The sequence below is a fragment of the Pseudomonas sp. SMN5 genome (genome assembly GCF_052041925.1).
GTDB lineage: Bacteria > Pseudomonadota > Gammaproteobacteria > Pseudomonadales > Pseudomonadaceae > Aquipseudomonas.
In genome coordinates this window covers 115343-173013 of record NZ_JBKGGX010000003.1, presented here as the reverse complement: position 1 = coordinate 173013, position 57671 = coordinate 115343, and the positions used below count along the sequence as shown (strand labels likewise).

Sequence of the window (57671 nt, the reverse complement as noted above, 5' to 3'; positions counted from 1 at the left end):
GCTGCAAGCCGGAGAAGTGATCGGTATCCGCGATGCCAGTGACCAAGCCTGGAGCGTGGCCGTGGTGCGGTGGATCCGCCAGGTGCGCAACGGCACCATGCAGATGGGCATTGAGCTGGTCGCCCCCCACGCACAACCCTGCGGACTGCAACTGGTGCGGGACAAGCAAGAGCAAGGTCAATACTTGCGCGGGCTGCTATTGCCGGAGATCAGCGCTATCGACCTGCCCCCCACCATGATCGCCCCGCGCCTGCCGTTCCAGGAGGGCCAGCGGATCCTGATCAATACCAACGGCCAGGAACGCCGGGCCGGTCTGGACCGACGGCTGACCAGCACCCACAGCTTCAACCAGTTTTCCTATCACCAGGAGGACTCGGTCACCGCCGGGGATGGAACCGAAGCTGAGGGGGATTTCGATTCGCTGTGGAAGTCGCTCTAGACAACCAACACGCAATCCTCTGTGGCGAGGGGAGCTTGCTCCCGCAAGGGCGCGAAGCGGCCCTGAAAACCTGACATCCCGTGTGTCAGGTTGACCACATCGGGCCTGCTGCGCAGGCCAGCGGGAGCAAACTCCCTCGCCACAAAAGCGCTCACTCGGATCGGCGTATTGGCTCAGAGCTGCCCGTCCCGATCCCGCAGGCCCAGCAGGTACAGCACCCCATCCAGCCCCAGGGTGGAAATCGCCTGCCTGGCCGACTGCTTGACCAGCGGCTTGGCACGGAACGCCACGCCCAGGCCGGCGATGGCCAGCATCGGCAAGTCGTTGGCGCCATCGCCCACGGCGATGGTCTGCTCCAGTCGCAGGCCTTCCTTTTCAGCCAGCTCCCGCAATAGGTCAGCCTTGCGCTGGGCATCGACGATCGGCTCGACGGCCACGCCAGTGACCTTGCCGTCCACCACTTCCAGTTCGTTGGCGAACACGTAGTCGATGCCGAGTTTGGCTTGCAGTTGCTTGGCGAAGTAGGTGAAGCCACCGGACAGGATCGCTGTCTTGTAGCCCAGGCGCTTGAGTTCGGCGAACAGCGTTTCGGCGCCTTCGGTCAGGCGCAGGGAGGCACCGATGGAATCCAGCACACTGACGTCCAGGCCTTGCAGCAGCGCCAGGCGCTCCTTGAAGCTGGCGCGGAAATCCAGCTCGCCGGCCATCGCCCGTTCGGTAATGGCCGAGACCTTGTCACCCACCCCGGCCGCTTTCGCCAGTTCATCGATGACTTCGGCTTCGATCAGCGTCGAATCCATGTCGAAGACCGCCAGGCGGCGGTTACGCCGGAACAGCGAGTCCTCCTGGAAGGCGATATCGACGTTCAGTTCCTGGGCCACGCTGAGGAATTCGGCGCGCAATGCCTGGGGATCGGCCGGTTCGCCGCGCACGGAAAACTCGATGCAGCCCTTGCCCTTGTCGGCCGGGGTATCCAGGGGCATGCGCCCGGAGAGACGGTCGATATGGTCGATGTTCAGCCCGTATTGAGCGGTGATCGAGCTGACGCGCTGCAACTGCTCGGCGGTTACCTTGCGGGTCAGGAGGGTCACGATGTGGCGCTGCTTGCCCTGCCCGTCCACCCAATGCTGATAATCGGCCTCGGAAACCGGGGTGAAACGCACCTGCTGGTCAAGTTTGTAGGCGGTGAACAGGATGTCCTTGAGCACCGATTTGCTCTGCTCGGCGTCCGGGATCTCAACCAGGATGCCGAACGACAGCGTGTCATGGATCACCGCCTGACCGATGTCGAGAATAGTCACACCACCTTGGGCCAGGACGCCGGTAATGGCCGCAGTCAGGCCAGGACGGTCGCTGCCAGTGATGTTTATCAGGACGATTTCGCGCAAGGCGCACCCCCGCAGGTGGAAAAAAAGCGCATTCTACCCACATTCAGTGACCATCGGGCACCGCCAGTGCTTTGCCGGTCATGGGGCTGTCGCTATACTGCGCGTCAATTTCACGGACAAAGAGCCGAGCTCAGTGAACCGGCCCACGCCAGTCAAAACCGATAATTTCTTCCTGCTGATCTTTCGTGCACTGCGCCACCGGCGCGTACCGATCGCATTGCGCATCGCCAGCCATAACGTGATCCTGGTCGCCCTGGCCCTGGTCATCTATGCCTGCGTGATGGGGCTGCAGTTCAAGCAGGCCATGCACGAGCAGGCCGATGCCCTGGGTGAAAGCCTGACCACCCAGACCGCCACGTCCGCCACCGAGCTGCTGGTGTCCAACGACATCCTCAGCCTCAACGTGCTGCTCAATAACCTGACCAAGAACAAGCTGGTGGCCCACGCCGCCATCTACAGCGTCGACAACCGCATCCTCGCCGAGGCCGGCCAGCGTCCCAAGCCGGGCTTGCTGGGCGAGTCCGGGGGCATGTACCAGAGCAAGATCACCTTCCAGGACGTGACCGCCGGGCAACTGCGCATCAGCCTGGACATGGACCAGTTCCAGCAACCGATGACCATCAGCCTGCAAAGCATGGGCATCCTCAGCGCGATTCTTCTGGCACTCGCTCTGGCCTTGAGCCTGCGCCTGGGCCGGCACATCTCCACGCCATTGCTGCAACTGCGCGTGTGGCTGCGGGACATTGACGAACACACCCCGGCCACCCAGCGCCAGGACGAAATCGGCGACCTGGCCCGGCAACTGCACGCCAGTTTCGCGCCGGAACCTGCGCCTGTGCCGGAACCGGAAGAACTCGACTTCGTTGACGAGGACGACGCCGAGCCAGGCTTTGAGGTGCGCAACCTGCGTGATCCGGGCTTCGATGAAAGCCCGCCGATGCCAGCTGCCAGGCCCGCCCCGCGGCACGTGGTGCGGACCGCCGAGGATGATGAAGACGACGACGCCTTCGCCGACCTGCGTGACGAGTCGGTGGCCGGCGAGCCGAAACCGCTTGCCCGCCCCTCGGTCTCGAACCAACCCCAGCACAGCGCCGTGCTGGCGGTGCAACTGGGTGCTCAGGATCAATTGCGCCGCCTGCCCCAGGCGCGCCTGAAGGAGCTGCTGGAGCGCTATCGCGACTGCCTTGACCAGGCCGCATCGCTTTATCAGGGCGAACTGCACACCCTCAATGATGGCAGCACGCTGATGCTGTTCCACACCGAGGACAGCGGCGATGACTACCTGACCAACGCCATCTGCTGCGGTGAGCTGCTGCGCGCCCTGGGGCACCAGTTGCAGATCGAAGTCGCCGACAGCGGCATCACCCTGCAACTGCAATTGGGCCTGACCTTGGGCGACGGGTTGTTCGGCCTGAGCCAGATCGACCTGCTGCTGACCGAAACCGCCCAGGACGCTCTGGCCCTGTCGCAACACAGCCGCAACCTGCTGCTGGTGGAGCGCAAGATCAACGACGACGCACTGATCCGCCAGCGCGCCCGCATCCGCCCTATCGCCAGCCCCGAAGGCGCCTGCTGCGTGGAGCGCTTGATGGAGCCGTATCCATCGATGCTGGAGCGGCAGTTGGCGCGGATGCATGAGCGCCAGGCCTGAAGTTCAGTAGCTGATACGACGAAGCCCGCAGATGAGTGATTGTCTGCGGGCTTTTTGTTGTCTGTGCCACCGTCAATCGCGAGCAGGCTCGCTCCCACAGGGGGCGATGGCTCGCTGAAACCTTGTGGGAGCGAGCCTGCTCGCGATAAGGCCAGCGCAAACACCGCAAAATCCACTCGCTAGAAACAACAAAGCCCGCATCAACGCGAGCTTTGCTTTTCATCCTGTCCAACCATCAGAACCTGAACACTTCCATATCCGTACGAATCGGCAAGGCCATCGGGATTTTCGGCGACTTTTCCTGTTCGGCAGGCTTGGCCTGGGCCGGCGCGGATTTGCGGGTCGGGGCTTCGACGATCGGCGGCTGGTTGGCCAGAGGCTTGAGCGCCGTGGAGAGCTGCTCGGCCAGGCGCTGCACCAACATACCCTGGGCCTGGACCTGCGCGGCGGTGGTGCCGGCATGTTGCTCTTGCAAATGCACGATGCGGTTCTCCCGCACCTTGCCGCGACGGTCGATCAAGCGCCATTGGGCGTCGAGCACCGCCGGCTGGGATTTGCCCGAATCCAGGCGGGTAATCGACAGCAGTACCTGGACGTCCGGCGTGAAGCCCTGGGTAGCTGGCGCCAGGACGACACGCTGGCTGTCCAGATGTCCGGCGACCTGACGCAACAGCAGCTGATCGATGTCCGAGGATAGGCTACCGGCCCAACGGCCATCCGTAGCAGCCTGCAAACTGCCGTCCGGTTGGCGTTGCAACAAGGTTTCGCGTTGCAGGTAATCGGCAATCAACACCGGCCCCAGCAAGACCGCCATGCCTGTGCTTTGCGCAGGCTGGGCCGGGTTGCCGCTGTCGAGTTGGTACAGCGACACCGGCTGGTTGACGGCGCAACCCGCCAGGCCAAGCAGGCCGGCGAGCCACAAAATAGGAAGGCGCAGAGCAGTCATCATCCCGTCCAAGTGGCGGCCACAAGGCATACCACAGTGAAAAAATACTTGGTCATAAAAAAGAACGCTCGGCCACGCCAGCGCTTTAAAGGGCCTATCATCCGTGAATATGCGTCCCGACTCCAGCGCGAAAGCGTCGGTCTGCACCATTTAATTACAGACCGAACCCTCTAGGACGCTTAATTCAGGTTTTCGACGAGCAGCGCATCGACCCGCTGAAAACCCCTCGGAAGCTTGTTGCCCCGCCGACCGCGTTCACCTTTGTAATGCTCAAGATCGTCTGCTTTCAACGACAGCGTCCGCTTTCCAGCCTGTAGAACAAGCGTGGCGCCTTCCGGTAATACTGCAATATCCGTGACAAATTCCTCACGGCTCGCCACCCGTTCGCCGGAAATACCGATGATCTTGTTACCCTTGCCTTTGCCCAGTTGCGGCAGGTCGCTGATTTTGAACACCAGCAGCCTGCCCTCGGTCGTCACCGAAGCCAGCCAGTTGTTCTCGCGGTCGTGAACCGGGCGCGGCGCAATCACCTTGGCGTTGTTCGGCAGGCTCAACAATGCCTTGCCCGCCTTGTTCTTGGCTTGCAGATCCTCACCCTTGACCACGAAGCCGTAACCTGCGTCCGACGCAATAACGTACAGCCCGTCATCATCAGGCATCAGCACGCATTCAAAAGTTGCACCCGGCGGCGGCGTTAATCGACCGGTCAGCGGCTCACCCTGGCCGCGAGCCGACGGCAGAGTATGGGCCGCCACCGAATAGCTGCGCCCCGTTGAGTCAATGAACACCGCAAACTGGTTCGAGCGCCCCGGCGCCAATGCCTTGAAACTGTCCCCGGCCTTGTAGGAAAGCCCGGCCGCGTCAATATCGTGCCCCTTGGCGGAGCGCACCCAGCCTTTTTCCGACAGTACAACGGTCACTTTCTCATTCGGCAGCAGGTCGTGTTCACTCAAGGCCTTGGCTTCGGCGCGCTCGACGATCGGCGAGCGACGGTCGTCGCCGTAGGTTTCGGCATCCTTGAGCAACTCGGTGCGCACCAGCTTCTTGAGCTTGGCTTCACTGCCCAGCAGGGCGAGCAACTTGGCCTGCTCCTTGAGCAATTCATCCTGTTCCGCCCGCAACTTCATCTCTTCCAGCCGCGCCAACTGGCGCAAGCGGGTATCGAGGATGTAGTCGGCCTGGATCTCACTCAGGGCAAACCGCTCGATCAGCTTGGCCTTGGGGTGATCCTCGGTACGGATGATGTGGATCACCTCGTCCAGGTTCAGGTAGGCGATCAGCAAGCCGTCCAACAGGTGCAGGCGGCGCTCGACCTTGTCCAGGCGGAATTGCAGACGCCGGCGTACGGTCTTGACCCGGAACTCCAGCCATTCCACCAGCAGTGCCCGCAGGTTTTTCAGCTGTGGCTTGCCGTCCAGGCCAATGATGTTGATGTTGACCCGGTAGCTGGACTCCAGATCAGTGCTGGCGAACAGGTGCTGCATCAAGGCTTCATGGTCGACCCGGCTGTTGACCGGAATGATCACGATACGGCATGGGTTTTCATGGTCGGACTCGTCGCGCAAGTCCGCCACTTGCGGGGCTTTCGACGGTTTTGCCTGCATCATCGCGGCAATCTGTTCCAGAACCTTGGCGCCGGACACCTGGTGCGGCAGCGCCGTGACAATGATGTCGCCGTCCTCGACGTGGTACACCGCGCGCATGCGCACCGAACCGCGACCGTTCTCATAGATTTTCAGCAGCTCGGCGCGCGGTGTGATGATTTCCGCTTCGGTCGGATAATCCGGGCCCTGGATGTGCTCGCAGAGCTGCTCCACCGTGGCCTTTGGCTCATCCAGCAGGCGCACGCAGGCGGTCGCCACTTCCCGCAGGTTGTGGGGCGGCACGTCGGTGGCCATGCCCACGGCGATGCCAGTGGTGCCGTTGAGCAGGATATTCGGCAAACGCGCCGGCAACACCAGGGGTTCGTCGAGAGTACCGTCGAAGTTCGGCCCCCAGTCCGCGGTGCCCTGGCCCAGTTCGCTGAGCAACACTTCGGAGTAACGCGACAGCCGCGCCTCGGTGTAACGCATGGCCGCGAAGGACTTGGGATCGTCCGGCGCACCCCAGTTGCCCTGTCCGTCTACCAACGTGTAGCGATAGCTGAACGGTTGCGCCATTAGCACCATGGCTTCGTAGCAGGCCGAGTCGCCGTGGGGGTGGAACTTGCCGAGCACGTCACCGACGGTACGCGCCGACTTCTTGTGTTTGGAGTCGGCGTCCAGCCCCAGTTCGCTCATGGCGTACACGATCCGTCGCTGGACCGGCTTCAAGCCGTCGCCGATGTGCGGCAAGGCGCGGTCCATGATCACGTACATGGAGTAGTTGAGGTAGGCATTTTCGGTGAAGTCAGCCAGCGATCGGCGCTCTACGCCATCTAAGCTGTCTGCAAGAATGTCGCTCATGCGGGCCTCATCAGTTCGTTGTCTGGCGCAGCAGCATGGTGCCGCCGCGCTGGGTAAATTCAAGTTTGTTCAGAGCGCTCATGCCCAGCAGCACCTGCGTGCCACCCAGGCCTGGCGCCACCAGGGCCCGGACATCACGCAAGACAATGTCGCCCAGTTGCAGCCGGTCGATGCGGGTGCGATAGCCCTCGCTCAAGCCGTTGGCCGTGCTCAAGGTCACGCCGAAACCTTTTTCCAGCCCGAGGCGCTCGGCCAATTCCACCGGGATCGCCACGTCGGTGGCGCCGGTGTCGAGCATGAAATCCACCGGCTCGCCGTTGATCTGGCCGCTGGCAACAAAATGCCCCTGGGTATTGCCAACCAGCTTCACCTCTATAAATCCCTCACCCCGTTGCGAATACACCTGGGTGTTGGGGTTCTGCTGGCGCTGCTCCAACTGTGCAAAAAAACGCGTAGCCAAGAACAGCGCTGCACACCAGGCCAGGATCATCAGCACACGACCGGCGCGCTTGCCCGGTGGCTGCTGTCTCATGGCGAAGCGCTCCAGCCACCGTCCGGCGCGGCAAAACGCCAGACAATCGGTCGCTCTTCGCCATCGGCCCGTCGCCCGTCGTTGTTGTCCAGGCCGATCCAGGCGCCCTCGGCATCCACCACCAGCGCCTCGGCCAGGCCGAAGTTCTGCCTATAGCGGCGATTCTCCTGCAACGCCTCGGCAGCAAACGACCAGCAACGCTCCACCTTGGCACTTTGCGGGTCACGCCGGCAGACCTGGAAGGCGTTGCGCTCCAGGGTAAACAGCTTGCCGTCGAACAGCGAAATATCGGCGAAATCCCGGGAAACCGGTCTGGCCTTGGGGAACTGCGCCGGCTGCATCTCCAGCCCCGCTTCGCTCAACAGCACGCAATTGCCGTCGCAATCCCACACCGTTTGCTGACGCTTGATCAGCAGCAGGCCGCGACGTTCACGTTCGGCGGCCAGCCAGAGTTGGTCGCCAGCCGGGTTTACCGCCAAGCCTTCGAACAGCGCATTGAAATGCAGCAGCATGCCGCTAGCCCGGGCCTGGCGAATCAGTGCCGGGGCAACTTTCAGCCAGGACGCCTCGCCTGTCGGCGGCACTTGCAACACCGCTGCATAGGCCTCGCTGACCACATAGCGATTGCCGGCGCTGTCGCAACTGATGCCTTCGAAATCCAGTGACCCACCGCGCAGGAACGATGCCGCCCAGGTCCGTGAACGCAGGCCCCAAGGCAAGCCGTTGTCAGGCACCTGCGGCACGTCGATGACCAGCGCCTGGGCCTGCCAGACCTTTGCATCGGACGTGTCCAGACGATAGATACGATCATCATCGCGATCGGACACCGTCCACAACTCGCTGCCGCACCTCGCCAACCCGGACAGGTTGCCGCCGCGCATGCCCTCGACGGCGTGCTCGGACAGCAACTTCAGTTCCGGCGCCGGCCCCGCCACCGCAAACCCCGCCCACAACAACACAACCAGGGCGAACCCATTGCGCATCAGGCCAGCACCTCGGCCAGGTCGCCTTTGGATTCGAGCCAGGATTTGCGATCGCCCGCACGCTTCTTCGCCAGCAGCATGTCCATCATTTCCGAGGTCGCCTCGAAATCTTCCAGGGTCAACTGCACCAGGCGGCGAGTGTTCGGATCCATGGTGGTTTCACGCAGCTGCGGCGGGTTCATCTCGCCCAGACCTTTGAATCGGGTGACCTGCGGCTTGCCGCGCTTCTTCTCGGCCACCAGGCGGTCAAGGATGCCGTCGCGCTCGGCCTCGTCCAGGGCGTAGTAGATCTCCTTGCCCAGGTCGATGCGGTACAGCGGCGGCATCGCGACGTACACGTGACCGGCGTCCACCAGCGGACGGAAATGCTGGACGAACAAGGCGCACAGCAACGTTGCAATGTGCAGGCCATCGGAGTCGGCGTCGGCCAGGATGCAGATCTTGCCGTAACGCAGCTGGCTCATGTCCTCGGCGCCCGGATCGACACCGATGGCGACGGCGATGTTGTGAACTTCCTGGCTCGCCAGCACTTCGCTGCCGTCCACTTCCCAGGTGTTGAGGATCTTGCCCCGTAGCGGCAGGATCGCCTGGAACTCTTTGTCCCGCGCTTGCTTGGCCGAACCGCCGGCGGAGTCACCTTCCACCAGGAACAGCTCGGAGCGCATCGGATCCTGCCCGGCGCAATCGGCGAGCTTGCCTGGCAATGCCGGGCCCTGGGTGATGCGTTTACGTTCGACCTTCTTGCTGGCCTTGAGCCGGCGACCGGCGTTGCTGATCGCCAGCTCCGCCAGGGCCAGGCCGGTTTCCGGATTGGCGTTGAGCCACAGGCTGAAGGCGTCCTTGACCACCCCGGAAACAAACGCCGCCGCCTCGCGGGACGACAGTCGCTCCTTGGTCTGGCCGGAGAATTGCGGTTCCTGCATCTTCATCGACAATACAAAGGCGATGCGTTCCCAGACGTCTTCCGGCGCCAGCTTCACACCGCGGGGCAGCAGGTTGCGGAACTCACAGAACTCACGCATTGCATCGAGCAAGCCTTGGCGCAAGCCGTTGACATGAGTGCCGCCCTGGGCCGTGGGGATCAGGTTGACGTAGCTTTCCTGGACGCTTTCGCCGCCCTCGGGCAGCCACAACAGCGCCCAGTCCACGGCTTCCTTGTTACCGGCCAGGCTGCCGCAGAATGGTTCGTTGGGCAGGCGTTCGAAGCCGCTGACCGCGTCCACCAGATACGAGCGCAGGCCATCTTCGTAGTGCCATTCGACTTTCTCGCCGGTGGCCTTGTCTTCGAAGCTGACCAGCAGCCCCGGACACAACACGGCCTTGGCCTTGAGAACGTGCTTGAGGCGAGTGACAGAAAACTTCGGCGAATCGAAATATTTCGGATCCGGGGCGAAATACACGCTGGTCCCGGTATTGCGCTTGCCAACGGTACCCACCACTTCCAGCTCGGTGGCCTTGAAGCCATCGGCGAAGGTCATCTGGTACTCGTTGCCGTCGCGCTTGACCCGCACCCGGACCTGGGTCGACAAGGCGTTGACCACGGAAATACCCACCCCGTGCAGACCGCCGGAGAACTGGTAGTTCTTATTGGAAAACTTACCGCCCGCGTGGAGCTTGGTCAGGATCAGCTCGACGCCCGACACGCCCTCTTCGGGGTGGATGTCCACCGGCATGCCGCGCCCGTCATCGCTGACTTCCAGCGAATGGTCGGCGTGCAGGATGACCTGCACCGACTTGGCATGCCCGGCCAAGGCTTCGTCGACACTGTTGTCGATGACTTCCTGGGCGAGGTGGTTCGGCCGACTGGTGTCGGTATACATGCCGGGGCGCTTGCGCACCGGGTCGAGGCCCGAGAGGACTTCGATGGCGTCTGCGTTATAAGAGCTAGCGCTGGGAGTGGCCATGGGGTCTCGTCGTCAGTGTTCAAATGAAAAAAGGGCGATGGCTCACAGCGAGGTGAAATCGATCGCCTGATACAAATCGGCGCCTATGCCGGCAAAGCTCAACAGCGCTGGCAGTTGCTGGGCAAACCCCTGATAACTGTGGTCGCCGCCAGCCTGGATGCGCAAGGCACAGGCGCGGTAATACTGCTGGGCGTGGCGATAATCCAGCGTTTCGTCACCGGTTTGCAACCATACCTGAAACCGCTGCGGATCCTGGGGCGCCGGCACTTCCAATTCGGCCAGGGTTGTGACGTGGTCGAGGGTCAGGTCCCAGGTTTCGTCGGTGTACAGATTCTTCTGTGGGCCCAGGTAGCCATCGAACATACGATGGGGGCTGACGGCCGGGTTGATCAGCAACGCCTTGAGGCCGTGGCGCTCGGCCAGGTGAGTGGCATAGTAGCCGCCGAGCGAGCTGCCGACCAGCAGCGGGCAACCCAGTTGTGTAATCGCTTGTTCCAGCTGGGCCATGGCTTCGCGGGGGTGGTGGTGCAGGGCCGGCACTTGCAGTCGGTCGGCCAGGCCCAGGCGGGTCATCACGGCGATGAGCTGGCGGGCCTTGGTCGAGGCGGGGGCGCTGTTGAAGCCGTGGATGTAGAGGATCGAGGCGGACATGCCAACTTCCTGTGTCGGGGGCAAAGGCCGGAGTTTACAGGGAGATTGGGGTGGTTTGGGGGGATTTGGCCTTATCGCCGGACCTTCTCTATCAGCTGTACTCCGATCCAATTGTGGGAGCGAGCTTGCTCGCGATGGCTGTGTCATGGTCGATCTGGATTTCCGGGTACATATCCATTTCTGCGGTAACGGCCGCTTAGGGTTCCGCCCTTACGGCGGCTTACTTTTGAGAAGCGCAAAAGTAAGCAAAACGCTCTTGCCCCACCACTGGGCACCTCGCTTACGCTCGGTGTTCCCTCACTCCGGCATTGCTCCGTGGGCCCGCCGCGATGGGCCATCCATGGCCCTGCGCGGCTAACCCGGCATCCATGCCGGGTTGCCCACTACGCAACGCCTGCGTTCGGCCCTTGTGGTTGATGGGGCGTTCAAGATCAAAAGCCAAAGCAACGCAAAGCAAAGCAAAGCAAAGCAAAGCAAAGCGGTTTTAAAGCCGACCTGTTTCTCCCCGCCGTACCTGGATTCACCTGTGGGAGCGGGCTTGCCCGCGAAGGCGACCTGACAGCCGGCCTGTCTCTCCCGGCTACCCTGCGATCCCATTGTGGGAGCGAGCTTGCTCGCGATGGCGATAGGTCAGGCTACATCAATGTCGAATGGTTCGACGTCAGCGCGGGTCAACGATATCCAATGCCCGATTCGCCAATAACTCACTGAGTTCGATCATCTGCTGGACACCCAAGGCAATGCGTCGGCGTGATCCGTCCAGGTCAAAGGTCAGGTCATCTAGCATGGCGTTGGCTGAGGCCAGGGTTTCGCTGAGATTGGCCAACAGCGTTTCGCTGTCGAGACCCTCCACGACGGTGAACAACTGGCCCGGCATGGGTTTTTTCTTGGGTTGGCGTTTTGGGTCGAGGTAATGGTTCAGGACGCGTTCGGTGACTTCGTCGATTTTCTTCGAATCGGAGCCGGCTTCGGCTGAGGTAGAGGCGTTTTCTGGTGGATTGGGTGTGGCTTTGAACATGGTGCAGTTTCCTTTTTTCGTAGTGGAACCGCCATCTCCCGTTTCCAGGCGAGAGGGTGGCAGCTATGCGCGGGCTGGAAAACCAAGGTAAAAGGAAACCCGGTAGACTCGAAAGTCTCCCGCGCACAGCCGCCATAACGCAGGACTGAACGCTCAAAGCGCCGCAGTATCGCACGTGACTCGCTGATTTGCCTTTTACTCATCGGGTTTCCAGGCCCGGTCGCTGAATTGGCAGCGACAACCCGAGGCTAACGAGCGCCCTTCCCACCCGGCAACCGCCAGAACTCGTCGGAAAAATCTGCCTGAATCAAAAATGTGTCCGACCATTCCCACACATTTTGGTCGGCTTTCGGGCAGTCATCGCGAGCAAGCTCGCTCCCACAGAGGGGGGCGGTGGCTGTTTATCAGTTTTCCGAGCAGGGTAAAAACCTGTGGGAGCGGGCTTGCTCACGAAGACGGTGGTTCAGCTTGCATTAGTGTTGGATGTGCTGACGTCTTCGCGAGCAAGCCCGCTCCCACAGTTGTATCTGGGTAAGACCGGAGACATCGGTCGACTGTCAGGCCGCCTCGCGAGCAGGCTCGCTCCCACAGTTTGATTGGGTTACGACCGAGAGAGAGGTCGGCCGTTAGGCCGCCTTGCTTTTGCTTTGCTTTGGCTTTTGATCTGGGCGCCCCATCAACCACAAGGGCCGAACGCAGGCATTGCGTAGTGGGCAACCCGGCATGGATGCCGGGATAGCCGCGCAGGGCCATGGATGGCCCATCGCGGCGGGCCCACGGAGCAATGCCGGAGTGAGGGAACACCGAGCGTAAGCGAGGTGCCCAGTGGTGGGGCGAGGCGCTTTTGGTTACTTTTGGCGCCTTATCAAAAGTGACCCGCCGTCAGGGCGGAACCCTAAGCGGCCGTTACCGCAGCAATGGATATGTACCCGGAAATCCAGGTCGACTATGACGCCGCCATCGCGAACAAGCTTTGCTCCCACGGGTTGATCAATAGGCAAGTGGGTCAATACCCATCGGATTCGTAATCAACAGAAAACGCAAACCCAACCACCCGCTCAACCCCCGTCTCCAACCGCCCATCCGGCCAAAGCCGCAACCACCGATACCCCGGCGCCTGCTCCCCCACCGCAAAATCCTCACTCCCCGGCTCGAACTGAATGCACGTCGAAGGCGAAGCCAACAACCGCACCCCATTGCGCTCCTGATCCACCTCCTGATGCACATGCCCCCACAACACCGCCCGCACCTGGGGAAACCGATCCAGCACCGCAAACAGCGCTTCAGGATTTCGCAAGCCGATCGGCTCCATCCACGCACAACCAATCGACACCGGATGATGATGCAGGCACACCAGATGATGCCGCTGTGGCGCTTCGCTCAAGGCATTGGCCAGCAGAATGAGCTGTTCCTCAGCCAGAAACCCCGGCACCGAACCCGGCACCGCAGAGTCCAGCAGCGTGATCCGCCAATTGCCGATATCCACCACCGGATCGAGCAGCGTGCTCTTCACCGCCGCCTCCAGCATGACCTGCGGCTCGTCATGATTACCGGGAATCCAGCGCGCCGGCGCGTCGATCCGCCCGCTCATCTGCCGGAACGCTTCGTAGGATTGCAGCGTGCCGTCCTGGGACAAGTCGCCCGTGGCGAGCAACAGATCAATGTCCGGCTGCTGCTTGAGCACCAGGTCGATCACCGCCCGCAGGCTGTCGCGGGTGTTCATGCCCAGCAACGAGGCATCGGCCTCGGCGTACAGGTGGCTGTCGGAGAGTTGGACCAGCAACGCCGCATCGGCGCTGGTCAAGGTGGATACGCTCGGCAAATCGCTCACTCCCAGGCGCTCACGCCGTTGGATGAAGCCGCAATTATGCTGGGGATAGTCGAAAGGGGAAACCCGCGAACCGGAACCGGTTCACAGACACAACAGGACACCCGCTAGCGAACGACTTCGAACTCGTGGCCCAGCGCCAGGCAATGACTCAACCATTCACCCAGAAACAGATTCAACTGGGCCTTTTCATCCGGCTGGTGCATCGAGGCATTGGGATAAGGATAGATGCCGCGAAAGCGTCGTGCATGTTCGGCGCTGACCACTTCGGCCATGCGCGCGTCGTGATAGACCTGGACCTCCAGTTGCGGCACCGGCAGCCACGGCAGGCTGTGTTCCTGGCGCACTTGCAAGGTGGTGGTGTAGGGACAGGTTTGCAGCACTTCGAGCGCCAGCACGCCGAGCATCTGATCGCCGTGGGTCACGGCAATGCGTCGCGGTGCCGGCTCGCTGCGCATGTCCGGCAACAAGCGCATCAGGCGGGCGTAGTTGGCCTCACAGGCGGCCTGCAAACCCACCAGATCGACGCGATAACGATCGCGTAGCTTGTTTAAGACCATAGCCCCCTCACTTCTTCGCGGTTCAAGGCCAGCCATTGCAAGGCAATGATGCTGGCCGCGTTGCAGATACGCCCGTCGCGCACCGCTTGCAGGGCGTCTTCGTAAGCCCAGACCTTCACGCGAATATCTTCGGCTTCTTCCACCAACCCATGCAGGCCGCCCGCGTCAGTGCTGTCGCAACGCCCCAGGTACAAATGCACGAATTCGTTGCTGCCCCCCGGCGATGGAAAATATTTGGTCATCGGCCACAATGCAGCGAATGCCAGCCCAGCTTCCTCCTGCGCCTCGCGATGAGCAACTTCTTCCGGTTGCTCGTCCTTGTCGATCAGGCCGGCCACCAGTTCCACCAGCCAAGGGTTGGTCGTCTTGCCGATTGCGCCGACGCGAAACTGTTCGATCAGTACCACTTCGTCGCGCTGCGGGTCGTAAGGCAACACACACACCGCGTCATGGCGCACGAACAGTTCACGGTTGATCTCGCGGCTCATGCCTCCGGCAAACAACTCGTGGCGCAGCACGAGGCGGTCGAGCTTGTAGAAACCCTTGAAGCAGGTTTCACGCTTGACGATGTCCACGGTGGTCGGCGCGGCGCTGGCGAAATCGGTCATGACTATCCTCGTGTGCAATGGCTCGGGACGAGGTTCCTACCTCGGCTTCGCGCCATCCTAACGCGCCCGTTGTGTTTGATGCAGCCCCTTTCCACTCATCGGGATAGACGGCAGAAGATGAAAGAACTCTAATTAGCTTAGTGGCGAACTGATTGCCCTGCCGACAGTCGAAGCGGGTAACTTTTTGCCTTTCCCTGTTCCATGAAGGACGCCCATGTCGCTTTTCAAAACCGCCTCAGTGGCCGCCATTGCCTTGACCCTGGGGGCTTGCCAGAGTCTGTTCCAACCCAACTACCGCGCACCGCTGGAAACCACCCGCGACGCCTCGGAGCAATTGCAGCCCGGTTGTGCCAGCGCCGATTGCCCGCTGGTGAATATCGACACCCTGCACTTTCCCGCCGAGCCGGCCCTGGACAGCATCATCGAAAAACGCCTGCTGCAAATGACCCGCACCAGCCCGGACGCCCCGGCGGCACCGACCCTGGCGGCCTACCGCGAGCAATTTTTGCGCAGCGCCGGGCCGCGTAACAGCAGCTACTTGCAAGCCAAGGTACGCGAGCAGCATGACGGCCTGGTGATCATCGAGCTGTCCAGCTACCTGGACACCGGCGGCGCCCACGGCACGCCTGGCCGTGGCTTCATCAACTATTCGCGCCAGCAGCACAAGGTGCTGACGCTGTCGGACATGCTGCTGCCCGGCCAGGAAGAAGCGTTCTGGAAAGCCGCGCAAGTGGCCCATAACAGCTGGTTGATCAGCACCAAACTGGATCAGGAACCCGACTTCCTGAAACAGTGGCACTTCCAGAAAACCCCGCACATCGCGCTGACCTACGGCGGGGTGATCCTCAAGTACGAAACCAGCACCATCGCCCCCTACGCACTGGGCCACATCGAACTGAAGATCGCCTACCCGCGCCTCAACGGTATCCTCAAGCCCGAGCTGTTCCCCGGCCGTAGCTGAACGCCCGGCCCAGCAGCAGTTGCAGCAGCCCTGCCAGCATGAGTGACGGCAGGGTCGCGCCGATGTCTGGATAGACATTGGCGAGCACGTGATAAGTGCTCACCCCACCCAGCCAGGCCAACAGTGCCGGCCAGCGCAACGCGGCCGACGCCACCTGGCTGCTGCGTTTGCGTAAGATAAAGTGGTCCACCAACACCACGCCGAACAGCGGCGCGAACACCGAGCCGATCAACAACAGGAAATTCTGGTACTGGGCCAACGGCGCGAAGCAGGCGATCAAGGTGCAGATCAGGCCAATCGCCAACGCCAAGTGTTCGACCTTCAACCCCGAGAGCATGCCGCTGGACACCGCCGCCGAGTGAATGTCGGCGAAGGCGTTTTCCGACTCATCCAGCAGAATCAGCAGCAACGGGATGCCCAGCCCGGCGCCGGCCAGGGCCAGCAGCAACGCATTGACTTCCCCGCTCGGCGCGAACGCCAGGGTGTAGGCGACGCCCAGGCTCATCAGCCAGACGTTACCGATGAAGAAGCCCAGCGCGGTACCGCCGAACACGTTTTTGGCGCGCTGGCCGAAGCGCGAGTAGTCGGCGATCAGCGGCAGCCAGGACAGCGGCATGGCAATGGCGATATCGAACCCCACCGCCAGCGGCATCGAGCCGTCACCCGCCTGGGCCCACAGCGCCGCCAGATCGGCCTTGGCGAACAGGTTCCAGGTCAGCCAGATGCACGCCGCCAGCAGCAGCCAGATGCCCCATTTGCGCAGTACCTTGCGCACGAAGGTCAGCGGCCCGCTCACCGCCAGCAGAGTCGCCAGCGCGCCGAAGAACAACGTCCACAGTAGCGGGTTCGAGCCCAGACTGCCTTCACTGAAGGCCCGGGCGCCGAGCAGGCTGGCAGCGTCGCGCATGACGATAATTTCGAACGAGCCCCAGCCGATCAGCTGCAACAGGTTCAATATCGCCGGTACGCTCGCGCCCTGGCTGCCGAGGCTGAGCTTGAGGGCGGCCATCGCCGACAGGCCGGTGTCGCTGCCGATCACGCCGACGGCCGCCAGCAGCAGGACGCCTACCAGCGTGCCGAGGACAATCGCCAGCAACGAACCACTCAGGCCCAGGCCCGGCGCCAACAGGGCCCCGACCTGCAAGACCATCAGGCCGATGCCTAAGGAGAACCACAGGGAGAACAGATCACGGGCGCCGAATACGCGCTTGTCCAAGGGGACGGCGATGCCGGGGGCGTAGGTGCTGGGTTGGATGTTCACAGAGAGATCTCAAAGGAGATTATGGTTTTGGGTCGATGATCGTCCTCGTGGCGAGGGAGCTTGCTCCCGCTGGTCTGCGCAGCAGACCCAATTCAGACACCGCGTCCTGCCATTCGGAATCGCGGTGCCGGTCTTGCGGCTGCTTCGCAGCCGAGCGGGAGCAAGCTCCCTCGCCACAGGGGTTAGCGGTGCTCTTGTGAACACCGCCCGGATCACACTTTCTTGTAAAGCTGACTACCTTCCTGCTTGAACCGCTCAGCCTGTTCCGCCATCCCTTGGGCGACGTCCACATCCACCGCTTCGATGCGCTGGTTGGCCGCGTACTCACGGACTTCCTGGGTGATTTTCATCGAGCAGAACTTCGGCCCGCACATCGAGCAGAAGTGCGCGACCTTGGCCGAGTCCTTCGGCAGCGTTTCGTCGTGGTACGCGCGGGCGGTGTCCGGGTCCAGGCCGAGGTTGAACTGGTCTTCCCAGCGAAACTCGAAGCGTGCCTTGCTCAAGGCGTTGTCGCGGATCTGCGCACCGGGGTGACCTTTTGCAAGGTCGGCCGCATGGGCGGCGATCTTGTAGGTGATGATCCCGGTCTTCACGTCATCCTTGTTCGGCAGGCCCAGGTGCTCCTTCGGAGTCACGTAGCAGAGCATGGCGCAGCCGAACCAGCCGATCATCGCCGCACCGATGCCGGAGGTGATGTGGTCGTAGCCCGGCGCGATGTCGGTGGTCAGCGGGCCGAGGGTATAGAACGGGGCCTCGTCGCAGCATTCGAGCTGCTTGTCCATGTTCTCCTTGATCAGCTGCATCGGCACGTGGCCCGGGCCTTCGATCATGCATTGCACGTCGTGCTTCCAGGCGATCTTGGTCAACTCACCGAGGGTTTCCAGCTCGCCGAACTGCGCTTCGTCGTTGGCATCGGCAATCGAGCCCGGACGCAGGCCATCGCCCAGCGAGAAGCTGACGTCGTAGGCCTTCATGATTTCGCAAATGTCTTCGAAATGCGTGTAGAGGAAGTTTTCCTTGTGGTGCGCCAGGCACCACTTGGCCATGATCGAGCCGCCACGGCTGACGATGCCGGTGACGCGCTTGGCGGTCATCGGTACATAGCGCAGCAGCACGCCGGCGTGAATGGTGAAGTAGTCGACGCCCTGCTCGGCCTGTTCGATCAGCGTGTCGCGGAACAGCTCCCAGGTCAGGTCCTCGGCCACGCCGCCGACTTTTTCCAGGGCCTGGTAGATCGGCACGGTGCCGATCGGCACCGGCGAGTTGCGGATGATCCACTCGCGGGTTTCGTGGATGTGCTTGCCGGTGGACAGGTCCATGACCGTGTCCGAGCCCCAGCGGATGCCCCAGGTCAGTTTCGCCACCTCTTCTTCGATGGACGAGCCCAGGGCGCTGTTGCCGATGTTGCCGTTGATCTTCACCAGGAAGTTGCGGCCGATGATCATCGGTTCCAGTTCGGTGTGGTTGATGTTGGCCGGGATGATCGCGCGACCACGGGCAATTTCGTCGCGGACGAATTCCGGGGTGATGACCTTCGGGATGCTGGCGCCGAAGCTGTGGCCGGCGTGTTGCTGGTCAAGCAGGCCGGCGGCGCGGGCCACTTCCAGCTTCATGTTTTCGCGGATGGCGACGTATTCCATCTCGGCGGTGATGATGCCCTTGCGTGCGTAGTGCATCTGGCTGACGTTGGCGCCGGGCTTGGCCCGACGCGGATTGTTCACGTGGGCAAAACGCAGCTGGGTGAGCTCGGGGTCGGCCAGACGCTGCTGGCCGAAGTTGGAGCTCAGCCCGGCCAGGCGCTCGGTGTCGCCACGGGCTTCGATCCACGGCGAGCGGACGTCGGCCAGGCCTTTGCGCACATCGATGATCACATTCGGGTCGGTGTAGGGGCCCGAGGTGTCATAGACCATTACCGGCGCGTTGATCTCGCCGCCGAAGTCGGTCGGGGTCACGTCGAGGCTGATCTCGCGCATGGGCACGCGGATATCCGGGCGGCTGCCCTGGACGTAGATTTTTTGCGAGCGGGTAAAAGGCTGAACCGATTGCTGATCGACCTGGGCCGAATCACTGAGGTTGATCGCGTTTTTTGATTTTGTCGTCATCACGGGTTCTCCAGACACACATCCAGGCAGTGGATTTTTGTCGGAGCGAACCTGTAACGAATGGACGCATCCCATCACGGTTGTGTGGATGCTGTGCTTGATGCAAGACGGTTCGATGATCGAACGACATCCCGGACGAAGCACAAGAGGACTCGCCGGGTGACGAGAAATCTTGTTCCCTACGCAGGCGCTAACCTGATCAGGTTCAACGGGATCCGAAATTATTCGATCTCAGCCTCATAGCAAGGCACCCCGACAAGAACCTGGCCAGTCTAGACACAACCACCAGAGAACGCCATCGCCGCAGCAAAAGGCGTGATGAATGGCGCATATACAGGATTGTTGCCGTGCCTGCGCGCAACTACACTCGCTACGCCGCGCCTCTTGTGCGCACTCATCGTGAAATAGGGATCGCCTCATGCTGCGCAAACTCTCACTGGCCCTCGCCGTGTCTTGTGCGTCCAATGGACTGGCCTGGGCGGCCGAAGCGCCCCTCACCACCAAGACCGATCTGGTAAGCGTGTATCAAGAGGCGGTGGACAACAACGCCGACCTCGCCGCCGCCCGTGCCCAGTACGGCGCCCGGAAGGAGGTGGTGCCCCAGGCTCGCGCCGGCTTGCTGCCCAATTTGTCCGGCGGCGCCGAAGTCGCCAACGTGCGCACTGATATCGACCAGCCGGCCGCCATTGCGACCCGCAGCGCCCGCTCGTACCAGGCGACGCTGTCCCAGCCGCTGTTTCGTGCCGATCGCTGGTTCCAGTTCCAGGCTGCCAAGTCGGTGAATGAACAGGCCTCGCTACAACTGTCGGCCACCGAGCAGAACATGATCCTGCAAAGCGCCGAAAGTTATTTCAACGTGCTGCGCAGCCAAGACAACCTGGCCTCGACCAAGGCTGAAGAAGCGGCATTCAAGCGCCAGCTCGACCAGTCCAACGAACGCTTCGACGTGGGCCTGTCGGACAAGACCGACGTGCTGCAATCCCAGGCCAGCTATGACACCGCCCGGGCCAACCGGATCCTCGCCCAACGCCAGGTCGAAGACGCTTTTGAAGCGCTGATCACCCTGACCAACCGCCAGTACAACTCGATCCAAGGCATCGTCCACACCCTGCCGATCCTGCCGCCGACCCCGAACGACGCCAAGGCCTGGGTCGACACCGCTGCCAGGCAGAACCTCAACCTGCTGGCCAGCAACTACGCGGTCGATGCCGCCGAAGACACCCTGCGCCAGCGCAAGGCCGGCCACGCGCCGACCCTGGACGCCGTGGCGAAGTATGAGAAAGGTGACAACGACGCCCTGGGGTTCAGTAATCCGAACACCATTGGCCGGCCTTATGGCGGCGACGTCGAGCAGCGCACCCTGGCCTTGCAATTGAATATCCCGATCTACAGCGGCGGGCTGACCAGCTCCCAGGTCCGCGAGTCCTACTCGCAACTGACCCAGACCGAACAGCAGCGCGAAGGCCTGCGCCGGCAGGTGGTGGAAAACACCCGCAACCTGCACCGTGCGGTGAACACCGATGTGGAGCAGGTCCAGGCCCGGCGCCAGTCAATCATTTCCAACCAGAGCGCAGTGGAGGCCACGGAGATCGGTTACCAGGTGGGCACGCGCAACATCGTCGATGTGCTGGATGCCCAGCGCCAGCTGTACACCTCGGTGCGCAACTACAACAATGCCCGCTACGACTACATCCTCGACAACCTGCGCCTCAAGCAGGCCGCCGGCACCCTGAGCCCGGCCGACTTGCAGGACCTGTCGCGCTACCTCAAGCCCGACTACAACCCGGACAAGGACTTCCTGCCGCCGGACCTGGCGCAGGCAGCGGCGGAGCAGTTGCGCTCGCGGCCGGCGCAGTAAATCCCTTGCCCTAAAGGCAAAGCGCAGTTGTGGCGAGGGAGCTTGCTCCCGCTTGGGTGCGAAGCGCCCACCAAGAGCGAGGACCGCTCCGCGGCCCAGCGGGAGCAAGCTCTCTCGCCACAAGCAAGCTCCCTCGCTACAACAGCGTTCTCGGCAGATGTGGGTACATTCAGCCGATCAACCGCCCCAAACCATCCAACAACCGCTGCAATGCCCCCTGGTTACGGCGCATCACCGCAAGCCCCGCCTCGGCCATGCGCTGGGCATCGCGGGGCAGTTCGAACAGGCGTTGTACGGCCAGAGCCAGGCTTTCGGCGTCTTCGACTTCCTGCAACGCTGCGGCGCTGCGCAATTGCGCGGCGATTTCAAGGAAGTTGAACAGGTGCGGGCCACTCAACACCGGCTTGGCCAGCGCCGCCGGCTCCAGCAGATTGTGCCCGCCATTGGGCACCAGGCTGCCACCGACGAACGCGCTGTCGGCCAGCGCATAGAGAAACAGCAACTCGCCCATGGTGTCGCCCAGCAGCACAGAGGTCTGCGTGCCGACCGGCTGGGCGCTGGAGCGCCGGACCGTGGCGAAGCCTCGGCTCTGGCACAGTTGATGGACCGAGTCGAACCGCTCCGGATGGCGCGGCACCAGGATCAACAACGCATCGGGGTAGCTGTCGAGCAACTGCCGGTGGGCGGCCAGCACCACTTCGTCCTCACCTTCGTGGGTGCTGGCGGCGATCCACACCGGGCGCTCGGTGGCTTGCCATTGGCGGCGCAAGGCACTGGCGCTTTCGAGCAGTTGCGGGTCGATGGTCAGATCGAACTTGATCGAGCCCGTGACCTCGACGGTTTCGGCCCGGGCGCCCAACTGACGAAAACGCTCGGCCTCGGCTTCGGTCTGGACAGCGAACAGGCTCATCTCGGCGAGCATTGGCCGGGTCAATTTGGGAAAGCGTGCGTAACCGCGGGCCGAACGCTCCGACAACCGAGCGTTCGCCAACGCCACCGGAATGCCGCGCCGGGCGCACTGGTGAATGTGGTTCGGCCACAACTCGGTTTCCATGATCACCGCGAGGGACGGTCGGACCCGGTCGAGAAAACGTTTGGCCGCGCAGGGCAAGTCGTAAGGCAGGTAGCAATGCTGGATACGTGGCTCGTTGGCGAATAACGCGAGGATCCGCTCGGAACCGGTGGGCGTCATGCAGGTCACGGTGATCGGCAGCTGTGGATAACGTTGCAGCAAGGCGCGGATCATCGGCGCGGCGGCAATGCTCTCACCCACCGATACCGCATGGACCCAGATGCCGCCCGGCACCATGGCCGGCAAGCCCCAGGAGAAACGCTCGCCGATACGCCGGGCATACGCCGGCGCCTTGCGCGAGCGCAACCACAGCCGAATCGCTACCAGTGGCAGCCCCAGATAAAACAACGCGCTATAGAGAGTTCTGTTCATGGCGGCGGAGTTTATCGGTTTTTCAACCGATCGCCTGCAACTGCACGGCAAAACGTTCCGCCAACCAGCGCGCCCCCGGGCCCAGGGGCTCGTCGCGCCGCCAGACCAGCTCCACCACCAGCGCCGGCGGGGTCCATTCGCTATTGAGCTCGACCATGTCGCCCAGGTACGCCGGGTATTGCACCACGTGGCGCGGCAGCCAGGCCCAGCCCAGGCCGCTCCTCAGCCATTCGGCCAGGACATAGAAACTGTCGGCGCGCCAGACCTGCGGGCTGGCCTGCTCGCTGCCCGGGTAGACGCTGGATTGGGTCGCCATCAGCAACTGCCGGTGCCGGGCCATTTCCAGGCAGGTCACGTAGTCCAAATGGGCCATGGGATGCCCGCGACCACACACGGTCACCATCTCTACGCTTCCTAGCACCCGACGCTCCAGCTCTCCGGGAATCTGCTCGTGGTAGAACAGCAGCCCCAAGGTCGGCGCGACGCTCCACCAGTTTGCGCGCCACATCCCCCTGGGCGGCGCTCGCCAATTGCACTTCGAGGGTGGGGAACTGCTCGGCCAAGGCCGCCAGGCTGTCGATCACCGGCTGGTACGGCATCGCCTCGTCCTGTGCCAGGCGCAGCCGCGCTTCCTGGCCGCGCATCAAGGCCTGGGCCCGACCATTGAGGCGTTCGCACTGGCGCAACACTTCCCGCGCCTGTTCCAGCAACGCCGCACCGGCCTCGGTAAGTTGCGGCTGACGCCCGCTGCTGCGCTCGAACAGGCTGACGCCCAGGTCGGTTTCCAGCAGGGCTATCGCGCTGCTGATCGCCGATTGCGCCTTGCGCTGGTCACGAGCAACCGCAGAAAACGAGCGCTTTTCAGCGACGCCGACAAACAACCGCAGTTGCTCCAGATTCCAGTGAACGTTCATAACGCACCCTATCTCGAATACAGATAGGTGATCACTTTACCGCATCTGTCCAAGCTCTAGAATCGCCCCATCGAAAGACGCAACCTGGAAAGAGGAACTGCCCATGAACGCTTACTACTACCTGGCCATCGCCATCTGCGCCGAAGTGATCGCCACCGTTTCGATGAAAGCGGTGAAGGGCCTGAGCACACCCCTGCCCCTGGTGCTGGTCATCGCGGGCTACGGCATTGCGTTCTGGATGCTGACTCTGGTGGTGCGTACTGTTCCGGTGGGTGTGGCGTATGCAGTCTGGGCCGGGATGGGCATCGTCATGGTCAGCGTGGCCGCGCTGTTCATCTACGGGCAGAAACTGGACATGCCGGCCATGCTGGGGATGGCGTTGATTGTGTTGGGGGTCGTGGTCATCCAGCTCTTCTCGAAGACCGCCGGGCATTGATCAGACACCCTGCGGTGAAGCAGCTTCTTGTGGCGAGGGAGCTTGCTCCCGCTTGGGTGCGAAGCGCCCACCAAGAGGACCGCTTCGCGGCCCAGCGGGAGCAAGCTCCCTCGCCACAAGCAAGCTCCCTCGCCTCAGGAATGCCCGCCCGGGATGTTGATTCTCAACAAATCCCAATGGCATCGAGTCTGTATACTGCGCCCTCGTCTTGAACACTGAGGTCGCTGCATGCCATCCGTTATTTCCACCGACGTTCTGATTGTCGGCGCCGGAGTCGCCGGCCTCTGGCTCAATGCACGCCTGCGTCGCCAGGGTTTTTCGACCGTGCTGGTGGAAAGCGCCAGCCTCGGCGGCGGGCAGAGCGTCAAATCCCAGGGCATCATCCACGGTGGCGCCAAATATGCCTTGCACGGCGCCCTGACCGGCGCCTCGGAAGCGATTGCCGACATGCCCCGGCGCTGGCGCGAAGCCTTGAAGGGCGACGGTGAGCTGGACCTGTCCGGCGTGCGCATGCTGTCCGATGCCCATTACCTCTGGTCCCCGGGCACCTTGGCGGGCAATCTCACCAGCTTCTTCGCCAGCAAGGCCGTGCGCGGGCGGGTCGATCAGGTCAAGGGCGAACAACTGCCACCGGCCCTGCAAGACAAACGCTTCAAGGGCAAGGTCTATCGCCTCGCCGAGCTGGTGGTGGACGTCCCCAGCCTGATCGCCCGCCTGGCGGAACTGGCCGGCGACAGCCTGCTGGCCGGGCAGCACATCGAACCGCTGCATGAAAACGGAGAACTGGTGGGCCTGAAGGTGGATGAGCGCGAGATCCGCGCCCAACGCATCGTCCTCAGTGCCGGCGGCGGCACCGCCGAGCTGCTCAAGGCCCTGGGCCTGGACCAGCCGGCCATGCAGCGTCGGCCACTGCACATGGTCCTGGTCAAGGGCCCGAGCCTCAAGCCGCTGTATGCCCACTGCCTGGGCGGCGGCCCCAAGCCGCGGGTCACCGTGACCACCCATCCGGCCGCCGATGGTCAGTGGGTCTGGTACCTGGGTGGCGACCTCGCCGAAGGCGACGCCGTGGCTCGCGAGCCGGCCGCGCAGATTGCCGCCGCGCAAAAAGAACTCAGCCAGTTGCTGCCGTGGATCGACCTCAGCACCGCGCGATGGGCCACCCTGCGGGTTGATCGCGCCGAGCCCTTGCAGTCGGGCCTGACCCGCCCGGACAACGCCTTCCTCGCCGAACAGGACCGCCTGCTGGTGGGCTGGCCGACCAAACTGGCCCTGGCCCCGGATTTCGCCGACCGGGTGATCAACGCGCTGCAACGCGATGGCATCCAACCACGCCACCCGGCGCCGTTGCCCGAGCTGCCGAAGCCGCCGATGGGCATGACGCCCTGGGAGCAACTGCTGCCATGAGCCAGCCGACCCTGCACGAATTCTATCGCCCCCTGGGCCTGAATGGCCCGCAGGTCTCTCCCCTCGGCCTGGGCACCGTCAAGCTCGGCCGCGACCAGGGCGTCAAATACCCCAACGGTTTTCGGATTCCCGATGACGACGAAGCGCGCATGCTGCTCAAGCTGGCACGCGACTTGGGCATCAACCTGATCGACACGGCACCGGCCTACGGCCTGAGCGAAGAACGCCTCGGCCCGTTGTTGCGCGGCCAACGCCAGGACTGGGTGATCGTCAGCAAGGTCGGCGAAGAGTTCAGCGACGGCCAGTCGCGCCATGACTTCAGCGCCGCCCATACCCGATTCTCGGTGGAACGCAGCCTCAAGCGCCTGGAAACCGACTGCATCGACCTGGTGCTGGTGCACTCCGACGGCAACGACCTGGCGATCCTCAACGACAGCGAGGTTTACCCGACCCTGGCGGCGCTCAAGCGCGAGGGCAAGATCGGCGGCTTCGGTTTTTCCGGCAAGACCGTCGACGGTGGCCTGAAAGCGCTTGAGCAAGGCGATTGCGCGATGGTCACCTACAATCTGAACGAACGAAACGAGAAGGCTGTCATTGACTACGCAGCCGGGCACGGCAAAGCGATCCTGGTGAAGAAAGCCCTCGCCAGCGGTCATGTCTGCCTGAGCCCGGGAGTAGACCCGGTGCGCGCCAGCTTCGAACTGTTGTTTGAACATCCCGGCGTCGCCAGTGCTATTGTCGGCACCATCAATCCGCTGCACCTCGCCCATAACGTCGCGACCGTAGCCAAGGTCCTGCGTGACAACTGACGCCGCCTGACGCGGCATGAAGAAGGAGTCGACATGCCGCGTACGCTCATCAGGAAGAACCCCAGCAACTTCAAGACCCTGCCCCTGCTCGTCGAAGCGACTCCCGAAGGGCTCACCTACCAAAGTGTCGGGATGCCGCTGAATTTTTCCCAGACCCTACAGCGTCGACGCCCGGTCACGGTGGCCGATGCCGAGCGCTTTTCCCTTGAGCTGGCGAACCTGGGCGTGTCGGTGCGCCTGACCCTGCATTGGCAGAACCGCGACTATTGGGTGCTGGTGCGCCAGCGGCGCCAGGATCGCGGCGACGTGGTGCTCAAGTTGATTTCCGGCTACGTCCCGGCCCATGAGCTGAACCTGCCGCTGCTCACCGCCATCAGTGAGATCGCCGAGGAATGCCTGCTGGAAACCCCCGAAGGCTGGCTCGGCGGACGATTCAACGACACCTGGCTGCCGGCACCCTACGCCGCCGCCCTGCACTATCGCGAAGCCCTGCCGTTTCGCCTCACGCCATTGTCGGGTTCGGCCCGCCCGGTGCGCACGGGCAACCTGCAGTTGATCGAGCGACCACGGGCCTACGTGCATCTACCGACGGCATCGCTGCAATTGATCTATGACTTGCGCCTGGACGTGCCCAAGGAAGCCAAGTCACTGAGCCTGTTTCATGTGGATGAGCGCCTGGAGGGCGATCAGTTGGTGGCGCGCCTGGATCGCAAGCGCCCGGACCTCTACCTGATGCCACTCAAGGACGGCAAGCCGACGGGCGAGTTGTATACCGTCAAGCGCGATCAGTTGATCCCGGCCAGCACCCGCGGCCTGCACCTAGCCGAAAGCTTCGCCAGCCAGGAAGGCTGGGTAGTTCGCGAAGAACGTATCCGTTGGAAGGACTGGATGGTACAGCAGGGCCTGGAGATGCCGCCGTCCCGCCGCCAGGGCCTGACCCGGCTGCGCAAAAAAGCCCTGGGCCTGATGCGCATGGTCCGTGGGACGCTGCAAAAATAGGCTCAGGCAGACCGGCGCTTATCGAGGTAGGTGCGCCAGCGGGCGAACAGGTGGAAGTAGCGGTTCTCGCGCTTGCCCATGCCGCGCTTGGGCGAGAACGACTCCTCGGCAAACTCGCCATTGATTCGCACCCGCGAGGCGGTGGTCGGCAGGGTACAGACCCTGACACGCGCCTGCTGCAAGGCGTATTTGAGCAACCGCTCGGAGTGCAGCTTCCTGCCGGTGGCCTGGCAGAAGTCGAAAATGCGTTCGATCCGCCGGCCATAAGCCTGGTAGGCATCACGCCCGCAGATCGCGAACCGGTCATTCAAGCCGCCCCACCATTGCCAGTCCGGAATGTAGGCATTCATCCGGCGGGCATCGGGGTGCGCGAACACATACGTCGGCAGTGCGGTGTGGTAGCAGTTGTCGGGGCGGACGAACACGACGAAGTCCGGATCGAACGGCTCCATCATCGCCGTGACGGTGTACAGGGAGTTGAGCTGGTAGATCAGATTTCGCAGCGACGCGTGCCCGTCCGCCCAGGTATCGCCCAGCGCCTTGACCCGCTCGAAATCCCAGCGCTCTAGAATCCCCTCGGTGGAATCGAGCTGGCCGGTCATGGTGCTGAACGGCGCATAGTTGTCGGCTTTCAGCTCGCCTTGCTCGCCGGAACGCGGATTGTTGATCCCGTCGATCTTGTACAGGTGATAGAAGCACCGTACGTCGCTGCCTGCGGGAATCTGCGCCAGAACGTTTTCCTGGATGGAAGGAAAGCAGATTTCCGAGTTTCTCGGGATACCGAAGAATGCCACCGCAACTTTCAACACGCGTGCTGCCCCTGTAGAAAAAAAAAGACCTGCGACGCTCCGCCAGTCGATGCGCCCGCGGCCACTTGGCTCAGCGCCGACGAAACCAGCGCTGCCACCAACGGCTGGGTTGTAATGGCACCACCGTCACGTCGGCCTCCAGCAACCATTGCCGCTCATAATCCCAGGCGTGTCCGCCCCATAGCTTTCCCGCTTCGTTGGAGAAACCCAGGGTCATCAGCCGATAGGAATAGCCCGCGTGGCCGCGCAACCAGTCGAAGACCACCAGCGCGTTGAAGCCCGTCGAAGGGCCGACATAGCGCTTGCCGCCAGGCCGGTCGACCGGGTAATTCCACAACGCAGGCAGCGGAATGCGTTCGCGATACAGGGTGACGCCCGGCAGCGGTGACATGGGCGCCGTGCATCCCACCAGCATCGTGAAGCAGCGCGCCTCAGGCTGTTCGAACAGTCGCTGCACCTCGGGCTTGTACGGCAGGCCGAAGAAATATCCATCCGGTGCGTTGAAGCCGTGCACGAATACGTTGACGCTCTGCCCGTTGAGCAGCGCCGACTTCACGCAGGTGTTGAACGTCACCACCACATCATCCCGACCGATATCCAGCGCCTGGAAATCCGCCGCCGTAATGGCCGGATTGTTCGCCACCAGCAACACCCGCGAAGCCTTGCCCAGGCAATCCTTCAAGGCCTGCGGGATGGCGTCCACTACCGATTGATCGCCGCCAGGCAGCCGATCCAGGGCCATTTCGCCTGATTGCGCCACTCGCTCGTCCATGTCGTCTACCCCGGCACCTGCATGCCATAGCGAAGCTTGACCCACCAGCGGATGAGCGCCGAGGGCGGCTGCCAGGGGCGCATCTGGCGCTGGATTTCAGCGGCCAGGTCCCGCCCGACACGAGCGAACGAATACCGGCTCTCGGCGAAGGCCTGGCCATTGCTGGCGATCCGCGCCGCCAGTTCCGGCTCACGTTGCAGCAGCTCCAGCTTCTGCACCGCTTCGTCCTCGTCGTGGTAGAAAACCACGTTTTCCATGTCCTCGAAACCCAGCAACTTGTCCTCTTCGCCCTGGCTCCAGGCCAGCAGCACACATCCGCAGGCCATGGCCTCGAAATTCTTGATCATGAACTCGCCCATGCCGAGGTCGGCGCTGACGAAGATCTTGATGCGATTGAGGGTTTCCAGGTATTCGCGCCCCGACTCGGTGCGCGTCACCAGCATGCCGGTACGCCGCGCCAAGGACTCGAGCAGTGCTTTGCGCAAGGCGTATTCGGTACTCTTGAGGCTTCCCAGGAAGCCGACGGGGATGTCCCGAACAGCGCCGGTGTTATGCAGCATCTGCTCGTCATATCCTTTGGAAACGAACACCGCATCGATGCCCTCGGCCTGCATCCGGCGAGCGACCACCGCCCCCGATACCAATGCCCGAGAACTGGGCAAGCGACGATACAAGCGCGAGTAGACGCCTATGTACTTACTTTCGCGCATGTAGTTCTGATACGCGTCATGCTCCAGGAAAATCAGGCCCGGGATGCACTTCAATACGTTCAGTTGCCGAACCAGGCGCTTGACCCGCGAGAAAATCACCACGCGATCGAAGTCCTGGTAATTGACCGATGCCAGGAACGGGCCGAGGTTCATTTGTTGCTGTTTACTCAAGCGGTAGATGACACAGTCATCGCAATTATCCCGCGCCACCTCGTAGAGGCGGTCAAGGATTACACGCTGTTCATCCATCACCAGGAGCATGACTTTCATAAACTAGTCGACCACGAAACGAATAGGGTAGAAGCGATGGACGGATCCGTCGTCCTGCGCGGGAGGCGCTTGTCTCGCACCTGCGAAGTGAAGCCTGATTTAACTCAACGACTGCGAATCTTCTCGACAATGGCAGTGGTCGAGCTGTTTTCCACCAGGCCCAGCACTTTCACCGTGCCACCGTAGGCCGTGACAATATCCGCCCCCACGACTTGATCGATCCCGTAGTCGCCGCCCTTGACCAGTACATCGGGCCTGACCTGGCGCAGCAGGTTTTCCGGCGTGCCTTCGCTGAAGCTGATCACCCAATCCACCGCGCCAAGGCCGGCCAGGACGGCCATGCGCCGGTCCACGCTGTTGATCGGACGGCCCGGGCCCTTGAGACGGCTCACCGAGGCGTCGTCGTTGACCGCGACGATCAAACGATCGCCCTGGGCTCGGGCCTGTTCCAGATAGGTCACATGGCCGGCATGCAGGATGTCGAAGCAGCCATTGGTAAACACGATTTTCTCGTTGTGGGCACGGGCGTCGTCAACCGCCAGCAACAGTTGCTCCAGGCCCAGCACGCCGCGCTCGGAACCTTCCTCGCGCTGGATGGCGCGACGCAGTTCGGGGGCGCTGATGGCCGCCGTACCCAGCTTGCCGACCACGATGCCCGCCGCCAGATTTGCCAGGGCGACCGCGTGGGGCAGTTCCTCGCCGGCAGCGATGGCGGCGGCCAGGGTCGAAATCACGGTGTCGCCGGCGCCGGTCACGTCGAACACTTCGCGGGCACGGGCCGGCAGGTGCAAGGCAGGATGATCGGGACGCAGCAACGTCATGCCGTGCTCGCCACGGGTGACCAGCAGTGCACCCAGGTCGAGCTCTTGCATCAGTTGCGCGCCCTTGCTCACCAGCTCGTGCTCATCGGCGCAACCGCCGACGATGGTTTCGAATTCACTGAGGTTCGGGGTGATCAGGCTGGCGCCACGGTAGATGGAAAAATCCTTGCCCTTGGGGTCCGCCAGGACCGGAATATTGCGGGCACGGGCCGCCTGGATCAACGCCTGGTGGTTCTTCAAGGCGCCTTTGCCGTAATCCGACAATACCAGCACCTTGATGCCTTCAAGCAGGTTGTCGACATCCGCACCGAGGGCCAGGGGATCGGTGGCGAAAGGCTCTTCGAAGTCGATCCGCAACAGTTGCTGGTGACGGCTCATGACCCGCAGCTTGACGATGGTCGGCTGGTGCGCGATGCGCTGGAAGATTGCCCTCACGCCCGCGCCCTTGAGACTGTTGGACAAGCTGTCGGCGGCCTCGTCGTCACCGGTCACGCCTACCAGGGACGCCGGGGCGCCGAGAGCGGCGATGTTCAGGGCAACGTTGGCGGCACCGCCGGGACGATCCTCGATGTGCTCGACCTTGACCACCGGAACCGGGGCCTCAGGGGAAATCCGTGAGGTACCGCCATGCCAATAGCGGTCGAGCATGACATCGCCGACCACCAGAACAGGGGCTTGATCGAATCGCGGCATGGACAACTTCATGGAGCATCCCACATACAAAATGAACAGGGGCGCGATATTAGCACAGGGTTGGACGAAGGCTTATCCGTGGCTGCAATGCGATAGCGGTATGCGTGCTCGATCAGCTCTGCAGCAATGCCAACAGCCGCTCGCAGGCCTGGGCCAGCTCCACCTCGGCGGTATTGATTGCGCAGTCCGGTTCGAGCGGCGCTTCGTAAGGGCTGTCGAGCCCGGTGAAGTGCTTGATCCGCCCGGCGCGGGCTTCGCGGTACAGCCCCTTGGGGTCGCGCTCTGCACAGACCTCGAACGGTGTGCTCACGTAGACTTCCAGGAAGCCGCCTTGAGGGAATAACTGCCGGGCCGCGTCCCGATCTGCGCGAAACGGCGAGATCGCAGCGACAATCACGATCAGCCCCGCATCGACCATCAGGCGCGCCACCTCGGCGATGCGCCGGATATTTTCCTTGCGCGACTCGGCGTCCATGCCCAGCCCCCGGCACAGCCCCTGGCGCAAGTTGTCACCGTCCAGCAACGAGGTGTGCAAGCCCTGCCGGTTGAGCTGCACTTCCAGGGCATTGGCCAAGGTCGACTTTCCCGCGCCCGAAAGCCCGGTCAGCCAGATGCAGCGAGGGCGCTGGGCTTTGATGGCGGCCCGGTCCCGAGGCGTGACAACTGGCGCATGCAGGCTTATCTGCGCCGGTTGCTTGAATACCTTTGAGGTGTCATCCACAGCCGAGCATCTCCTTGTCGCACGAGGACACCCGCCGGATCGTTCGGCGGCCCCACCCCTAGCATAGTTTCCCCTACCAACACCGCTGCGCGCTGCCGGGCTCGGTTCAAACGAAAGCCAACTGCCGAGGGCCAGCTGCGCTTCAGGCCATGTCTTGCGCCGGAGCGTCCAGTCCCATGGCGTTCAGGCGTGCATAGTAGCCGTTCTGCGCCAGCAGTTCGCCGTGAGTGCCGCGCTCGACGATGCGGCCCTGATCCATCACCAGGATCAGATCGGCCTTCTCGATGGTCGACAACCGGTGGGCAATCACCAGGGTGGTGCGGCCTTTCATGACCTGATCCAGCGCGGCTTGGATGTGCCGCTCGGACTCGGTATCCAGGGCCGATGTGGCCTCATCGAGAATCAACAACGGGGCGTTTTTCAACAGGGCCCTGGCGATGGCGAGGCGTTGACGCTGCCCACCGGACAACAGCACGCCGTTTTCACCGACCTGGGTGTCCAGGCCCTGGGGCAATTGCCTGATGAAGTCCATGGCATAGGCGTCCTGGGCCGCCTTCTCGATATCGGCACGCGGCGCTCCCGCCAGGTCGCCGTAGGCGATGTTGTTGGCGACCGTGTCACTGAACAGTGTCACGTGCTGAGTCACCTGGGCGATATGACGACGCAGGTTCAACAGTTTGTACTGCTCGATTTCAACGCCATCGAGCAGGATTTCGCCGTCATGGTGGTGATAGAAACGCGGGATCAGGTTCGCCAGGGTGGACTTGCCGCTGCCCGAGCGTCCCACAAGCGCAACCATCTGGCCGGGCTCGACCGAGAAACTGATATCGTCAAGCACCTGCCGGTCAGTATCCGGGTAGGTGAAGCTCAGATGGCGCACGTCCAGGCGCCCGCTGACGGCCTGACGCTCGACGGTGCCGGTGTCGGTCTCCGGTGTGACATCCAGTTGCTCGAAAATACTTTCCGCACCCGCCACACCTTTCTGAATGGTGGAACTGACTTCGGACAACTGACGGATGGGCTTGGGCAGCAGACCGGCCAGGGTGATGTAGGCCACCAGATCGCCCGCCGAAGCATCCCCGCGCAGAAACAGCACCAGGAACATCAACGTGGCCATGGCGCTGTAGATCACCAATTGCAATAAAGGCGTGTAGATCGCCCCGGTACGCGTCATGCGCAATTGTTTATCGGTATTGCTGTGGCTGGCCTCGAGAAAGCGCTTCTGCTCATACACCTCGCCGCCGAAGCTGCGCACCACGCGATAGCTCTGGATGGTCTCGGAGGCCACATGCGTCACATCCCCCATCGCGACCTGGATTTTCTTGCTCTGCTTGCGAAATTTCTTGCTGGCGGTGCGGACCATGACTGCGATCAATGGCAGGATCGCCACCATCACCAGGGTCAGGCGCCAATTCATGACCAGCAGCGAGGCGAACAGGAAGATGACCGTCATGCCCTCGCGGATCACGACCTTGATCGCGTCCGTTGCAGCGCCCGTTACCATCGTCACGTTGAAGGTAATCCGGGAAATCAGGTGACCGGAGTTGTGCTTGTCGAAATAACGGTTGGGCAAGGTCAGCAGGTTGTTGAACAACTGCACCCGCAGATCGTGCACCAGTCCCAGCGAAACCTTGGCCAGGAAATAATTGCCCAGGTACGAGCCCAACCCCTGCCAGGCAGCGATCAGGATGATCAGCAGCGGTACGGCCTGCAATAATTGCAGGTCGCGCAGGTAAGGCACCGACGGGAACAGCACCGCGTTCGGGTTGGAGAGGCCATCGACGAAGTACTTGAGAATGTAGCCGAGCATCGGCTGGGTAGAAGCGAAAATCAGGAAACCGACGATGCTCAGCCCGAACAAGCCGATGTAGGGCTTCACGTAGCCGAGCAGGCGGAAATAGATTTTCAAGCTCGAAGGGCTTGCAGCAAGACGGGAGTCGGCCATATCACGCGAATGTCGATAAAAAGGTCGCTGACTTTAACACAGCTTCTTCGGTGTTCTGGCAAACCGGTAAGGCTGTTATTGTTATGCCGCTGCCAAAATACGCCATAGCCATCACCGTGAATGGTCCACTCGATTCCAGAAATGAATTCCTGAGCATGCTATCCAAGCGCTACACCACGCCCCATAGGGTTTTCGATTTCATCTGCCTGTGGATTCTTCCGCTTGGCTTCCTGCTACTTCTGTGCGCCTTGTTCTTCCTGCCGGGGCGCAGCCAGCACCATAAATTATTCTATGGCCTGTTCAGCATTCCGACCCTGATAGCCCTGTGCATCAGGCCGGGTACGCTGAAGGAACTGGTCCGCGAACCGATTTTCGTCGCGCTTTTGGTGTTCGCGGGCTGGGCGTTGATCAGTCTGACGTGGACCCCCGAGATCGAGGGCATCGCACGCCCATTCAAGACCGCATTGCATACCACACTGTTGTTCGCCGGGTGTTACTTGCTGGTGCGCTACCGTGGCGACCTGCTTCACCCCGTGTTGTTCGGTGCCGCAACCGTAGCCCTGATCGCCACGCTGTATAACTTGTACCTGTTTGCCCGCACGTATGAACCAGGCATGCGCCTGATCGGCACCGGCGCCCTGGACAACCCGCTGCTCGCCTCCCACCTCTACGGGTTCTTTTGCGCCTACTGGATCAGCCTGGGCATGCTCTGGAAGAACCGCCACATTCTCTGGCTATCCGTGCCTGCCACCCTGGTCATGTTCACAGCGATCGTCGCTACCGGCTCCAGGACACCGCTGGTCGCATTGGTGGCCGCCATCCTCTGGGTCGGTATCCTTTGCTGGAATCGTCGCTCGCTTGTCCTGTACGGGCTGATGGTCATGGGCGCAATCATCGTAAGCGTTTTGTTCAGCGAGACAATCTTCGCCCGCGGAGACTCATACCGCTTCGAAATCTGGCAGATCGTGCTGCAGAAAATCGCCCAGCATCCATGGATCGGTCATGGCTACGGGGCGGACCTGCAGGTTGATCCAGGCGTGGGCTATATGCTGTCCGAACCCCACAACTTTGCCCTTGGCGTCTTGTATTACGTCGGCATCGTAGGGTTGGTGCCTTGGCTCTTCATGCAGGCCTGGGCCTTGTCGAGCGGTTGGCGTTACCGGGTCCATCCCTTGCTGGTCGTGGCCTCGACCTGGTTGATATACGGCATGAGCGCAGCGCTCACGGAAGGCGGAGGCATCCTGTCCCGGCCAAAGGAGCATTGGTTCCTGTTGTGGATTCCACTGGCCCTGATCGCTGCCTTGAGCATCAATTACCGCGCCAGGCGCCTGCTGAATATCCCTGTGGAGCAACTGACGCCGCAAGCCCTGGAAACCCTCTCGGCGGGCGCTCAAGTGATCGAATCCGACGGGCTCGGCCCAAAGGTCCTGCGCCTGTCCGGGGGCGACTTCCTCAAACTGTTCCGGGCGCGCCGCTGGTACACCTCGGGCGGCTTCAATCCTTATTCCGAGCGCTTTGCCGTCAATAGCCTGCTGCTGCGAAACCTGGGCATCCAGAGCCCGACGATACTCGCCCTGTACCATTTGAAAGATGGCAGCAGCGCCGTGCACTACGTTCCTTTGCCAGGAATGACCCTGCGCCAGGCGCTGCAAGGCGCATCCGCGCCCGCGCAACGCCATGCTCTTGTACGGGGCTTCGGCAGATTCCTGGCGCAATTGCATGAGCGCGGCGTGTACTTCCGTTCCCTGCACATGGGCAATGTCCTGGTGCTGGATAACGGTGAGTTCGGCCTGATCGATATCGCGGACATGTACGTTTATCCGTCTTCGCTCAGGCTCGCGCTTCGCCAGCGCAACCTGCGCCACATGCGTCGCTACAAGGAAGACTACGGATGGCTGTTTGAGCAGCACCTGGACGCGCTGCTCGATGGCTACGCCACGATTGCCTCGAAACCCGCAGTCGATGACCTGCAAAAGCGCATCCTGTCGGGAAGCAGCCCAGCCCAGGCATGATGACGCGCCTACCGAGGACCGCCGCTCAATAGTGTAGCGGCGGCCCCCACGCGCACGGCTCTGCGGGGGCGCGACTCAGTGCTTTTCCAATGGACAGAAAAACAGACGCCCAAGGCCCCGCCAGGTTTTCTTGTTCCAGGCCCTGAAGGGAATCTGGGCCAGCAGCTCGCGCGCGAACGCATGGTCGCGATTCGAGGTTTTCAGGAACATGGAATTGAGGAACTTGTAACGCACCTTGTCATAAAGCGGATGGTCGCTGAACAACGCGTAGGTACGCAGAATACTGTCGGTCATGAACCGATGGTTCTTGTAGGAGTTGGTCGCGTGCTTGCGGTAACGCGCCATCAATACACTCAACCCGTCGATAAAATAACCGGCTCGGGTCACTTTCAGTTCGATCAACAGGTCTTCCAGGCGAATCTGTGGATCGAACCCCCCGACCTTCTCCAGCGCCTCGCGACGGATCATCAATGTCGGTGCCGGTGGATAGGGTTTGCGCTCCATGAACATGTCTTCGAAATCAAGCCGCCGGAAAGGCACATCCCGACGCTGGCGACTCTCGGGATAAAGGTTCCCGTCGGCATCGATCAGTTCGATATTGCCCGCGCAGATTCCGACTTCGGGCTTGCCGTCCATGTACGCCACCTGAACGGCGATCCGCTCGGGCAGCATGATGTCATCCGAACCGAACGGCACGATCAGGCTGCCGCTGGAGCGGGCAATCGCGTCATTCAGCGTATTGGTCAGCCCCTGGTTCTGCTGGACGCGAAAGTCGAAGCCGTGTGCGGCCTGCAAACGCTGGATCCGCTCGACACTGTCGTCGGTGGAGCCGTCATCGATCACCAACAGTTCGATGTTCGGATAGGTCTGTCCCAGCACGCTGAGGATGCACTCTTCGATGTAGCGGCCATGGTTATAGGACGCGATGATCACGGTGACAACGGGCTGCGCGGCGCTCATGGCTGCTCCTTACGGGCTTGATCCAGGCCGGTCTCGATCAACTCGAGGTATTGGCGGCGGAACACGTCGATGTCGTGCTGCTCGACCAGGTAACGATAGGCACGCTCGCCACACGTCTTGAGCTCGGCATCCGAAAGCCCCAGGTAGGTGTCGAGCGCCTTCGTCAGGCCTGGCACATCGGCCGGCTTTACCGCCAGGCCTCCAGCCCCTTGGATCAATGGCAACATGGCCGGTACGTCAGACGCGATCACCGGCAGATGCCCGCTCATGCCTTCCAGCAGCGCCAACCCCAGGCCCTCGGCCAGCGATGGCATGGTCCAGATGTCGAACGCCCGTACATACTGCAGGGCGTTTTCCTTGAAGCCCAGCAGGTGCGCCCGGCCGTTCAGGCCCAGTTGCTCGATCTGCGCCGCCAATCGTGATTCTTCGCGGCCGGCGCCAATGATCGCCAATTGTACCGAGGGATATTTATCCTTGAGCGCGGCAAAAGCCTCAAGCAGATAAGTATGTCCCTTGACCGGCACCAAGCGGCCCAGGGCGCCGACCAGCCTGACCGAAGGGTCGATACCCAGCATTTCACGAGCCCGCTCGCGCGGATGCTGCAAGGCTTCAGCCTGCTCGATATCAATGGCGTTGGTGATGGCATAAGTGTTGGCGTCGGTAAAACCGCAACGACAATCCAGCAGGTACTGTTTGACCGCTGGCGAAACACCGACAAATCGCCAGTGCCGATCCACCTGCCGCTCGGTCTGGCGGCGACGGTAGAACCGGTCATATTCACCGAACCCATGGGAAATGCCGATGCACAGCGGAATCTTCAGCCACCGATTGAGCTGCAGCATCATGTTGACGGGCTTGAAGCGATTGCACACGACCACATCGAACTTTTCCCTGCGGCAGAACTGGTACAGCTGCCACATCGCGCGAAGCCGCAGGCCCTTCAACGCCTTGTCGGAAAACTCGAAGTAAACCGAATGATCGGCCCGGCTTACCGCCTCGCCAGGACCCGGACGACCTCGCAGGAAAGCTGCCGTTACCTCGTAACGCTCGCCGGGCAGCGCCTTGACGATCTGCTCCGCCAGGTCGGCGAAGTCGTGTTGCTTGACGTTGTAGTCCGGCTGCAGCTGCAGCACTTTGAACCGCTGGCTCATAATTCTCCCTGGTGGAAACCTGTCCCATCGATCACCCAGGCTGACGTTGTCGCCAGTCGCTGTATCCCGACAGGATCTGGCTCCGGCAATGCCGACCATTCGTTGCGCTTCCAGCATACGAAATGAAAATACGGGAACGTACGCCCCCCATCCCGATCATTGGTCAGGCGGCCATTGCGCCAGTACCAGCGAAGGGGGAACTGCTGCGAACCGTCATGCCATTTTATGCAGCCACCCGGCGTACTGAAGGCTTCGGTGAACTCGCTGCGGCGACGCCACGGATTGAACTTACCGACCAGGTTAAACAGCGGATCGGGAAAGTTCTTGCGCCACAGGAAAATCCGGCTGAACGCCCCTTCATCCAGGGCAAGGTGCCGGTCATCGATAAAACGTTCTTGCCAGTTGTTGATCCGCTTGAAAACTTCACGGCCGGCGACGGTATTGCGGATCAGGCACAGATGCCCGGCAACGCGGCGTTCATGGGTTGAAAACAGGTCGCGACGGGCGAGGCGCTCGGCGGTGAAATATTGCCGGAGATTACCGTACACCACATCAATATCGCCAAAGGCCCAGAAATCATAGCCTTCCAGGCGGTCGGCATGAATGTACCCGAGGGCCGGCTTGATGTCGCACAGCTTGTACGCCTGCGCCGGCTTGAACTCGATATCCAGCCGCCGGGAAACCAGCTGGCAGTACGCCTCGAACGTGGTGGTTTCGATGGTTACGTTAGCCGGCAGATTTTCCGGAATCCCGCAGTCACTCAGTAGCAACCAATCAATATCGGGGTTATGCCGACAGCTTTCCAGAAAAAGCGGCATCCAGAAAGGCCAACGTCCGAAATACGGAATGACGAAAACAATACGCGGACAAGGATTGATCAAGACAAGCTCACATTTACCAGGACGGGGGCACCGGGCCCTTTCTGTCATTTGTGTTCAATTCTGCCTTTCAGCAGACTTCATCAGCCAGAAAAGCTCGTGACGCCTGACCGCCTTACGGAAAAATTCGTTCTCGCCGTAGGCGGAACCGATTCGGGTAGTCAGCAAACCCTGGATCAAACGCCTCAACCGCCGTTTCAATGGCAACGGCGGTTGCAGGTCATGCATCATGCCCAGCGCCATGGCCTTGTCTCGCTGGAGCGCCACCGAGAGCGGCAGGCTCAGGGGGTGCATTGGCCGCTCCGGATCAAAGACCGGCGGCAATGCCACGCCTTCTCCCGTGTTGCCCATGGGCCAACGGTCATTGTCGTGCAGGTGATTGGCGTAGCCCAGCAACGTGGTTGGCTGCCATTGCAGGCCCGCCAGCGCTTGCATCACAGCGTCATGGGCGCAGACGTGATCGGCGTGCGGATCGAGCGTCGGATGTGGCAGCACTATCACCTCCGGACGCGCCTTGAGCAGCAGTTCGCGCAGGTCGGCCAACAGATTGGTCCAGGTGGGCGCACCGTCAGCATCGCCCGGCAACACGAACGGGTTCATCCGACGAAACAGCCGGGTGTCGCTCAGGTCGGCTTCGCGAGAACCCTGGGGCTGATCAGGCGCCGCTTGCATGGCTGCCAATTGCAGGCAGAAATAGCCCAGCTGTACACATCGCGATTCCGGCACCCCGGCCCAGCGGGGCACCGCAATGCTGTCCCAGGCTCGCAAGCGACCTTTGAGCCGGGCAGCTTCGACGCCATCCAGGCCCATCCGCTGATAGTGCTCGGCTTCGATTTCACCGGCGGTCAGGGTCACGATCCAGGTTTCGTCAGCCTGGCTGTACAGCCCGTAGGCGGCTAGCTCGGCATCATCGGCATGGGGCGCGATGACCATCACCCGTTGGCGATGCAGTGGCGGCGAGGTGAAAGACCAGAGCGTCGGCTCTCCCAGCAGACGACAGAAGCGTCCGCGCAAACGCAGTTCCCCTCGGGACAATACGGCCCCTTGCTCGCTGAGGTTGAGATAGCGCAGGCCATCGACACCACGCTCGAACGTCTGTCGGTCCGGCACGTCACCGCCCGACAACTCCACGACCGGGTCAACAAAGCGCCCCAGCCAGCTGCTCTTGACCCGCAATGCCAGGATAAGCGTCGCACCGTCGTCCAGGATCACACCCTCGTCCAGCCGAAGCCGCCCGCCATGCAGGTGCACCTTGGGCTGCTGGGTAAAGGGCGGGAAGCTGTATTGGTAATCGTCCCCAGGCGAATAAAACAGATGATCGGCGAACCAGGCCTCATGGGCGACCCAGCCCACGACCGCAAGTACCAACGGCAGCCACCAGGCGACCAGCACGCCCGACAGAACCAGCACAACGAACGCGAGCAGCAGGCCCACGCGCTTGTTGCGGCGATGGCGTTTGAGCAATTGTTGCTTGCGACTCATTGATGGATTCATACGGTAAACACCGGCACGGGGTTGCACCAACGGTCCTTGTACTCCCGGTCCGCCCTGCCGAACGAGAAACGCAACGGCTTGCCGGCGGCGCGGGCATGTTCCCAGGCGCTTTGGGTGTTGAGAAAGCTCAACACGCTGCCGGGACTGAATTCGCGGGTCTGCGGGTCGACGCCGCCATTGATGTATTCGACGCTGATCCACTCGGGCGCTTCGACGCGATACACCAGCTGGATGGCGATAGGCGCATCGTTGAGAAAGATCACCGAACCGATCAACCATGGGCGCAACAGTTCGAGCACCTCACCCATGCGTTCGGCACCGGTGGCGGCAAAGCCCCAGCGGCGCAGGAACAAATCGCAGTAGATCGACGCCAGATCCGAACTGGAGAACGCCTCGACCGGCCGCACCAATCCGCCGGCCTCTTCCAGCAACCGCAATTCACGGCGCTGGTTGTAGCGAAACTTCTTGGACAGTTCTTCCGGCGTGCGGGCCATGGCCAGTTGTTCCTGCTGCAACTTCAAGCCACTGAAACGGCCCTGGTTGAGCTGCGACAGGTAACGTGCGCGATGGCGCAGCGGTGCCTGGGCATCGGGCGCCGCAGGCAGGATCAGCTCGGCATTGCCCAGGTCGAACAAGCCTTTTTTGCCGCAGCGCTTGAGCACGTCCTTGGATAAGGCCAGGTCGCGGCCCCAGGTGGGAATCGCGGCCTTCACTTCGCCTTGCTGTTCATACGCCAGGTAGCGCACGGGAATCCCCGCCAACGCAGCCAGGCGCTCGACCACCAGCGGATGGGTGGCCACGCTGCCGCCAAAACGCTGCCAGGCCTGGGCATATATGGATGCATCTACGGCTGTCCAGCCACGCTCGCGCCAGCCTTGGAATCGATTGAGCATCAGGCTCTCGGCGCCAGGTCGATGACTTGAGGCAAGCGCCAGAATGCTTCGCGCACAGCCTGATCCGAGAAGCGCTCACGCAAGCGGTCGAGCATCAGTTCGGCGCATTGGCGGCGCTGCAGGTCATCCATGGCTGCCAGGTGTTGCAACCCCTGGGCCATGTGTTCGGCATCGCCCAGGGGAAACAGGATGCCCACCCCTTCGACCACTTCCTTCGCACCGCCACAGGCGGTGGCCAGCAGCGGTACGCCTGTAGCCATGGCCTCGAGCAGCACCATGCCAAACGGCTCATGGTTGGAACTCAGGACAAATACATCAAAGGCACGGAAATAGCGGCGGGCGTCACATACCTGGCCGAGGAACATCACTCGATCGGCGATGCCCAGCTCAAGGGCGAGCTTGCGCAGATCCTGTTCCAGACGGCCCTGGCCGAGGATCGCCAGCTGGCTGTTAGCGGGCAGATAGGCCAATGCGGCGGCAAAGCCGCGCAACAGCGTGGCCTGGTCCTTGTCCGGGTGCAGGCGCCCGACATTACCGACAATCCAGGCGCCTGCATCCAGCCCAAGGTTGCGCCGCGCTTCATCCCGCGGCAGCAGGCCGGCCAGGGTGGCCTCCAGATCGATGCGGTTGTACAGCGTCTGGATCCGCACGGCCGGCCACTTCGCCAGGCAGCGGCGTATGTCGTCACGCACGGCATCGGAAACTCCGAGCAGGCTCAGGCGCTTGCGAAAGATATGAGCGAACAGCCGACGGGTACGCCGTTTGTAGTCGCCAAAGGCATGGTGCACGCCGATCACCGGCAAGGAGGTCCCGAGCAGGGCGATATAGATCGGCTTGAAGCGATGAGCAATACAGAAGCTGAAGTTGCGCGATGCGGCGATCTTGCGCAGGTCGCCGATGGCACCCAGCTTCAGGCCGCGAATGGCGCTGGACTTGTACTCCATGAACAGCACCTCATCCGAGGCGCAACTGGCGGCTACCTGCGCATCCGCGACGCCGGTGAGGAACACCGTGGTCACGCGGTAGCCGGTACCCGCGAACAGGCTGGCATACTGTCGCGCGCAGTCCAGGAACGGTCCGTCATAACCGTGGCAGAACTGCAGTACCTGTCGCTCAGCCGAACGTGTCATAAGCATCCACACCCTCTTTGACCACCAGAATATCTTCCATGATCAAATACTGCAGGTCGGAGCCGAAAAACATGTTCAACGCATCGGTCGGCGAACAGATCATCGGTTCGCCACGGCGGTTGAGCGATGTGTTCAGGGATACGCCGTTGCCCGTCAGGACTTCCAGCGCCTTCATCATGTCGTAGTATCGTGGGTTGTATTCGCGCTTGAGCACCTGGGCCCGGGAGGTGCCGTCCTCGTGAACGACTTCCGGCACACGGGTTTTCCATTCCTCGGCCACTTCGAAGGTGAACGTCATGAACGGCGCGGGGTGATCGACCTTGATCATCTGTGGCGCGACGGTGTCGAGCATCGACGGGCAGAAAGGCCTCCAGCGCTCGCGGAACTTGATCTGTTCGTTGATGCGGTCGGCGACGCCACTGGCACTCGGGCAACCGATGATCGAACGTCCGCCCAACGCACGCGGGCCGAACTCCATGCGGCCCTGGAACCAGGCCACCGGGTTGCCATCGACCATGATCCTGGCGATGCGCTCGGGGGTGTTGTCGATCTTGCGCCAGGCCGGCTTGCTCGGATGGCGCGAGCACGCGGCGATCACGTCTTCATTGCTGTAGGCCGGGCCGAGATAGACGTGCTCCATCTTCTCTACCGGCACGCCACGGGCGTGTGACACATAAGCCGCCGCGCCGACCGCGGTACCGGCGTCGCCGGAAGCCGGCTGCACGAACAGTTCCTTGACGTCGTCGCGGGCGATGATCTTCTGGTTCAGCTTGACGTTAAGCGCACAGCCGCCGGCGAACGCCAGCTTGCCGGTTTCCTTGAGCACATCGCCCAGGTAGTGATCGATCATTTGCAGCGCGAGCTTCTCGAACAGCGCCTGCATGCTGGCCGCGTAATGGATGTAAGGCTCGTCGGCGATGTCGCCTTCGCGTTTCGGCCCGAGCCATTCGATCAGCTTCGGCGAGAAGTAGAAACCCTTGCCCTTTTCTTTATAGCGGCGAAGGCCGATCACGTTAGCGTAGTCGGTGTTGATCACCAGTTCGCCGTTCTCGAACGAAGCCAGGCGCGAGAAATCGTATTTGGTGGCGTCGCCGTACGGCGCCATGCCCATGACCTTGAACTCACCGTCGAGCATTTCAAAGCCCAGGAATTCGGTGATCGCGCCATACAGGCCACCGAGGGAGTCCGGGTCGTAGAACTCCTTGATCTTGTGGATCTTGCCGTTCTCGCCGTATCCGAAGAACGTGGTCGCGTATTCGCCCTTGCCGTCGATGCCCAGGATCGCGGTTTTCTCCTGGAAACCCGAGCAATGATAGGCACTGGAGGCGTGGGCCAGGTGGTGCTCGACCGGCTCGATCTTGATCTTTTTCGGGTCGAAGCCCAATTGCTCCAGGCACCAGACGATCTTGCGACGATAACGCTTGTAGCGACGGTTACCCATCAGAATCGCATCGAGGGCACGGTCCGGGGCATACCAGTAGCGCTTGGCATAGTGCCAGCGTGCCTTGCCGAACAGGCTGATCGGGGCGAACGGAATCGCCACCACATCGACGTCGGACGGCTTGATACCAGCCTGCTCCAGGCAGAACTTCGCCGACTCATAGGGCATGCGGTTCTTTGCGTGTTTATCACGTACGAAGCGCTCTTCCTCGGCTGCCGCGATCAGCTTGCCGTCGATGTACAGCGCTGCGGAAGGATCATGGCTAAGGGCGCCGGACAGGCCAAGAATCGTCAATGCCACAGGGGTCTAGCCTCTTAATCTGCATACGGGCGACAAGCGCCTCGAAAAAGTTGATGTGCCGCTCGCCAGGGCGCGGGGCAGCCAAAGGGGGCGATTATAACTTAAAAGCCGGCCCAAACCTCTAGCGGCGAGCCGTGGAGCTTTGAGGCGAATTACTACGACATGTATATGGGCCGTTACAGACTCCCAATACCGACTGCCGCTATCGCGAGCAGGCTCGCTCCCACTGTCGATCGCGGCGCGTATAGATCCTGCATCTATCATCGGCCCCTGTGGGAGCGAGCCTGCTCGCGATAGCGCACTGGCGGACGAACTCAGGCTTGAGTCTTGATATCCTTGGGCAGTCGCTGATCAATCACCCGATACAACCTACTGTCCTCGGGCCAGTTGCGCATGAACCGTGCCCGGTCCCGTGCGTACGCCGGGGCGAAGCTGGCCTGGGTGCGATGCTGGCACATGGAGTCGAGGTCGATCAGGGCCCAGCGGTCATGCTGCCAGAACAGGTTGTGGCCCTTGAAATCGCCGTGACTGATCCGCTCGCGGATGAGATCGGCGAACAACCGGTCCAGGGCCAGCAGTTCGGGCTCGGGCGCCTCGCCACTTTCCACGTAAGGGGCAAAGCGCTCGATGATGTCCGGCCCCGACAGATGCTCGGTGACCAGGTACGCGCTGCGGCGCAGCCACAGGAAACGCTTTTCCAGCAACGCCAAGGGCTTGGGCGTGGCGATGCCGAGGAAGGCCAGGCGGTGGCCTTCGCGCCAGGAATGCCAGGCACGGCTGGGGCGCCAGAAACGCTTGAGCCAATGGGCAAAATTCTTGATGTTGTAGCGCTTGATCACCAGGTTGCGGCCGTTCACATCGACCTTGCCGACGCTCGCCGCGCCTCCGGTCTTGAACAAGTGGCCCCGGTCCAGCAGGGCATCGGCCTGGTCCAGCACCGGTACCATGGCAGCCTCTTCTTCACGGCGGATAGCCCGCAGGCCGAATGCGCCGCGTTGCACGCTGAACAGGCTGCACTCGCGTCCGACCTTTTCCAGGAAGTCTTTCAGGCGCCAGGCCTGGACCTTGTCGATCTGCTTCTGCAGGGCCTCCATGGGCAACGCATGCTCGGCGTTACTCAGAAGGTAGTGCACCAGCAGTTCCTCGTTGAACGGCTCCAGGGACTTGGGCAACTGAGCGAAAAACACTCCCAGGTTCTCCAGCACTTTGTGTCGCGACAGCGGTTGACCCGCCGTTTCAGCGCGAATGCCCGCACCGTCGATCAGATAAAGTTGGCCGCCATGGCGCAGCAGATTGTCCAGGTGCAGGTCTTCCTGCCATAGACCCTTGCTGTGCAACTGAGCGATGGCGCCCAGGGCTTCGGCCAGTACCGCGGCCTGCTCGTCGTCCAGCAACGGCAGGTGCTCGACCTGTTTCCAGGCATCCCCCAGGCTCTGGGCGTCTTCGAGCAACTCGAACAACAGCCAGCCGCCTTCGCCCTCTTTCAGGCCGTCAGCCAGCAACAGCGGGGTGGTCAACCCTTGCTCCGCCAACAGGCGCACACCTTGCAGTTCCCGCTGAAAATGCCGGGCGGCCTTGCTGCCGACCAATAGCTTGGCCAACACCGGCCGGCCGCGCCAGACGCCCGCGCCAACGTAACGCTGTCCCGGCAATACACGCAGCAGGGAAAGCAGCTGCAATTGTGCCGGGCCAGCAGCATCTGCCAGCTCCAGGCTCAACGGCAGGACGGGATGGCGACCGACGCTTTTCAGTTCTGACAAACGCATCAACGGGCTCTCTTGTGACTGCGCCGGACACTCAGGCGGCTCATCCAACTGTCCACCAGGGCGGCGTCGGGCGGCTGATCCAGATAGGTAGACAACAATTGGCGCACATCGGCGTCACTCCAGATCGATGCCCGACGCAGCAGGGGCTCCAGGTCCTTGACCCGATCGCGCCAGCCAAACAGCAGTGGCCGGGTTTTCTCCAGGTCGATCAATTGCGCCCGATAACCGCCGGCGCTGGCTTGCAGGAAGATGTGCTTGGGGTAGAAGCAGCCGTGCACCTGATGCATGCCGTGCAGGCGCCGCGCCAATTGGCCGCAGGCTTTCAGGACAGTGGCGCGCTGCGCCGCCGTCAGGCTCGGCCAGCGTTGCAGGAGCGAATCCAGGTCATCCCAGCCATCCAGGGCACGGGTCAGCAGGATTGCCCGCACTTCGCCATCCACTTTGCGCTGCCCATAGAACACGGCTTGCAGCGCCGGAATCCCCATCTGCCGATAACGGCTGATGTTACGAAACTCCCGGGAAAAACTTGGCTCGCCAAAGGGGTGGGCCCAGGTCCGCGTCAGGTAATTGCTCTGACGCTTGAGGTAATAGCCCTGTCCTTCCAGGTCCAGGCGGAACACGCTGCTCCATCCGTCGCCCGAGGTATTGGGCTCGTCCACCGCATCCAGTTGTCGCGCCCACAAGGCATCGAAGCTGTCCAGGCCATGACGTTGCAGCAACGCCCGGTCCTCAGCGGCCAGAAAATCAGTCATTCACGCCCCTCGAAAAATCTCACCACGTGGCGGATACGCTTTTTGTCGCACGCATCGAGCCGGTCCCGCTGGCGATATTGCAGGTAAAAACGCAGGCGCTGGGTTGCGGACAAATGATACTTGGCCACTTTATCCAGGCACGCCAGATCCTTGGTGATACGGTACTTGAGCCAGAAGCCGCGCCAGAAATCACCATTGGGACAGTCGATCAGGAACAGCTGCGCCCGGTCGTCGATCAGCAGGTTGCGCCACTTCAGATCGTTATGTGTGAAGCGGTGTTCATGCATGGTTCGGGTGTAACCAGCCAGTTGCTGGCTCACACCGTCGACCCAATGGCGATCGGTCAGCCGCGGATCATGACGATCGGCCAGGGCCGACAGGTCTTCGGTGTGCGGCAGTTCCCGGGTGATCATCGCACCACGGGCATAAGCGGCGCCGTTGCGCTCCAGGCCCCAGCCGACGATCTCGGCGGTGGGGATGCCCCATTTGGCGAAGCGCTTGAGGTTCTGCCACTCGGACTTGACCCGCGGTTTGCCCAGGTATCGGCGCAAGCCCTTGCCGGCCGCGACGTAGCGCTTGACGTAATAATTCACACCATTGCGCTGCACCCGAATGACCTCGGACAGCGGGTCGCGAGTCAGGCGCTCGCCTTGCAGGGCGAATACCGCTTCGAGGCTGCCGAAATCCTGCGCCAGATCGGCGTACGCCGGCTCCAGATTCCAACCCGACATCAGAGGGCATCCCCGTAGCGCTGCTTGCGGGCATACAGCTTGTTGGCCTTGCCCTCCAGCCAGTTCAACAGCGAAGCCTCTTCGGCAAGGATCCGGCGCAGCGGCTGCTGGAAATAGCCCTTGAGAAAACGCAGCTTGTCACGGCGGGTCAAGCCGATGTCCAGGGCCGAAAAGTACAGGGCTGCCAGGTCCTTGTTGCGCCAGCGGGTGGTGATGGCCGGGCGGGTCTGGGCACGGTGCAGGTCGATCACCGACAGCTTGAAATCCTGCGGAGTGATCGGTTTGTCAGTGTGCAACAGGAAGTGACAGATGTAGCAGTCCCGATGGTTGACCCCGGCGCGGTGCATCATCCCGGTCATGCGCGCCACTTCGGCAATCAGGGCGCGCTTGAGCGTCGGTTCGGGCGGCTGCCTGACCCAGTCGATGCTGAAATCTTCGAGGCTGACGGTGGGCGCCAGCTCCTCGGTGACGATGAACGAGTGCTGGTCCGCCGGATTACTGCCCCGCTCGCCGTAGGCGACTGCGGTCATGGTCGGCACGCCGACTTGCTGCAAGCGCTGGATCGCCTTCCATTCCTGTCCTGCGCCGAGGACCGGCAGCTTGGCGGTCACCAGATTCTTGATGATCTCGCCCCAACCGATGCCACGGTGGATTTTCACGAAAAAGCCACGCCCATCGACCTCCGTGCGCAAGGTGCGTCGGGCTTCAAGTTCGCGATAGACCTCGCCCTTGAGCGCCTCGACTTCGGCGAACGCATCGCGCCCGGCCCAAAGGCTCTTGAACGGTTCGGCCAGCATCAGTTTCATCGTGCGTGCTCCGCCAATATCACATCGGCCGCGTGCTGCGGCATGCTGTAGAGGTCGGCCGTCTCGGCGAAGGCCAGGCCGTTGCGGCTCCAGGCCGCCCGCGCATTGGTGTCGCTCAACATCCGGCCCAGGTATTCGGTGAGCTGCGCCTGTTCGAACGGCTCGTCGAGCACCAGGCCGCTGTCCGCCTCGGCGATGTAGTGGGCGTACCCGCACACCGCGCTGACCAGCACCGGCAAGCCGGCCACCAGGGCTTCAAGCAATACCGTCCCGGTGTTTTCGTTGTACGCCGGATGGATCAACAGGTCGGCGCCCAGCAGGAAACGCGGGATGTCGCTGCGGCCCTTGAGGAACCGCACGTTGTCGCCGAGCCCCAGCGCGGCACTCTGCAACTGGAATACTTTGGGGTCGTCCTGGCCGATTACAAACAGCCGGGTACGTTTTTTCAGCTCTGATGGCAACGCGGCCAAAGCCTTGAGGCTGCGATCCACGCCCTTGGTCTTGAACCCGGAGCCGATCTGCACCAGCAGCAGGTCATCGTCCGCCAGCGCGAACTCGGCCCGAAACGCGGCCCGGATCTCATCGGCATCGGCGGGCCGGCGACGATCCTGGGCGATGCCCGGCGGCAACAGGTGAAAGCGCGCAAGCGGCGTGTCGTAGTGCTTGATGAACAGCGGCTGCTGGACCTCGGAGATCATCAGCACTTCGGTCTTCGCGTCCTTGGCGAACACCGCCCGCTCGTACTCGGCGAAATGCCGGTAGCGACCCCAGCGCCGGTACAGGGAATTGCGCAGGTTCTGCGCCTTGTCCTCGAAGCAGCCGTCGGCAGCGTAGTAGACGTCCAGGCCGGGCATCTTGTTGAAGCCGATCAAACGGTCCACCGGGCGCCTGGCCAGGTCGGCCTCCATCCACGCACTGAGTTTTTCGTTGCGTCGATGATTGAACAGCGCCTTGACCGGCGCCACCAGCACTTCGAAGCCTGGCGGGACGTCGCCTTCCCAGATCAGTGTGTAGACACGAATCTGGTGACCGCGGCGCTGGCATTCCAGGGCGATGCGCATGAAATCTCGCTGCAGGCCACCGAAAGGGAAATACTTGTAAAGGACAAAAGCCAATTGCATCAGCGCGGCTCCTCAGCCAATAACGTGCTCAGGTGGCTGGCGACACGCTCGGGGTTCAGACGCGTGAAGCACAGCGGCTGCTCGCGTTTCAGGTCGAACCGACGCGCATCTTCGGCGGTCGGCGGATAAGTGCATTGTTTCTGCATGCAGGGGGCGCAGGGGAAATCGCTGGCCAGATGTATCTGGCCCTTGCCGTAGGCGCCAGTCAGCACCGGGTTGGTCGGACCGAGCAATGAGATGGTCGGCACGTCCAGGGCCGCGGCCAGGTGACCGAGACCGGTGTCCACCGCCACGCAGGCCTGGGCGCCGGCGAGTACCTTGCCCATGCCGCCCAGGTTCAGCTTCGGCAGCACTTCGACGTTGCGCAGGCCTTTGGCGATGCGCTCGGCCCGGGCTTTCTCCAGCGCGTTGCCCCACGGCAGTTTCACCACCACGCCGAACTGGCCCATGCGTTCGCAAAGCTGGCGCCAGTAGAGTTCAGGCCAATGTTTGGACTCCCAGGTCGTGCCGTGCAGGAACACCACATAGGGGTACTTGCGCGGTAGTTCAACCAGACGATCGACATTCAGGCCATAGTTGCCCAGGGTTTGCGGCAGGTCATAACCGAGCGCCACGGCGAACAATTGCCGCACCCGCTCCACGGCATGCTGACCACGGGCCACCGCCAGGCGCCTGGAATAAAAGCGCGCGGCGAGAGGCTCCCGGGCCGATTGCTTATCCAGGCCGGCCACCGGAGCCTTGACGTAACGGGTCAGCCAAGCGCTTTTCAACAGGCCCTGGGCATCGATCACCAGGTCGTATTTTTCAGCGCGCATGTTTTGCTTGAAACGCCGCCACTCGCCGCTCTTGATGGTCTGCCAGAGGTTCTTGCGCCAGCGCCGAATCGCCACTGGGATGACCTTGCCCACGGCCGGGTGCCAGGTGGGAATTTCGGCAAAGCCTTCTTCCACCACCCAATCAAACTTGATCCCCGGGATCGCCCGCGCGGCATCGGTGAGGGCCGGCAGCGTGTGGACCACATCCCCCAGCGAAGAGGTCTTGATCAGCAATACCCGCAAGTTACCGGACCTCCACGGGAGTGCCCTGCAATCGCTCCAGGGCCTCGTTTACCGACGTAGGCGGGAGTTGGCGCAGGCAATTGTAGTGGCCGAAGCGGCAGGTGCGATCGAAGCAAGGGCTGCACTCGATGCCCAGGCGCACCACTTCGACCTGGTCGGCCAGCGGCGGCGTGAAGCCGGGCGAGGTGGAGCCGTAGACTGCAACTAACGGGCGGTTCAGGGCGGCGGCCACGTGCATCAGTCCGGAGTCGTTGGACACCACCGAATCGGCACAGGACAGCAGGTCGATCGCCTCGGCCAGGGACGTGTCGCCGCTGAGGTTAACCGACTCTTCCCTGAGACCGGGAATCAGCCGCGAGCGAATGTCCTCGCCCACCGGGTGATCTTTTTTCGAGCCGAACAACCAGACCTGCCAGCCTTCACGAATCTTCGCTTCGGCCACTTGGGCGTAATGCTCCGCCGGCCAGCGCTTGGACTCACCAAACTCGGCGCCCGGACACAGGGCCAGCACCGGGCGGTCCAGGCTCAGGCCGAACTTGGCCAGCGCAGCGTCGCGGCTCACCGGATCGATCACCAGGCTGGGGCGCGGATACGGTTTGGGCAACTCGGCGCCCGGCACATAGGCCAGCGCCATGAAACGCTCGATCATCAGCGGATAACGGTCCTTGTCCAGGGTGCGCACATCGTTGAGCAAGCCGTAGCGGAACTCGCCACGCCAGCCGGTGCGCTTGGGGATCCCGGCGAAGAACGGCACCAGCGCCGATTTCAACGAATTGGGCAGCAGGATCGCCTGGTCATACTGGCCGGCCAGGGACTTGCCGATGCGTCGGCGGGTCGCCAGCTCCAGCGCGCCGTGACCGAGCGGAAAGCTCAAGGCCTTGCGTACCTGGGGCATGCGCTCAAGGATCGGCCGGCTCCACTCGGGCGCCAGGACGTCGATTTCGCACTGCGGATGGCGCTGCTTCAGGCACTGGAAGAGTGTCTGCGCCATCACCATGTCACCGACCCAGCTGGGCCCAACGATCAGAATATTCATGTGGTTTCCAAAAACGCTACGGGGAGGCCTACGCCTCCCCGCCTCAAGAACACTGCAACCCATTGTGGGAGCGGGCTTGCTCGCGAAAGGGCCAACACATCCGACATCTGTGTTGCCTGACATTCCGCTATCGCGAGCAGGCTCGCTCCCACAAGGGTTCTTCATTCGTTCCAAGTGCGGCGTAACACCGCAAATCCAACTGTGGGAGCGAGCCTGCTCGCGATGAAGCCCTCACATCCAACATCATCGCTGCCTGACATGCCGCTTTCGCGAGCAAGCTCGCTCCCACAAGGGTCTTCATATCTACTCAAATACCGCACGACACCACAGATCCAACTGTGGGAGCGAGCCTGCTCGCGATGAGACCGGCACTTTCAACATCATTACCGCCTGACACTCCGCCATCGCGAGCAGGCTCGCTCCCACAAGGGCCTTTCATTCGCCAGCAATCAATCAAGCCCCAGCTCTCGCCAGATCCGCAGCACCTGCCGACGCTCCTCAACGAACTGGTCGCCTGCAATCACTCCTGCCTCTTTCTGCAAGGCCTGGCGGTGGGCGGCGGAGCGGTAGGCTTTATAGGCCTCGCGCAGCATGGCCGCGTCTTCGGCCGGCATCAGCCCGACCTCCTGCAATCCTTCCAGGATGCGGATATTGTCGGTGTAGCGCAGCAGCGACGGGTGTTCCTCGGACCACGCCAGGGCCGCGTATTGCACCATAAATTCAATATCGACGATACCTCCGGCATCCTGCTTGAGGTCGAACGGCGCGCTCGCCTCGAAGGCATTCGCCGCAGTCCCGGCAGCCGTGGCCTTGCTGCCGAGGTTATCGCGCATCTTGGCGCGCATCTCGCTGACGTCCTGGCGCAACCCCGGCAAGTCGCGCTTGCGCCCCAACACCTGGGCACGGACCTTCTCGAACGCCTGCCCTACGTCCTGACTGCCCACCAGCACCCGCGCCCGCACCAGCGCCTGATGCTCCCAGGTCCAGGCTTCGTTCTCCTGATAGCGGGCAAACGCCCCGAGGGAACTGACCAGCAGCCCCGACGCCCCGGACGGACGCAGGCGCATGTCCACTTCATAGAGCTGCCCGGAGTTGGTCTGGGCCGTCAACAGATGAATGATCCGCTGACCAAGGCGGGTGAAAAACTGCGCACCATCGATCGGTTTCGGGCCATCGGTTTCCGCTTGCGGGTCGCCGTCGTGGATGAACACCAGGTCCAGGTCCGAACCATGCCCCAGTTCCAGGCCGCCGACTTTCCCATAACCGACAATGATGAAGCCGGGATCGCACAGGCTGCCGTCGGTGCGCAGCGGCACACCGTGCTTGGCCACCGTCTGGCGCCAGGCCAGGGCCAGCACTTGTTCGAGGATCGCCTCGGCGAGCCAGGTCAGGTAGTCGCTGACTTTCATCAACGGCAGGCTGCCGGCGATTTCCGAGGCGGCCACGCGCAGGCGGTGCGCCAGCTTGAAATGCCGCAGCGCCTCCATCTGCTGTTCGAGGTCATCCTCGGGGATGCGCGTCAGCCGTTCACGCAACTCCGCCGCCAGCTCGGGCGCCAGCGGTGGCTTGAACAAGCGCCCCTCGTTGAGCAACTCATCGAGCAGCAGAGGGAAACGGGTGATCTGCTCGGCGATCCACGGGCTCGCCGCACACAGCGTCAGCAAGCGCCGCAGGGCGCCGGGGTTCTCCGTCAACAGCACCAGGTAGGCCGAGCGACGGGCCACGGCTTCTACCAGCGGCAGCACCCGCTCCAGCACCAGGTCCGGGTTGGCGTGTTCCACCGCCTGAGCCAGCAGACGCGGAATGAAGGCATCCAGACGCTCGCGACCCAAACGTTGCATCGCCCGCAACTGCGGACTGCCGCGCAGCATGGCCAGGGCCTTGAGCGCTTTGGGCGCATCGACGAAGCCGCCCTCCTCCAGTTGGCGGCAGGCGGCCTCTTCGTCCTGGCTGTCTTCCCATAAAGGCAACCACTCGCCGCCCACCACCACTTCACTTTCGCCGCTGGTTTCTTCATCCGGATCGGCGATGACCTGGCCGAAATGCCAGGCCACGCGACCGCGCCAGTGCATCAATCGCTCGTGGAAGGCCGACCAGTCGTCGAAGCCCAGCATGAACGCGATCCGCGCCTGATCCTGGGCGCTGTCCGGCAGCATCTGGGTCTGGCGGTCGGCGATGGCCTGGATCGCATGCTCGGTATAGCGCAGGAATTCATAGCCCTCGCGCAACTCATCGATCACCTTGGCCGGCAGGTAACCCTGGCCCTCCAGGGTCCCCAGCACTTTGAGCAATGGTCGCTGCTGCAAGCTCAGGTCCCGGCCGCCGTGGATCAACTGGAAGGCCTGGGCGATGAACTCCACCTCACGGATGCCGCCCGCGCCCAGCTTGATATTGTCGGCCATGCCCTTGCGCCGCACTTCCTGCTGGATCAACTGCTTCATGGTGCGCAGCGCTTCAATCGCGGAAAAGTCCAGGTAACGTCGATAGACGAACGGGCGCAGCATGTCGAGCAGTTGCGCCCCGGCCGCCTGATCGCCGGCGACAACCCGTGCCTTGATCATGGCGTAGCGTTCCCAGTCGCGCCCCTGGTCCTGGTAATACTGCTCCAGCGCGTTGAAGCTCAGCACCAACGCGCCAGCCGAACCATAGGGGCGCAGGCGCATGTCGACGCGAAACACGAAGCCGTCGACGGTCATCGGGTCCAGGGCTTTGATCAGGCGCTGGCCGACCCGGATGAAGAACTCCTGGTTATCCAGCGGCCGCTTGACCCCGACCGTCTCGCCGCCCTCGGGGTAGGCGAAGATCAGGTCGATGTCCGAAGACAGGTTCAGCTCCACCGCACCCAGCTTGCCCATGCCGAGGATGACCATCTGCTGCGGCTCGCCGCTGCGCCGCCCGGTGGGCGTGCCGAATTGCTGGCTGAGGCGTTGGTACAACCATTGATAAGCCTGGTCGATGCAGGCGTCGGCCAGGTCAGAGAGGTCGCGGCAGGTCTGGACCAGATCGGCCTGGCGAGTCAGGTCGCGCCAGATGATCCGCACTTGCTGGCGGGTGCGCTGGCGGCGCAGGACGCGGCCCAGCTCGTCCTCGGTTTCGGCGGCCTGCACCGCCGTGGCGATCTGTGCGCACAACTCACCGGGGGCGAAGCTGCGGTCCAGCTCGCCACTGCGCACCAGCTCCAGCAACATGACCGGGTCGCGCAGGCTCTGCTCGACGACAAAGTCGCTGGCGGCGGCGATTCGGTTGAACGCCTCCCAGCGCTGCGCCGTCCAGGTCGACAGCCCGTGGTCGTCGTCGAACAAGGCCACTGCCGCACGGAACGACTGCTCGGCGCGACTGACCAATGACTGGAGAATGGCCGGTATCGGGGCTAGCGAGGGCAGGCTCATGGTCTATCCTTGATCGGCGCGGGAAAGGCTGGATGTAGTGATTTTCCCAAAGACACTACCTGATCGACTGTCGAACAAAGATGATAAATAGCTGAAAATCTGATTTTATTGGCAGCCGGCATCAAGTTTTTACCTGTTCGAGTTGGCTTACGACCAACAGTAACGATTATTCTCACAACGAAACGAGGGGCCACAAGCCGCTCATGTGTAGTTTTACTACTCGTCTATACATTCGAAAGGCTGAAACGGCCAACGATTTGTAGTAAAACTACACGCCGCCGAGACAACCTTCGGCAATCCAAGAATTTATATCGTCTGCCCACAAGGCCAGTCGCAAACTCAGGCAACCGATTCTGGTAGCCTTTCCGCCCTGGAGCAAGCCATGCAAGACCTCGATCCCGTCGAAACCCAGGAATGGCTGGACGCCCTGGAATCGGTTCTCGACAAAGAAGGCGAAGACCGTGCTCATTACCTGATGACCCGTATGGGCGAACTCGCCACCCGCAGCGGTTCGCAACTGCCCTACGCCATCACCACGCCATACCGCAACACGATCCCCGTTACCCACGAAGCACGCATGCCCGGCGACCTGTTCATGGAACGCCGCATTCGCTCGCTGGTACGCTGGAACGCGTTGGCCATGGTCATGCGTACCAACCTGAAAGATTCAGACCTGGGCGGTCACATCTCCAGCTTCGCCTCCAGCGCGACGCTGTATGACATCGGCTTCAACTATTTCTTCCAGGCCCCGACCAACGAACACGGCGGCGACCTGATCTACTTCCAGGGTCACGCATCGCCCGGCGTCTACGCCCGTGCGTTCATGGAAGGCCGCATCACCGAAGACCAGATGAACAACTTCCGCCAGGAAGTGGACGGCAACGGCCTGTCTTCGTACCCGCACCCTTGGCTGATGCCTGATTTCTGGCAGTTCCCGACCGTTTCCATGGGTCTGGGCCCGATCCAGGCGATCTACCAGGCGCGCTTCATGAAGTACCTGGAAGCCCGCGGCTTCATCCAGCCGGGCAAGCAGAAGGTCTGGTGCTTCATGGGCGACGGCGAGTGCGACGAGCCGGAATCCCTGGGGGCGATCTCCCTGGCCGGCCGCGAGAAGCTGGACAACCTGATCTTCGTCATCAACTGCAACCTGCAGCGCCTCGACGGCCCGGTTCGCGGCAACGGCAAGATCATCCAGGAACTCGAAGGCGTGTTCCGTGGCGCCCAGTGGAACGTCAACAAAGTCATCTGGGGTCGCTTCTGGGACCCACTGCTGGCCAAGGACGTCGACGGCATCCTGCAACGCCGCATGGACGAAGTCATCGACGGCGAGTACCAGAACTACAAGGCCAAGGACGGCGCGTTCGTCCGCGAGCACTTCTTCAATACGCCTGAACTCAAGGCGATGGTTGCCGATCTGTCCGACGACGAGATCTGGAAACTCAACCGTGGCGGCCACGACCCGTACAAGGTCTACGCGGCGTACCACCAGGCGGTCAACCACAAAGAGCAGCCGACCGTCATCCTGGCCAAGACCATCAAGGGTTATGGCACCGGTGCCGGCGAAGCGAAGAACACCGCGCACAACACCAAGAAGGTCGACGTCGACAGCCTGAAGCTGTTCCGCGACCGCTTCGACATCCCGGTCAAGGACAGCGAGCTGGAAAACCTGCCGTTCTTCAAGCCCGAGGAAGGCAGCGCCGAAGCCCGTTACCTGGCCGAGCGCCGCGCCGCGCTGGGCGGTTTCGTACCGCAGCGTCGCGCCAAGAGCATCAGCATCCCGACACCGCCGCTGGAAACCCTCAAGGCAATCCTGGACGGCTCGGGCGACCGTGAAATCTCCACCACCATGGCCTTCGTGCGGATCCTCGCGCAGCTGGTCAAGGACAAGGAAATCGGCTCGCGCATCGTCCCGATCATCCCGGACGAAGCCCGTACCTTCGGTATGGAAGGCATGTTCCGCCAGTTGGGCATCTACTCGTCCGTCGGCCAGCTCTACGAGCCAGTCGATAAAGACCAGGTGATGTTCTACCGCGAAGACAAGAAGGGCCAGATCCTCGAAGAAGGCATCAACGAAGCGGGCGCCATGAGCTCCTTCATTGCCGCCGGTACTTCGTACTCCAGCCACAACCAGCCGATGCTGCCGTTCTACATCTTCTATTCGATGTTCGGCTTCCAGCGTATCGGCGACTTGGCCTGGGCCGCTGGCGACAGCCGCACCCGTGGCTTCCTGATCGGCGGCACCGCCGGCCGTACCACCCTCAACGGTGAAGGCCTGCAGCACGAAGACGGTCACAGCCACATGCTGGCCGGGACCATCCCGAACTGCCGCACCTATGATCCGACCTACGGCTACGAGCTGGCGGTGATCATCCAGGACGGCATGAAGAAGATGACCGAAGAGCAACAGGACGTCTTCTACTACATCACCGTGATGAACGAGTCCTACCAGCAGCCAGCCATGCCGGCCGGTGTGGAGCAAGGCATCGTCAAGGGCATGTACCTGCTTGAGGAAGACACCCGCGAAGCCGCGCACCACGTCCAGCTGATGGGCTCCGGCACCATCCTGCGCGAAGTGCGTGAAGCGGCGAAGATCCTGCGTGAGGAATTCAACATCGGTGCCGACGTCTGGAGCGTGACCAGCTTCAACGAACTGCGTCGCGACGGCCTGGCCGTAGAGCGCAGCAACCGCCTGCACCCTGGCCAGAAGCCGAAGCTGAGCTACGTCGAAGAATGCCTGAACGGCCGCAAAGGTCCGGTCATCGCCTCGACCGACTACATGAAGCTGTTCGCCGAACAGATCCGTCAGTGGGTTCCTTCCAAGGAATTCAAGGTGCTGGGCACCGACGGTTTCGGCCGTAGCGACAGCCGCAAG

Annotated in this window: 45 protein-coding genes, 1 pseudogene and 1 riboswitch (2 of these 47 running past the window's edge); of the genes and pseudogenes, 10 read left to right on the top strand and 36 right to left on the bottom strand. The window is 62.2% G+C overall.

Annotated features, from left to right (window positions below; all coding sequences use genetic code 11):
* A protein-coding gene (locus tag ACLEJR_RS04135) for a molecular chaperone (protein ID WP_440796481.1) crosses the window boundary here: on the top strand, positions 1-439 show its 3' portion. 1316 nt of this gene lie to the left of the window's left edge; 439 of the gene's 1755 nt are visible here — the last part of the coding sequence; the start codon falls outside the window, past its left edge; its stop codon occupies positions 437-439.
* A gap of 173 nt (positions 440-612) precedes the next feature.
* Here the strand turns inward: ACLEJR_RS04135 and serB are convergent, their stop codons facing one another.
* Complete coding sequence (serB, locus tag ACLEJR_RS04130; RefSeq protein WP_440796480.1) at positions 613-1827, bottom strand: phosphoserine phosphatase SerB; 1215 nt, start codon at positions 1825-1827, stop codon at positions 613-615.
* A gap of 133 nt (positions 1828-1960) precedes the next feature.
* Here serB and ACLEJR_RS04125 point away from each other — a divergent pair, with 133 nt between their 5' ends.
* The gene (locus tag ACLEJR_RS04125) at positions 1961-3478 is read left to right on the top strand and encodes an AhpA/YtjB family protein (protein ID WP_440796479.1); all 1518 of its coding nucleotides are present in this window, start codon (positions 1961-1963) and stop codon (positions 3476-3478) included.
* Between the two features lie 235 nt (positions 3479-3713).
* Here the strand turns inward: ACLEJR_RS04125 and ACLEJR_RS04120 are convergent, their stop codons facing one another.
* From ACLEJR_RS04120 to ACLEJR_RS04075, 10 genes are all read right to left on the bottom strand, one after another.
* Positions 3714-4424 carry a PqiC family protein gene (locus ACLEJR_RS04120; protein ID WP_440812310.1) on the bottom strand — a complete coding sequence of 237 codons (711 nt, stop codon included), beginning with the start codon at positions 4422-4424 and terminating at the stop codon, positions 3714-3716.
* Positions 4425-4603: 179 nt separating this feature from the next.
* The gene (gene parC / locus ACLEJR_RS04115) at positions 4604-6868 is read right to left on the bottom strand and encodes a DNA topoisomerase IV subunit A (RefSeq protein ID WP_440812308.1); all 2265 of its coding nucleotides are present in this window, start codon (positions 6866-6868) and stop codon (positions 4604-4606) included.
* Positions 6869-6878: 10 nt separating this feature from the next.
* Positions 6879-7400, bottom strand: a complete 522-nt coding sequence (locus ACLEJR_RS04110) for a retropepsin-like aspartic protease family protein (RefSeq protein WP_440812305.1) — start codon at positions 7398-7400, stop codon at positions 6879-6881.
* A complete protein-coding gene (locus tag ACLEJR_RS04105) occupies positions 7397-8383 on the bottom strand; it encodes an esterase-like activity of phytase family protein (protein ID WP_440812302.1) in 987 nt (328 codons plus the stop codon). Before ACLEJR_RS04105 ends, ACLEJR_RS04110 begins: the two co-directional genes overlap by 4 nt.
* Positions 8383-10287 (bottom strand): DNA topoisomerase IV subunit B, encoded by a 1905-nt coding sequence (gene parE / locus ACLEJR_RS04100; RefSeq protein ID WP_440796474.1) that lies wholly within the window; start codon positions 10285-10287, stop codon positions 8383-8385. Before parE ends, ACLEJR_RS04105 begins: the two co-directional genes overlap by 1 nt.
* Before the next feature lie 42 nt (positions 10288-10329).
* Positions 10330-10938, bottom strand: a complete 609-nt coding sequence (locus ACLEJR_RS04095; RefSeq protein ID WP_440796473.1) for a YqiA/YcfP family alpha/beta fold hydrolase — start codon at positions 10936-10938, stop codon at positions 10330-10332.
* 661 nt (positions 10939-11599) lie between these two features.
* Positions 11600-11956 carry a DUF6124 family protein gene (locus tag ACLEJR_RS04090; RefSeq protein ID WP_440812299.1) on the bottom strand — a complete coding sequence of 119 codons (357 nt, stop codon included), beginning with the start codon at positions 11954-11956 and terminating at the stop codon, positions 11600-11602.
* 1006 nt (positions 11957-12962) lie between these two features.
* Complete coding sequence (cpdA, locus tag ACLEJR_RS04085; protein WP_440812512.1) at positions 12963-13778, bottom strand: 3',5'-cyclic-AMP phosphodiesterase; 816 nt, start codon at positions 13776-13778, stop codon at positions 12963-12965.
* Between the two features lie 113 nt (positions 13779-13891).
* Positions 13892-14344 (bottom strand): DUF1249 domain-containing protein, encoded by a 453-nt coding sequence (locus ACLEJR_RS04080; protein ID WP_440797072.1) that lies wholly within the window; start codon positions 14342-14344, stop codon positions 13892-13894.
* On the bottom strand, positions 14335-14952 hold the full coding sequence (locus ACLEJR_RS04075; RefSeq protein ID WP_440797070.1) for an NUDIX domain-containing protein: 618 nt from the start codon (positions 14950-14952) through the stop codon (positions 14335-14337). The genes ACLEJR_RS04080 and ACLEJR_RS04075 overlap by 10 nt, the downstream gene beginning before the upstream one ends.
* A gap of 214 nt (positions 14953-15166) precedes the next feature.
* Here ACLEJR_RS04075 and ACLEJR_RS04070 point away from each other — a divergent pair, with 214 nt between their 5' ends.
* On the top strand, positions 15167-15913 hold the full coding sequence (locus ACLEJR_RS04070) for a DUF3298 domain-containing protein (protein WP_440797069.1): 747 nt from the start codon (positions 15167-15169) through the stop codon (positions 15911-15913).
* Here the strand turns inward: ACLEJR_RS04070 and cytX are convergent.
* Together cytX and thiC are read right to left on the bottom strand one after the other, a co-directional pair.
* On the bottom strand, positions 15882-17174 hold the full coding sequence (cytX, locus tag ACLEJR_RS04065) for a putative hydroxymethylpyrimidine transporter CytX (RefSeq protein WP_440812296.1): 1293 nt from the start codon (positions 17172-17174) through the stop codon (positions 15882-15884). The two genes, ACLEJR_RS04070 and cytX, sit on opposite strands and share 32 nt — an antisense overlap.
* Positions 17175-17386: 212 nt before the next feature.
* A complete protein-coding gene (gene thiC, locus ACLEJR_RS04060; RefSeq protein WP_440812295.1) occupies positions 17387-19276 on the bottom strand; it encodes a phosphomethylpyrimidine synthase ThiC in 1890 nt (629 codons plus the stop codon).
* Positions 19277-19435: 159 nt separating this feature from the next.
* Positions 19436-19541, bottom strand: a riboswitch (TPP riboswitch).
* Between the two features lie 153 nt (positions 19542-19694).
* Between thiC and ACLEJR_RS04055 the strand changes: the two genes are divergently transcribed.
* Complete coding sequence (locus tag ACLEJR_RS04055) at positions 19695-21134, top strand: TolC family outer membrane protein (RefSeq protein WP_440797063.1); 1440 nt, start codon at positions 19695-19697, stop codon at positions 21132-21134.
* Positions 21135-21303: 169 nt separating this feature from the next.
* Here the strand turns inward: ACLEJR_RS04055 and waaA are convergent, their stop codons facing one another.
* Entirely contained in the window at positions 21304-22578 is a 1275-nt protein-coding gene (gene waaA / locus ACLEJR_RS04050) for a lipid IV(A) 3-deoxy-D-manno-octulosonic acid transferase (RefSeq protein WP_440812294.1), read from the bottom strand.
* A 22-nt stretch (positions 22579-22600) separates the two neighbouring features.
* Positions 22601-23492 (bottom strand): annotated as a pseudogene (locus tag ACLEJR_RS04045) (LysR family transcriptional regulator).
* Positions 23493-23595: 103 nt separating this feature from the next.
* Between ACLEJR_RS04045 and ACLEJR_RS04040 the strand changes: the two are divergent.
* The 4 genes from ACLEJR_RS04040 (at position 23596) to ACLEJR_RS04025 (ending at position 27140) form a co-directional block, all read left to right on the top strand.
* Positions 23596-23928, top strand: a complete 333-nt coding sequence (locus ACLEJR_RS04040; protein ID WP_440812291.1) for a DMT family transporter — start codon at positions 23596-23598, stop codon at positions 23926-23928.
* Positions 23929-24156: 228 nt separating this feature from the next.
* The gene (locus tag ACLEJR_RS04035) at positions 24157-25332 is read left to right on the top strand and encodes an NAD(P)/FAD-dependent oxidoreductase (RefSeq protein WP_440812289.1); all 1176 of its coding nucleotides are present in this window, start codon (positions 24157-24159) and stop codon (positions 25330-25332) included.
* Complete coding sequence (locus ACLEJR_RS04030) at positions 25329-26141, top strand: aldo/keto reductase (RefSeq protein ID WP_440812287.1); 813 nt, start codon at positions 25329-25331, stop codon at positions 26139-26141. The genes ACLEJR_RS04035 and ACLEJR_RS04030 overlap by 4 nt, the downstream gene beginning before the upstream one ends.
* Before the next feature lie 33 nt (positions 26142-26174).
* Positions 26175-27140: a metal ABC transporter ATPase gene (locus tag ACLEJR_RS04025; protein ID WP_440812284.1), complete on the top strand. Its 966-nt coding sequence runs from the start codon at positions 26175-26177 to the stop codon at positions 27138-27140.
* A 2-nt stretch (positions 27141-27142) separates the two neighbouring features.
* Here the strand turns inward: ACLEJR_RS04025 and ACLEJR_RS04020 are convergent, their stop codons facing one another.
* From ACLEJR_RS04020 to msbA, 6 genes are all read right to left on the bottom strand, one after another.
* Positions 27143-27949, bottom strand: coding sequence for a hypothetical protein (locus tag ACLEJR_RS04020; protein WP_440812281.1), 807 nt, complete (start codon positions 27947-27949; stop codon positions 27143-27145).
* Positions 27950-28019: 70 nt separating this feature from the next.
* Complete coding sequence (locus ACLEJR_RS04015; protein ID WP_440797048.1) at positions 28020-28721, bottom strand: hypothetical protein; 702 nt, start codon at positions 28719-28721, stop codon at positions 28020-28022.
* A 5-nt stretch (positions 28722-28726) separates the two neighbouring features.
* Positions 28727-29701 (bottom strand): glycosyltransferase family protein, encoded by a 975-nt coding sequence (locus ACLEJR_RS04010; protein WP_440797046.1) that lies wholly within the window; start codon positions 29699-29701, stop codon positions 28727-28729.
* A gap of 104 nt (positions 29702-29805) precedes the next feature.
* Positions 29806-31227: a bifunctional D-glycero-beta-D-manno-heptose-7-phosphate kinase/D-glycero-beta-D-manno-heptose 1-phosphate adenylyltransferase HldE gene (gene hldE / locus ACLEJR_RS04005; RefSeq protein ID WP_440797044.1), complete on the bottom strand. Its 1422-nt coding sequence runs from the start codon at positions 31225-31227 to the stop codon at positions 29806-29808.
* Between the two features lie 100 nt (positions 31228-31327).
* Positions 31328-31897: an adenylyl-sulfate kinase gene (gene cysC / locus ACLEJR_RS04000; protein WP_440812510.1), complete on the bottom strand. Its 570-nt coding sequence runs from the start codon at positions 31895-31897 to the stop codon at positions 31328-31330.
* 181 nt (positions 31898-32078) lie between these two features.
* Positions 32079-33881: a lipid A export permease/ATP-binding protein MsbA gene (gene msbA / locus ACLEJR_RS03995; RefSeq protein WP_440797042.1), complete on the bottom strand. Its 1803-nt coding sequence runs from the start codon at positions 33879-33881 to the stop codon at positions 32079-32081.
* Between the two features lie 155 nt (positions 33882-34036).
* Here msbA and ACLEJR_RS03990 point away from each other — a divergent pair, with 155 nt between their 5' ends.
* On the top strand, positions 34037-35893 hold the full coding sequence (locus ACLEJR_RS03990; RefSeq protein WP_440812508.1) for an O-antigen ligase family protein: 1857 nt from the start codon (positions 34037-34039) through the stop codon (positions 35891-35893).
* Between the two features lie 75 nt (positions 35894-35968).
* Here the strand turns inward: ACLEJR_RS03990 and ACLEJR_RS03985 are convergent, their stop codons facing one another.
* The 15 genes from ACLEJR_RS03985 to glnE form a co-directional block, all read right to left on the bottom strand.
* Positions 35969-36853, bottom strand: coding sequence for a glycosyltransferase (locus tag ACLEJR_RS03985; RefSeq protein WP_440797041.1), 885 nt, complete (start codon positions 36851-36853; stop codon positions 35969-35971).
* The gene (locus tag ACLEJR_RS03980; RefSeq protein WP_440812279.1) at positions 36850-38004 is read right to left on the bottom strand and encodes a glycosyltransferase; all 1155 of its coding nucleotides are present in this window, start codon (positions 38002-38004) and stop codon (positions 36850-36852) included. The genes ACLEJR_RS03985 and ACLEJR_RS03980 overlap by 4 nt, the downstream gene beginning before the upstream one ends.
* Entirely contained in the window at positions 38001-38885 is an 885-nt protein-coding gene (locus ACLEJR_RS03975; protein WP_440812277.1) for a DUF6625 family protein, read from the bottom strand. The genes ACLEJR_RS03980 and ACLEJR_RS03975 overlap by 4 nt, the downstream gene beginning before the upstream one ends.
* 54 nt (positions 38886-38939) lie before the next feature.
* Entirely contained in the window at positions 38940-40364 is a 1425-nt protein-coding gene (locus tag ACLEJR_RS03970; protein ID WP_440812274.1) for a PIG-L deacetylase family protein, read from the bottom strand.
* A gap of 8 nt (positions 40365-40372) precedes the next feature.
* Positions 40373-41269 carry an antimicrobial resistance protein Mig-14 gene (locus tag ACLEJR_RS03965; RefSeq protein WP_440812271.1) on the bottom strand — a complete coding sequence of 299 codons (897 nt, stop codon included), beginning with the start codon at positions 41267-41269 and terminating at the stop codon, positions 40373-40375.
* Positions 41269-42399, bottom strand: coding sequence for a glycosyltransferase (locus ACLEJR_RS03960; protein ID WP_440812506.1), 1131 nt, complete (start codon positions 42397-42399; stop codon positions 41269-41271). Before ACLEJR_RS03960 ends, ACLEJR_RS03965 begins: the two co-directional genes overlap by 1 nt.
* On the bottom strand, positions 42383-44140 hold the full coding sequence (locus ACLEJR_RS03955; RefSeq protein WP_440812269.1) for a carbamoyltransferase family protein: 1758 nt from the start codon (positions 44138-44140) through the stop codon (positions 42383-42385). Before ACLEJR_RS03955 ends, ACLEJR_RS03960 begins: the two co-directional genes overlap by 17 nt.
* A 314-nt stretch (positions 44141-44454) precedes the next feature.
* Positions 44455-45906: a lipopolysaccharide kinase InaA family protein gene (locus tag ACLEJR_RS03950; protein WP_440812267.1), complete on the bottom strand. Its 1452-nt coding sequence runs from the start codon at positions 45904-45906 to the stop codon at positions 44455-44457.
* Positions 45906-46658: a lipopolysaccharide kinase InaA family protein gene (locus ACLEJR_RS03945; RefSeq protein ID WP_440812264.1), complete on the bottom strand. Its 753-nt coding sequence runs from the start codon at positions 46656-46658 to the stop codon at positions 45906-45908. The genes ACLEJR_RS03950 and ACLEJR_RS03945 overlap by 1 nt, the downstream gene beginning before the upstream one ends.
* The gene (locus ACLEJR_RS03940) at positions 46655-47389 is read right to left on the bottom strand and encodes a lipopolysaccharide kinase InaA family protein (protein ID WP_440812263.1); all 735 of its coding nucleotides are present in this window, start codon (positions 47387-47389) and stop codon (positions 46655-46657) included. The genes ACLEJR_RS03945 and ACLEJR_RS03940 overlap by 4 nt, the downstream gene beginning before the upstream one ends.
* Entirely contained in the window at positions 47389-48195 is an 807-nt protein-coding gene (gene rfaP, locus ACLEJR_RS03935) for a lipopolysaccharide core heptose(I) kinase RfaP (protein ID WP_440797025.1), read from the bottom strand. The genes ACLEJR_RS03940 and rfaP overlap by 1 nt, the downstream gene beginning before the upstream one ends.
* Complete coding sequence (locus ACLEJR_RS03930) at positions 48192-49316, bottom strand: glycosyltransferase family 4 protein (protein ID WP_440812261.1); 1125 nt, start codon at positions 49314-49316, stop codon at positions 48192-48194. The genes rfaP and ACLEJR_RS03930 overlap by 4 nt, the downstream gene beginning before the upstream one ends.
* Positions 49316-50374 carry a lipopolysaccharide heptosyltransferase I gene (waaC, locus tag ACLEJR_RS03925; RefSeq protein WP_440812259.1) on the bottom strand — a complete coding sequence of 353 codons (1059 nt, stop codon included), beginning with the start codon at positions 50372-50374 and terminating at the stop codon, positions 49316-49318. The genes ACLEJR_RS03930 and waaC overlap by 1 nt, the downstream gene beginning before the upstream one ends.
* A 1-nt stretch (position 50375) precedes the next feature.
* Complete coding sequence (waaF, locus tag ACLEJR_RS03920) at positions 50376-51410, bottom strand: lipopolysaccharide heptosyltransferase II (protein ID WP_440797019.1); 1035 nt, start codon at positions 51408-51410, stop codon at positions 50376-50378.
* Positions 51411-51859: 449 nt separating this feature from the next.
* Positions 51860-54799, bottom strand: coding sequence for a bifunctional [glutamate--ammonia ligase]-adenylyl-L-tyrosine phosphorylase/[glutamate--ammonia-ligase] adenylyltransferase (gene glnE, locus ACLEJR_RS03915; protein WP_440812256.1), 2940 nt, complete (start codon positions 54797-54799; stop codon positions 51860-51862).
* A 382-nt stretch (positions 54800-55181) separates the two neighbouring features.
* Here glnE and aceE point away from each other — a divergent pair, with 382 nt between their 5' ends.
* Positions 55182-57671: the 5' portion of a pyruvate dehydrogenase (acetyl-transferring), homodimeric type gene (aceE, locus tag ACLEJR_RS03910; protein WP_440797015.1), read on the top strand. 156 nt of this gene lie beyond the right edge of the window; the window shows 2490 of its 2646 coding nt (coding positions 1-2490); its start codon is at positions 55182-55184; its stop codon lies off the right edge, out of view.

Bases quoted from the DNA above. Each gene is read 5' to 3' on its own strand.
- ACLEJR_RS04120 (WP_440812310.1), bottom strand. From the start codon at position 4,424: ATGACTGCTCTGCGCCTTCCTATTTTGTGGCTCGCCGGCCTGCTTGGC.
- parC (WP_440812308.1), bottom strand. From the start codon at position 6,868: ATGAGCGACATTCTTGCAGACAGCTTAGATGGCGTAGAGCGCCGATCG.
- ACLEJR_RS04110 (WP_440812305.1), bottom strand. From the start codon at position 7,400: ATGAGACAGCAGCCACCGGGCAAGCGCGCCGGTCGTGTGCTGATGATC.
- ACLEJR_RS04105 (WP_440812302.1), bottom strand. From the start codon at position 8,383: ATGCGCAATGGGTTCGCCCTGGTTGTGTTGTTGTGGGCGGGGTTTGCG.
- parE (WP_440796474.1), bottom strand. From the start codon at position 10,287: ATGGCCACTCCCAGCGCTAGCTCTTATAACGCAGACGCCATCGAAGTC.
- ACLEJR_RS04095 (WP_440796473.1), bottom strand. From the start codon at position 10,938: ATGTCCGCCTCGATCCTCTACATCCACGGCTTCAACAGCGCCCCCGCC.
- ACLEJR_RS04090 (WP_440812299.1), bottom strand. From the start codon at position 11,956: ATGTTCAAAGCCACACCCAATCCACCAGAAAACGCCTCTACCTCAGCC.
- ACLEJR_RS04080 (WP_440797072.1), bottom strand. From the start codon at position 14,344: ATGGTCTTAAACAAGCTACGCGATCGTTATCGCGTCGATCTGGTGGGT.
- ACLEJR_RS04075 (WP_440797070.1), bottom strand. From the start codon at position 14,952: ATGACCGATTTCGCCAGCGCCGCGCCGACCACCGTGGACATCGTCAAG.
- ACLEJR_RS04070 (WP_440797069.1), top strand. From the start codon at position 15,167: ATGTCGCTTTTCAAAACCGCCTCAGTGGCCGCCATTGCCTTGACCCTG.
- thiC (WP_440812295.1), bottom strand. From the start codon at position 19,276: ATGACGACAAAATCAAAAAACGCGATCAACCTCAGTGATTCGGCCCAG.
- ACLEJR_RS04055 (WP_440797063.1), top strand. From the start codon at position 19,695: ATGCTGCGCAAACTCTCACTGGCCCTCGCCGTGTCTTGTGCGTCCAAT.
- waaA (WP_440812294.1), bottom strand. From the start codon at position 22,578: ATGAACAGAACTCTCTATAGCGCGTTGTTTTATCTGGGGCTGCCACTG.
- ACLEJR_RS04040 (WP_440812291.1), top strand. From the start codon at position 23,596: ATGAACGCTTACTACTACCTGGCCATCGCCATCTGCGCCGAAGTGATC.
- ACLEJR_RS04035 (WP_440812289.1), top strand. From the start codon at position 24,157: ATGCCATCCGTTATTTCCACCGACGTTCTGATTGTCGGCGCCGGAGTC.
- ACLEJR_RS04030 (WP_440812287.1), top strand. From the start codon at position 25,329: ATGAGCCAGCCGACCCTGCACGAATTCTATCGCCCCCTGGGCCTGAAT.
- ACLEJR_RS04025 (WP_440812284.1), top strand. From the start codon at position 26,175: ATGCCGCGTACGCTCATCAGGAAGAACCCCAGCAACTTCAAGACCCTG.
- ACLEJR_RS04015 (WP_440797048.1), bottom strand. From the start codon at position 28,721: ATGGACGAGCGAGTGGCGCAATCAGGCGAAATGGCCCTGGATCGGCTG.
- ACLEJR_RS04010 (WP_440797046.1), bottom strand. From the start codon at position 29,701: ATGAAAGTCATGCTCCTGGTGATGGATGAACAGCGTGTAATCCTTGAC.
- hldE (WP_440797044.1), bottom strand. From the start codon at position 31,227: ATGAAGTTGTCCATGCCGCGATTCGATCAAGCCCCTGTTCTGGTGGTC.
- msbA (WP_440797042.1), bottom strand. From the start codon at position 33,881: ATGGCCGACTCCCGTCTTGCTGCAAGCCCTTCGAGCTTGAAAATCTAT.
- ACLEJR_RS03990 (WP_440812508.1), top strand. From the start codon at position 34,037: ATGCTATCCAAGCGCTACACCACGCCCCATAGGGTTTTCGATTTCATC.
- ACLEJR_RS03985 (WP_440797041.1), bottom strand. From the start codon at position 36,853: ATGAGCGCCGCGCAGCCCGTTGTCACCGTGATCATCGCGTCCTATAAC.
- ACLEJR_RS03980 (WP_440812279.1), bottom strand. From the start codon at position 38,004: ATGAGCCAGCGGTTCAAAGTGCTGCAGCTGCAGCCGGACTACAACGTC.
- ACLEJR_RS03970 (WP_440812274.1), bottom strand. From the start codon at position 40,364: ATGAGTCGCAAGCAACAATTGCTCAAACGCCATCGCCGCAACAAGCGC.
- ACLEJR_RS03965 (WP_440812271.1), bottom strand. From the start codon at position 41,269: ATGCTCAATCGATTCCAAGGCTGGCGCGAGCGTGGCTGGACAGCCGTA.
- ACLEJR_RS03960 (WP_440812506.1), bottom strand. From the start codon at position 42,399: ATGACACGTTCGGCTGAGCGACAGGTACTGCAGTTCTGCCACGGTTAT.
- ACLEJR_RS03950 (WP_440812267.1), bottom strand. From the start codon at position 45,906: ATGCGTTTGTCAGAACTGAAAAGCGTCGGTCGCCATCCCGTCCTGCCG.
- ACLEJR_RS03945 (WP_440812264.1), bottom strand. From the start codon at position 46,658: ATGACTGATTTTCTGGCCGCTGAGGACCGGGCGTTGCTGCAACGTCAT.
- ACLEJR_RS03940 (WP_440812263.1), bottom strand. From the start codon at position 47,389: ATGTCGGGTTGGAATCTGGAGCCGGCGTACGCCGATCTGGCGCAGGAT.
- rfaP (WP_440797025.1), bottom strand. From the start codon at position 48,195: ATGAAACTGATGCTGGCCGAACCGTTCAAGAGCCTTTGGGCCGGGCGC.
- ACLEJR_RS03930 (WP_440812261.1), bottom strand. From the start codon at position 49,316: ATGCAATTGGCTTTTGTCCTTTACAAGTATTTCCCTTTCGGTGGCCTG.
- waaF (WP_440797019.1), bottom strand. From the start codon at position 51,410: ATGAATATTCTGATCGTTGGGCCCAGCTGGGTCGGTGACATGGTGATG.
- glnE (WP_440812256.1), bottom strand. From the start codon at position 54,799: ATGAGCCTGCCCTCGCTAGCCCCGATACCGGCCATTCTCCAGTCATTG.